The following is a 52,133-nucleotide window of genomic DNA, read 5'->3' on the forward strand; positions in this document are numbered from 1 at the left end:
GAAGGGGGAGTGGGCGTTGTCCGTGAGTTTGTTTGCTTGGGTTAGCATATAGATGGCTTTGAACTGAGATCCTAGAAATCAATTGCAACCTTACCCTCGTCATCCTGACGAACGTCAGGATCCATTTTGCAGAGGTGCTGGGTTCAGCTACAATCCCAACCCTTGTCATCCTGACGAAGGTCAGGAACCATTTTGCAAAGGTATTAGGTTCAGCTGCAATCTCACCCTAGTCATTCTGGCGAACGTCAGAATCCACTTTGCAGAGGTGTTAGTTTTAATCATGTATTTGTTGGTAGCAGCAGTCTTCAACTATACATTTTGTCGCGTTGGCGACGGCAACCAAAAATGGGCTGACGCTGGCGCCTCGGGTGCGACTGTCGCTCTGGTGTAACTCCCCCCTGATTAGCAATAGCTAATTATTGGTGTTGTAAATTCCTCTCGAATATAAACAGGCGATGTTGGCGTGTAAAAAGCATATTAAACATGTTTGATAGAGTTCTTATCATTTGGCGTATTGAATTTTATAATTGAGCCATTATTTATAATGCAATAGTTTTCTTTGACTTTAAAAAGAGTTGGAGGGGCAGTTTTCAACAATAGTTAAGGTAAAAATGAAGGCAAATAAATGTTGGGGTAGAAATAAGAGCTTGGTAGCGTGTGGGCGAAGGGGCGAGTGGAGATTATTTTGCGAGGATCACAAATATCAATGGTTAGTCGCTCTACTCTTCTTTATTTTTACTGTTGTAGCGGGAAGTGCGTCTATCTACTCGGTATTTTCACCAGATCCTGTAGCCCATGACCAGAGCAGCTCATTAAGTAATAAAGTATCCGGTGATTCTTCATCTAGCCCTATTAAGGAAAGTGAAAATGTTCCTGGATTCAATAACGTAGAAAAGCAACTTAATAGAGCGAAAATTGAAGGGTTGGAATATACACAGGCAAGTAGCAGTACTTTTGTCGCTAAATTGTTTGTTAAATCCTCTCTTGAAGAGGTGATTTATGGCGGGGATGCCTTATTTGCATTTACATCAGTTACCCCAGTTAAATCTATAAATGAAGAATATGTATTTGAAGCCGGTAAATGTAGATTCATTGGTAAAGGAAAAGAGTTTTATATTGATAGAGGGTATTCAAGGATTGATATCAAACTTATTAATTGTGTGGATGACTCTAGAAATAGCTTTGGTATTGATGCTGAACAGTTGGGCCTCCATAGAATTGGTTACTTATCTATGGCAGGAAAACCAGGTAATCCTAATGTTCGTTTTATTGCAGATGGGAATATACATACCCTAGAAACAAATATAAATTATTTGATAAATATGGATGTACCTATCACTTCGCTTCCGAAAAACGGAAAGTCCTTTGAGCGTTGGTAGGTTTTTAATAAAAACGATGGAGCTTTGGGAGCGTATGCAATGCGAAGTGGGGTAACCCAAAAGCCTGCATCAATCGTTTGGAAAACGAGCAGTATATTTATTTAAATAAAAATGTGATTTTTGTGGGAGTTGGCAATTAAGAGGAAGGCTGTGGGCAAGGCTAAAATCCTGTTTTTGAAAATTGCAAAAATGTAAAAGTAGGAGTTTCAAACTTTGTTTTTACTCTCACGTTCAAAATTAAGGTTTTTGCTATTTTGTCTCAAACTTTTTTTGAGATTAACTCCTTTTAAAACCATGTGCTTAAGTTGCAAACTTTATTCGAAAATGACACCTGGTTGTCGGGATAAATCCTGACATGGTTTTTAATTTGAAAACCGCCTTAAGAGATTTAGGCGGTTTTTTTGTGGGTGGTTTTTGGGGTTCTTATTTTCGTCACCCAGACGGAGGTCAGGATCCATTTTTCAGAGGTATCGGGTCTAGCTGCAATCTCACCCTCGTCATCCTGACGAATGTCAGGATCCATTTTGCAGAGGTATCGGGTCTAGCTGCAATCTCACCCTCGTCATCCTGACGAATGTCAGGATCCATTTTGCAGAGGTGTCAGGTTCAGCTGTAATCTCACCCTCGTCATTCTGAAGAAGGTCAGGATCTATGTGTGTCAATGCAATCAGGTTAACAATAGTTAAGATGTCGACAGCAGCCTTCAACTAAACATTTTGTCGCGTTGGCGACGGCAACCAAAGAGGTATTGGTGCTGGTGCCTCAGGTGCGACCTTTGCTCAGGGTTCTCCCAGCGCCCCGTTATCACGCTTAATCTTCAAATAATCAATTGATGAAGGTGCAAAATATACGTTACGAAGCAAGGTTACTTTTGCGCAAGGTGAAATGAGCAACTAACACAAATATCAAAAAGTACTGATGAGCACATCCATGTGCCAGCGTGGCTTGGCTCGCATCCATGCGAGCGCATTACTCATCAATTGCTTATTTTCAGGCGTGATAGAAGGGGGATTGGGCGTTGTCTGTGTGGCTGTTTAATTGAGTTTGGGTATGGATGAGTCTTAGGCTGATGAGATGCTCTAGGATTAAACTGCAATCTTACCCTCGTCATCCTGACGAAGGTCAGGAGCCATTTTGCAGAGGCATTAGGTTCAGCTGTAATCTCACCCTCGTCATCCTGACGAACGTCAGGACCCATTTTGCAAAGGTATTAGGTTCAGCTGCAATCTCGCCTTCGTCATCCTGATGAAGGTCAGGATTCATTTTTTTGAGCAATCATGCATTTGTTGGTAATTGCAGCCTCCAATTAAACATTTTGTCGCGTTGGCGACGGCAACCAAAGAGGTATTGGCGCTGGTGCCTCAGGTGCGACCTTTGCTCAGGATTCTCCCAGCGCCCCGTTATCACGCTTAATCTTCAAATAATCAATTGATGAAGGTGCAAAATATACGTTACGAAGCAAGGTTACTTTTGCGCAAGGTGAAATGAGCAACTAACACAAATATCAAAAAGTACTGATTAGCACATCCATGTGCTAGTGTGGCTTGGCTCGCATCCATGCGAGCGCATTACCCATCAATTGCTTATTTTCAGGCGTGATAGAAGGGGAGTAGAGGTGTCTGTCGGTTTGTTGTGATGGTTGAAAAGTATTTGACTCGGCTTCTAGTCAATTACCTCATACTGCTTTTGAAAAATACCCCACTGACTAACCCATTTTCCCCTGCTCCCATCCCTCCCCATTTCATGTATCATCGTCATATCAACCACTTAGCACAGCTATTCATGTCAAAATTAACTGCGAAGCAGAACATCAATGCAATCGTGACGGCGATAAAAGTCGAAGAGGCATCACTGAGGGCGCGTTACCCTATTCTTAAGTGGCAAAACGGTATTGCCATGGTCATTTTGCTGTTGTCATTGTGTTCATTTATTGGCGTTGCGGCGCTGTATTATGTGGCGGCGATACCTGTGTGGATGTGCATTATTTTAGTGGCTTTGATTACCTCCATTGCTCATGAGCTGGAGCATGATTTGCTCCACAAGCAGTATTTTAGTCAGCGCCCGTTTGTACGTAATTTTATGATGTTAAGCGTATGGTTGATGAGGCCAAATACGGTGAACCCTTGGTATCGTCGGAAGATACATCTACACCATCATAAAGTGTCTGGTACTTCGCAGGATTTAGAAGAGCGTTTAGTGGGCAATGGCATTCAATCGCCTTTTTTACGGGCGGTGGTGATCCTCGACGGACTGCTTGGGCTACTTATTAATTCAAAGCGCTTTAGTAAAGAAATTCGTGGCTTTAAGTTTTTTCGGGTCTTTAATGCAGGCGCGCCGCTGGCAACGGCTTACTTTGGGATTTTGTATGGGATGATTGCTTACTATGCACTGCAATTTGTGATGCCATTCACATTGCCCGCATGGGGGGCAGAGCTACTGGCGGTAGCTGAGTTTTTAATGGTGGTATTGATTGTGCCCAACATGATCCGCTCAGCGTCGTTGAATTTGATCACTTCTTCCATGCATTATTATGGCGGTGTGACGAATGTATTGGAGCAAACCCATGTTATAACCAGCCGCTGGTTTTTACCTTTTCAATTATTTTGCTTTGATTTTGGTCGCACACATACCATTCATCATTTTGTGCCAAATCAGCCCTTTTATATTCGACAAGTGATCAGTCAAAAAATACGCCCAGTGATGGCAAAACATGGCGTCCGCTTTGATGATTTACATAGTTTAAGGCATGCAAATAGGTATTTGGCGAAGGGAGAGTGAGGGGGTTGGGGAGTTTAGGTGGGCTACGGCTAAAATGGCTCACTTCACCTTGCGCAAAGAGAATGTCTTTCAGGGGGCTTAATTATAAAATAATTATCAAACTTTACTTAAGGGGGTTGGTTAATATCGTGTAAAAATAAGTGGCTGCTTAGCGTAATAAAATATGTGTTTTTAAAAGTAGTCGTGAAAATTGAATCGCTTTGAATATAAAAAGTTATTTTGTAGATTGAAGTTAAATTTATATTCTTTATTTTTATAACGTCCTTTTTTAATAGCTATGCTGGGCACTGTATGAGGTGATTTAATTAAGTGCTATATAGGGATAGAGTCTATCTATATGACGAGTTAGGGGGCGTAAAAATACAGTATAAGAGGAAGGAAGTAGCAAGAGCAACCAATAGGTTGCCCTTACTAAGTTAAAGTTATGCTGATTAAGGTTTTACCCTTTTAATAATAAAATCACCATTGTCGTAGTTTGAATCGGTGCGATGAATTAATATAGTAACAGTGCCATCTTCATTCATCAGTAGTTCTCTTGTCGAGTATATATAACCATAGTCTTCGGTATTTAATGACAGTGTCGATGTGATTTCGAGCTGTTGATTAAAGCCGAACAGTGTATCTGTGTGGTACGATGTTGTAGCCGCAACGGTGTAAAAAGTACCATCTTTAGCCTGCACTAATGAGCGGTTGCCATATTGGGTGTAACGCGCTTCTGAAGGCAGGTTTCCGTCGACAATTGTTTCTCCTGTGGGGGAGATGAGTGCAAAACTAACATCGTCACCTTGGCCAATAATGGCATAGTTATTGTCATTGACTTGAGCTGCTATGACTGTAAAGCCAAGAGATGTTTGGTTTGAATCTTTGTACCAGTGAACCTTTGGTTGTAGGTTTTCATCAAGAACCGTGAATGTAGTTCCATAACGAGCACCATTGCTATAGCCACCTAATACCATTAAGTTGTTATCAGGGCTGGTTACTAACACTCTTGATGAACGAACAGGGTTACCATTTGCATCTGGTAATATGATCGGCTCTGATACTAGCGAAGTGTTAAAGTCAAATGAACGTAAGCTCCATTCTACAGTATCTTGGATCCCTTGCTCATTTGTGGCAACCTCATGACTAACAAAGTAAATTTTATTGTGTGCGAGTGTAAAACCAAAGTAATGCACTTCGTTTTCAGTGCCCGTTGAGAATGTTTTTTCCCACAGCTTTTGGCCATTGGCATCCAGTTTTGTGACAATGCCCGGTCCACTAGTTACTGGGTGTCCCGCAGCAATGATGGAACCATCTTCTAACTCAAAGATTCTTTCAAAAGAATAGGCTGCCGTGAAATATTCCCACACCACTTTGCCTTGCTCATCCAACTTAATAAGCCAGTCACTGCCTCTTGGGCCTATCTCTGAACTTAATTCGTGCGAATTTGTTGAGGCTAAAATGATGTATCCGCCGCCTTGTGCTGGCATGATATCTTGGACTCTTTCATCATTACTACCACCCATTGTTACCGAGAATACGCCAGCATCTAACCTTTGCACTTCTCCGCTGAAACCTTGCGTGCCATCAGGGTTAATGGTGCTTACTCTCCAGAAGTACACATTTGGTTCTTTTTGCAAAGTAATTGAATTACTGTCTAGGGTTTCAGAAGTTAAAATGGTATTAAAGTCCTCGAATAAAGAAACCTCTAATAGGTAACTTTGAGCGAACTCGACTTTGTCCCAGCTTAGCTCTATTTCTTGCAGCAAGTTCTTTGATGTGCTTTTCTGTTGATAGTTTGTAGGTGCATCAAGTAGTGAGTAGTTCACATTTATTGTGAAAGTAGGAAGTACTGTTGAAGCGGTGCCGTCAGTCACGGATAAAGTGACATCACTGTATATGCCTGTGTTGAGGTTACCAGCTGTGCCTTTGATTTCACCGGTGACAGGGTCAAGTGACAACCATTCTGGTAGGTTCTTAACAGAAAAAGTGAGGTTATCTTGGTCAGCATCGAATGATGTAGGTTGAAATACATATTCTTCATCAGCGTAAATTTCTGTTGAAGGTGAGCCACTGAGGGTCGGCGCATCATTTACAGGGGTAACATCCAGAGAAACCCTAACAGTTTGGCTTTCTACTTGTTTTTGTGAGAGTTTAAACTCAAACTCGTCTGTACCATTAAAATCATTATTAGGAATATAAGTAATATTTGGGTAATCGAGTATCAATATACCTGATGTGACATCTGATAATAGATCAAATGAAATGGGGATATTTTCACCAAGGGGAGCGTTACTCTCAATTGCAATCTCTATTGCAGAGTCTTCTGCGACAGATAAAGTTTGATCATTTACCGTAAAATCAGTGATGAATTGGTTGGAATCGTCTTTGTCAACGATGCCGTCGTTATCATCATCTTCATCTTGGTTGTTTACTAGCCCGTCCAGATCTGAGTCTAAAAATTCATTGATATCAGGTACTTCATATCCGGTGTGACCATCAAGCCAGGCCATAATATTTTGTAGAACACTGGTCGGGTCAATGTATCTTTGTGTCTGCTGAATAGCGGTGAGTCTGGCTGTATCATCTACCTTCCCATCTGTACCAAAGTCATTTTCTAACTCGTTTAATATTGCGGTTAGAGCGGCTTCTGGCGATGTCTTATCGGTGTCTGCGGTATCGATAGCGTGTTGATATAGCATTGATGACAGCGTGAGAAAGTATGCATTTGCTTCAGCGTTGTCACCTTTATAAATAGATAAGTTTGAAAAGCTTTCTTCTTTAGGGTGAGTGATAACTGATTTAAAGTTAGCGCTAAATTCTTCTTCAGCTTTTTTAATAGCAGCATTAAAATCTGACTCACCTGCTTTTATTAACTCCAATACGCGATTACTGGTAATATGTGTTAATAAATTCACGTTGGCATTTTGCTGTTGTTCACTTGAAGCTTTATAAATACTTCTTAGAGTCAGTTGCCCTTCTGAAAGCCCTCCAGTGATTTCGTTTCTGTAAAATCCTGATGCGGTGATCTGGATAATAGAATCGGCAGGTACCTTGAATTCAAAGTTACCTAAATCATCCGTTGTTTTAGTTACGATCGTGGAGTCGGTATTTTCACCTTTTTCATTCAGGATATTAATCGTAACAGAAGAGCCAATAACGAACGGTCCTTTCTCTACACTACCAGTAATAGTGACGCTGGCATCTTGTGCTTGAGAACTGGTTTGATTGGCGATATTACTTTTATTGTCTGAACCACCACTTCCACAGGCAGTCAGTCCTATTAAAGAGATTAACAATAAAGTAGCTTGATTTACTTTTTTCACAAAAGTTCCTTATTTAAAAGCTTTAATATTGGGAGATTTTATTAGATTAGTTGGGATAAGCACATCAATGTGGCTAGAACTTTAAAATTATTTTTATAGTATTTTTAGTAAGATAAAAGATTATATTGCTGTGATTTTATCAATATATATAACTCTAATCAAATTAAGGGAACAAAACTATAACTGTGTAGATTCGATATGGTTATTGTATTTTTTTTGTATGACAAGGTTAATTTTTTTGTTCAATTGTGTTTGTTTTGGTGGTTTTGTTAAGTTGTTTTTAAGTGTGTTTCTTTTTTTTACTATTTTCTTGTCGTTCGCAGTCATAATCCCTTTTCAACAAGACCGTTTAAAGTAGTGAGTGTGATTAAAATGGCTTACTTCACTTTGCGCAAAGAAAATGTCCTTGCTTCACTCGTAGTCATGTTTACTTTTCAGTAAGACCGATTCAGTAGTGAAAGTGGTTAAAATAGCTCACTTCACCTTGCGCAAAGAGAATGTCCTCGCTGCGCTCGCAGTCATAAACCCTTTGCACGTATTCACCTTGCAGCTGGTACGATGAGTTGCTACTCTCGAATTAAATAATCATAACTTGAGGCAAGATCATGCAGGAGTTTTTCGAAAAGTTTGCAATTAACACGAAAATTAATGTCGTATGGGGTGAAATGGATGCATTAGGGCATGTGAATAACGTGTCGTACTTCCGTTATTTCGAAACCGCGCGAATTGATTTTTTAAAGCAAACTGGTTTGCTCTCTATTTTATCTGAGCCCAGTCATAGTCCTGTGCTGCGTGATACTTATGCGCAATACAAACGACCCGTTACTTTTCCTGACACTCTGCATGTTGGCTCATACATTACCGACATCAAAGAAGACCGTTTTACCATGCGCTACGAGGCATTTAGCGAGTCGCAGCAAGCAACTTGCACAACTGGGTATGCCACGGTGGTGATGTTTAACATGAAAACAGGACAAAAAGCGGCCATTCCAAATGATATGCTCGTAATTTTGAAGCAATATGAGATGGAATCTAAGGGAGTAGAATAATGCGAATTCGCTTTTTGAAGTCAGCAAGCCCTGTTAAGGCGTAAAGGGCTATTTGTGAGATCAGAGCAATGAATATGAATAAGCGTTTACCCTGGTCTTTGGTTATAAAGTGGGCGTGGTTAACATTGCTCACTCCACCTTGCGCAAAGAGAATGTCCTCGCTGCGCTCGTAGTCATAAACCCTTTTCAATAAGACCATTTAAAGTAGTGAAGGTGGTTAAAATAGCTCATTTCACCTTGCGCAAAAGTAATCTTGGTTCGCAAGATGTATTTTGCACTAATGCACAGTAATCGGGTGGTCATTGACGACTAAAGATTGACCGTTCTTTTGGGCGCGCTGAAAGCTCGATATTAAAACATCATTGGACAAGGTATTGATGTCGTCAACTTCCTCAACCATACAAAATGTGATGGAGTCCCACCCTAAATTTTTAATAAAGTTTTTAAGGGTATGGATATTCTCTTCGTAGTTTTTATCGGTGGTGAGTAGACCGATAGAGTGTTTATTGCCGAGTTTGTATTTACTTTGATCTGTGGTCGAGTATTTTGCGTAGCCGCTCAAAACATACACGGTATTTGTGTTTTCATTCATGGTGGTGACATCACTCAATAGCAAGTTTGTACTTAGTAAATTTTTAATGCATTTTTCAAACCAAGTTTATTAAGTTCATCGATATTATTTATCTATTCCACGAAAACAGCGGATAAAAAGTCAGTTTCTATTTGCCATCAGTTGCCAGTCTCAATCAAGGTGTCAATTTTTTGCTTATGGAGTATAGGAGGAACCGCTTGTTGGAATGTAGGCAAATTAATAGGCCCAAAACAGCTTAACCCTACTCAGAAATCTTTATTTTAATAATCAATGTAATTTTTTTTTATGGTGAGTGTAAGCGCTAACTATAAGTTAAGTGGTCCTCTTAATTTATAGATAAGTGAAAATTGTCAGTGTTGTTTGACTTCATTATTTCGAGTCCAAATTTAAAAAAGCTTTTAATAAACATAATGTGTGGTACATTGTTACCATGGTAACAATGTTGTGGTGGGTTATTTAAATGGAAAAGAGAATTAAGCAAGAGAAGTTGGAAAGAGTACAAACTGGCCTAAGAATGGAGAAGAGATTAGTTAAAGTTCTAAAAGCAACTGCTGAACTATACGATATGAGTTTAGGTGAAATGATAGAGAGCATTGCACTACATGCATTTGATGGAGCGCCGGCCTTTGAAGAAGATGCCATAAAAAAAATATCAAAATTCAAAGAGATTTATGGACTTGAATACGAGCGTCATGATTCGCGTCTATTTCAAAAAAATAATGAGAAGTGAGCCTTTGTTATTTTCTTGGAGGAAGTGTGGATATAACAACGTGGGTATTATTTTGTGTAGCTGAGCTTATCTTATGTATTTCTCCTGGTCCGGCTGTATTTTATGTCGTCTCTCATGGAGTAAGTTCGGGATTCAAAGCCAGTATTTTAGCTGCACTAGGAGTGGTTGGCGGAAGTGCGATATATTTTTTGATATCTGCAACAGGAATTAATACTATGCTCTCATCTTCAGATACCTTTTTCTTATTTGTGAAATGGGCAGGCGCAGCATATTTACTATGGATAGGTATAAATCTATTTCTAGAAAAACGTGACCCTAATAAAGTTCAAGGCTTAAATTCAGTATCTGCTCACAAAGCATTTAAAGGGGGGTTGTTTATAGAGCTATCAAATCCTAAAACACTGCTGTTTTTTGTTGCGGTTTTGCCTCAATTTATTGATGATTCAAAACCATTTCTACCTCAATTATTGATTTTAGGTCTGACTAGTATTGTCATTGAATTATTGTGTTTGTTGTTATATGCCCAGTTAAGCAGCAAAGTAAATGAAAAGGTGACGAGTGAATCTGTGACAGTGGTAATGAATAAATTAAGTGCAGTGATGTTGATTTCAATTGGTGTAAGTTTAACACTCATGAGCAAATAACTGGAGATGTATGAAGATTACTACAGTGCAAACTGAACGCCTTATTTTACGCCAGTGGCATGAAAAGGACTTTGAACACTACGCTATTTTTTACCAAAATAATTTAGATGCTAAATATGTAGGTGGTCAGAAAGATAGAGAAGGCGCATGGCGTAACTTAACTATGTTGATTGGGCACTGGCAACTTAATGAGTTTGGTTATTATGCTGTAGAAGAAAAATCGACGAAGAAGTTTGTAGGATGTGTGGGGCTTTGGAAGTCACCAGCTTGGCCTGAATTAGAGTTAGGGTATTGGTTGGTTTCTGAAGCCCGCGGTAAAGGTTATGCGCACGAGGCTGGACAGCAATGCCTTGAGCTGGCGAGAGACAGCTTGAAAGCAAAAAGCTTGGTGAGTTATATCGACCCTAGAAACAACGCATCCAAAAAGGTTGCTCTAAGTCTTGGTGCACGATACGAAGACACTATTACGCTTCATACCCATGGACCACACTGCGTATTTCGTTATTTTTAACACCGCTAAACTTAAGTATCGAGATAAAGTGCTTCGGGCCATAGCAAAGTTGCTGAATAGCATAGATCCCCGTTCTGATTTTGTGCTTACAAAATCATAAAAATAACGAGTAGTAACCTGAGTTAATTGTATTGGTGATTTATGGTAATGCTAATCTGCTCTCCTTGGCATTGCCAATAGGTTCGATAAACGTCGAAAACAGCCAATAAAATTCTTGAGTATTTAAGCTTTATCTAGGTTCGTTTCTGCAGGCGCTTTTTGGATTTGTGTAATAAAGGCCATAGCGGCCTTTTTGCGTGCACTAAATTTGAAAGTGCTCAACAACGTCAATTTTAATTCCGGCAGGGTCTTGTAAAATAAAGTGACGTTGTCCCCACTGTTCTTCTTTATAGTGTAGTGAAATGTCTAGTTCTTGCGTTTGTGCATAAGTATAAGCTGCACGAGCATCTTCGACTTCTAGTGTTATCACATAACCATCCTGCTCCATTTGGGATTGCAGAAAATCCGGTTGAGAAGGATGATTTGGATGTAAAAAACCCAATTGAACACCTGAACTTGGCTGCACTAAGTGTAAGTAAAACCCTTCTTGATAAAAAACAGTATTAAACCCAAACACGCTATGGTAATAGTCTTGTATTGCGTGAAGTTTTGGCGTGACCATCATCGGGAACATTGCTTGTATTTCAATCATATATATACCTTTGCTTGATTGTGTTGATGCCACATATACTGTGTTATGTTGTTTTGTTTTTATTGTATAAAACGGACAAGTTTCGGAATTTTTGCGGGGTGACACCTGCAAAGCGTTTAAAATCCTTAATAAAGTGTGCTTGATCAAAGTAGCTTTCCTGCCAAGCTGGGGTTTCGGGTGTAATCAACAGTGCTTTTAATGCATGTTGAAAGCGTAGAACTTGAGTGAAGCTTTTTGGGGAAAGGCCTAGGTGAGTACTCGTTAGACGACGCAATTGGCGTGCTGAGATCCCGAATTCGCTACATTGCTTGTCTGATAAACTCATTTGGGTATTTAAGTGTGATTGGCTAAATCGGATGAAGTTTATCAGCCTTGGATCCAATTTTGGCAGTTTAACTTCTTGTAATAGCAAATGAGATAAAGCTTTGCATCGAGATGAAAAGTGTATGTTGGACTGTAAAATTTCAAATGTATTTTCAACCAAGTCCAATGGTAATAAATCTGCTGCATCAATGGCGCTATAGGCTGCCCAGTCACCCAAAGGTGCTTTGCATAAACTTGTGTGCCCAAGTAAGTTAAAGCGAATACCAAAAAACTGTGCAGGTCCCTCAAACTCAAAAGTATTGGCACTGGTAAAAGGTGCGATAAGCGTATTATCGGCAAAAGAACTGAGGTTAATTATCCAATCTACGCAGTTGTCCGGAACACTATGGAATGCAAATTGCCCTAGTGGGGTATGTATCTGCCAAAACTGATCCACCCAACGGCAGAGGGGGTATGGCGCTTGCAGTGTCTGGTACTGTTTTGTGCTGGTTACTATTCCTTGAACTGGGTGGTAGTTAAGTTCGAGCATATGTTCTTAATTATGGGTTGATTGACAAATAATATTGGCTCGTATGTCAACAGAGCTAAGCAACGGATACTATACGGTACAAGATAACATGAATTTTGTATCAATGGGGTCAATACCGTTGGTTCAGCTTTCCAACTTTTTGTTGTGATTAGCATATTTATAGCTAAGAAAAGTGACACCGTCGCTGAGTATTTTATGAGGGGGATACCGCTAAACTATGCATTCAGGATATGCTCTTTTTGGCTTACGCACATAGGTAATCCACTCCTGCGCTCACCTTTAAAGCGCATACCGCCTTCTGCTACTGTTTTTTACCCAATTCTATCCACAGCGCTTTATCATCAACCTGTGTGGACTGAGATAGAAACGGATTATCTATGGTTAATATCGTTTTATTGTCCCACTTGCTCAGAGGGAATAGATGCTGAGTCGTAGGGTGAGTTTGCATATATTTATCAAAGCTGCCATCTTTGATTGCCAGCATTAAACCCGACTGCAAATCATTGATAAGCTGCGTGTTATCTTTGTGGGTAAAAAAATACATAGGAAACCGATAGTGCAAAATAACATCATCAAAGACCATTAATTTGGGCATGATTTGTTGCCGGCTTTCTACTTCTGAGAAGGCCTCATTAATCCCCCTGGGAAAGGCTTTGCATCTATCGGCATATACTTGCTTAAACATGTTTTCATATACAACATTGGTGATCACGCTCAGGCCAGCGGCGAGCATGATGTCTGTATCAGGCCAGTGTTGGCCCTGACACAAAGTCATATTCTTTAGCGATTTTATAGATTTGATTTGAGAAAATAACTGTTCATTATCTTGATGAATGGTAAACACGCGATATCCGAGTAACCCTTTAATCAGGGGGATAGGCACCACGCCTAACTCAGATTCTCTTTGCTGATTGGTACCAGCCCAGTATAAGTCAATTAATCGATTAGACTGTAATTCAAAGAGCGCTCTGTCCTGCACCATATAAGGTGAAAATTGAATTCTAATTGGTTTGTTGAGTTTATCGAATGCCAGCTCAATGAGCCCAACATAGTAATTGTGGGTACTATCATGTTCAGACTGACTGCCCCGAACGCGTATCGTCTCGGTGGCAATGGACGTATAGCTTACCAGCAATAACCAAATAAGTATGAGCTTGTACATTGGTCTCTCATCGTTGTTGCCCAATACTATTAGCGTAGTGCATCTTTTGAAATTACGGGGTGTTCATCTGATTATTTACTTTTGCGCACCAGCTGGTGTCTTGTCTTGTGATTTTCAAAAATTACAACTAATTTTAACTATGTCGAGTGACTTTTTTGGCGCGTAGAGCGCGAGTGCATGGTAAAAAACTCTATATCAATCAGACTTCTTAGTATTGTTTTATCAATTTATCTACTACTCACCGCAGTTGTTACTTGCGTGCATTTGTACATTGATTTCATAAATACAAAAAAAGAATCACAAGCGGTGTTAAAAGCGTCTGAGAGTACCTTTGGTAATATTCTGGCCTCTGATCTGTGGAATTTAGACTACACACAATTAGATATCACAGCGCAAAGCATTATCAACCTTCCGCATATTGCAGGGATTGTACTGCAAGACGATAAAAAGTTTATTCTGACCAGAGGCGATATTCCCGACTCAGCCGTCAATACCGATCCTCAGGCTTTTTATCAGTTTCCGCTAGTGATGAAATCGGGTGGGGTAGAAAATAAAATCGGCACGGTCAAATTATACGCTGATGAAGGCTATATTTATGACAGCATGCAATCAGGCATATTCTTACTGATAATTAATGCCTTGATAAAAACCGCAGCCATCTTTGTATTAGTGACCATTGTCTTTCGAAAATTGTTGACTGCGCCTTTGGGCAAGCTGGCGTTTCAAGCCAGCAAAATTAATGCTGATGATATGAAAAGTTCCCATATTAATATCGCTCAGAATCCAAATGATGAGTTGGGCATGTTGCAAAGTGCATTGAACGACATGATGCACAAAACAGCTAGCTCGTTTGAGCAACTTGATAGCCTCAATAAAAACCTTGAAAAAATCGTCGATGAACGCACCTTAGAGCTGCAGCAATCGGTTGACCAATTACATACACAGCAAGCACAGTTGAAAAATGAAATTGAGGTTCGCCATCAATCAGAAGCGGCATTAAAGACGTCATTAGATGAGCTTAAAAAGACGCAAAATCAACTGATTGAATCTGAGAAAATGGCGTCCTTGGGTGGCCTGGTTGCAGGCGTAGCGCATGAAATAAATACCCCTGTTGGAACCAGTTTAACAGGGGTTTCTCATTTCAAGAATACCATAGAAAATTTGCATAAAAAGTACGAGCAGGGCGAGTTAGAAGAAGATGACTTTTTAAAGTTTATTAAAGACTCGACCGCGCTGACCAATACCATTGAAGGCAGCCTAGAGCGGGCAGCAAACCTAGTAAGGAGCTTTAAGCTTGTTGCGGTGGATCAATCCGCAGAAGAGGTCAGAGAGTTTGATATTGTACAGTATTTAAAAGACACCATGACCAGCTTAAATAGCCAGTTAAAGCAATCCAACATCGCGTTTCGTATCGATACAGAGCGGGAGGTTTTTTTGATTAAAAACTTCCCCGGATCATGGGCGCAGATCTTTACTAATTTAATTCAAAATACGTTGATCCATGCCTATGAGCCACAAGTACATGGAGAAGTGATGATTAAATTTGTGCAAGATGGACAAGACTTGGTGGTTTTGTTTTCCGATGATGGCAAAGGCATGACTGAAACGGCCAAGAAAAAGGTCTTTGACCCATTTTATACGACCAATCGAGGAAACGGCGGGTCCGGATTAGGTATGAATATAATTTTTAATATTGTGACGCAAAAAATGCAGGGCGCTATCTCTGTAGATTCAACCCCCAATTGCGGCACTACATTTACGATCAAAGTTCCGATAAACGTACAACCTGCATGCATGGGTGAATCAAATGGCACTGTTTAAAAAGTCCAATAAACCTAAAGTGGAAAAGCAAGGTGCATGGAAAGTCCTGATTGTTGATGATGAGCCAGATGTTCATACAGTCACTAAGATTACCCTGAGTGATTTTGAATTTGACGGTAAGTCCATTGATTTTGTTAGCGCCTATTCTGGTGAGGAGGCGAAAAAAATCATGGCAGAGCACGGTGATGTTGCGTTGGTATTACTCGATGTGGTCATGGAGACGGATGATGCAGGGTTACAGGTCGCCGAATTTATTAGGAAAACGCTAAATAATCACCTTACACGCATTATTTTAAGAACGGGACAGCCCGGACAGGCACCGGAAAGAACCGTCATTGTGAATTATGATATTAATGATTACAAAGATAAAACTCACCTCAGTAGCGACAAGCTTTTTACGGTGGTCTATACCGGGTTGAGAGGGTATAGAGATATTCAAGATATTGAAACTGCAAGAAAGAAGCTCGAAACTCACCGCCAAGGATTAGAGCAGGTAATCGACTCGACCACCAGTTTATTTCGTATTCGGAGCTTGCGAGAGTTTGCCAGTGGTCTATTGGTGCAAATCTCGACGCTATTACACGCAAACAAACCATCAACACAGAGTAATCATTTTGCTGTGCGAAAGGTGCAAGGGCGCTTTGAATATCTTGCGGGCAATGGAGAGTACGGTTTTAACACATCAGATTATCTTGATTTACCTGAGCATATATTGGCTCTACTGGAAAAAGCCTGCGAGCAACAAAAATCGCTCATCGAACATGACTGCTTTGTGGGATATTTTAAGACGTATAACGCAGAAGAAAATCTTATTTACTTACAAGGGATCACCGCCATCGATGAGCTAGATACCAAACTTCTTGAGCTGTTCTCTAACAATATCACCGTGGCTTTTGATAATTTGGAGTTAGATAAGGAAATATATGATACCCAATCTGAAATCATTGAAACATTGGGGGAAGTCGTCGAAAGTCGCTCAAAAGAAGCGGCCAATCATGTTAAGCGGGTTGCTCATTTATCCAGAGCACTTGCCTTATGGATAGGGCTGCCAAATGCACAAGCTCAAGAGTTATTTATGGCGGCCCCAATGCATGATGTCGGTAAAGTGGCGATCCCCGACTCCGTTTTACTAAAACCCGGCAAACTAGATGATGAGCAGTGGCACATTATGAAAACCCATGTGTCTGTCGGTCAGGAGATTTTTTCTCGCTCAAAACGCCCAACGTTAAAGGCAGCTGCCATTGTGGCGGGTGAGCATCATGAGAAGTTTGATGGGTCTGGTTATCCAAATGGTTTGTCTGGTGAAGACATTCATATATACGGCCGGATAGTGGCCTTGGTGGATGTGTTCGACGCTTTATCGCATAAACGATGCTACAAAGATGCATGGAGCATGGATGAAGTATTGGCCCTGTTGGTCAAAGAGAAAGGGCGGCACTTTGACCCTCAGTTAGTGGATGTGTTTATTGAGCATATTGATGATGTACAGGGCATTATGGATAAGTACCCCGATTAAATTGGAGCATAAAGTAACTTAGCTATTATTGCCAAGTCATTAGGTGTGAGGCGTTTGAGTTAGTCTCACACTCAGAGTGGTTATATTACAAAAAACGGATAAGCAGCTGTTGATCAAGCAGTCACACAAGGTTGGTTATTTATTGTGTTGATCAAAAATAAAACAAGTGTTACTGTTTTGATGCAAAATAAATAATAAAAAGGAAATTGAAATGAAATTAAAACTAAAAAGCAAACAAATTAAAAACCTTTCTAAAGATAGGGCTACGCTTCCAGCAGGTGCTACACCTCAAGTTGGTGGTGGTATTTATATCGATCATACTCGCCTAGCTAGCTGTTATATTTGTAATATCGGTAAATAGATCGAGATTTTCATCTGGGCTGAAAAGCTTTGCTGAAATTATTGACGGTAAAATCATCCCAGTTGATAAATTAAGCGTTAGTGTATTTATCAAAGGTTAAAAATAAATAAAAATAAATAAAAAGGAAGTCGAAATGAAATTAAAACTAAAAAGCAAACAAATTAAACACCTTTCAAAAGATAGAACGGCCGTTCCTGCTGGTGCTACGCCTCAGATTGGTGGTGGTATTTATATCGATCATACTCGCCTAGCTAGCTGTTATATTTGTAATATCGGTAAATAGTTCTAGATATTTATCTGGGCTGAAAAGCCCAGATATCGCGCTAACGGTGACATTGCACATCGTTAGTTTCACTCAGCTTCTTCGTTGAGCTTTTAATCTTGATGAATGTCAGGCTCCAATAATTTAGATATGGTCAGTATCTGCTGTCGTCACCCTGACGCACGTCAGGAGCCATAAAATGGCATGGCTAATCATTTAAGGTTCAATGAGCAACGAGTATGAAACGTCATCTAGTTTGATGCACCATACAACACTTTGCGCCTGATTTTAACAATTTAACCTTTAAAATTGTGTGCTTCAGAGTGTTGGTTATTTTTTCCGAGCTTTCCACGTGCCACCGTATTGATAGGTTTGAGCAAACCGCTTTTTGATGACCAATAAGCAAGGCCCGCAAATAAAATGCCATTGAATATGGTTGTCATATCGGCATCGGTACATGACCTCTTTACTCTGTTGGCAGTGTGTACAACGTTTATGGCGTATTCGCATGATATTGGTATTTAATCACTATGTGGAAAAAGTACCGCTAAATTACGCGCTCTGGATGTTCTACTCTCCAGTCACTCCAACCTTATCAGAGTACAATCTATAAAAATGGATGAACCAAAGTGCACGTAATTTAGTCGGTACTAATAGTACGTAATAGAATGTAATTCGATCAATATAAGCAAAATATACACGATATTGCGTGGCTGATATCACTATAAATCAAGCCTGTTTTATAAAGTAAAGGAAGATAAAATCAGGGAGCGCTTTTCTGTTACACGCTGAAAAATCAGTCTAGTTGCACTGTATTTGTCTTTTCGGATTGTCGTTGAACCTGCTGCTTCAAATTAAAACTATCAGGCCGTCTGAATTAAAATCATTTATCGCTTTTTGTATTAATTTATTCCTATAATGAATGTGTTTGGTTGATCAATTATTGCGAGAATAGTAATGTGAATTTGCTCACTTGAGCGAAAATAGAATAATAAGGAAATAAAATCATGAAACTCAATTTAAATAAAAAGAAGTTAAAAGCACTATCTGAGGACTCGGCTCGAATTCCATCAGCAGCGACAAAAGAGATTGCAGGTGGCGTTGTTTCTCGCAATGTGTGGTGCTCATATCAAAATTGTACTTCACGCCTGTGTTGATCAAACAACTCAGTACTTAAACTTTAAATGAACTCAGACAGCACTGTGAGCTTAATTATAGGCTCACTTTTCATGACACAATACCGTGTAAAATCTTAACTCTCTCTCGTTTCATTACTCAATAAGACTCGATGCGTGACTGAATTACCGTACTAATGAGGCAAATTTGTGCATATATGCGGCGAATGCTCAGGCCATAGACGTTGTCGACTTATGTTGAAGGTACAGTGCAACTCGTATAAACCTAAAGTGCATGCGAGCATCGTTGTACTTGAGCGCGACAACCTCTTTATTCATGGCATTTTGGTGTATTATTGCGGTGAGTATAATTGAATACTGTAGATAGTAAGCAGAGAGTCATATGGCCAGTACAGCGCATGCTTTACATATTTTGGTAAAGCACAAAGAGCAAGCGGAAGATATCCTTAAGCAATTAAAAAAAGGGGCTAAGTTTCAAACCCTAGCCAAGAAACATTCAACTTGTCCGTCAGGGAAAAAGGGCGGAGATTTGGGAGAGTTTAGGCGTGGTACCATGGTGCCTCAATTTGACAAAGTCTGCTTTTCTTGTGAGGTACTGACCCCACAGCTGGTTAAAACCAAGTTTGGTTGGCATATCATTAAGGTGTTGTATCGCACGTAAAATGTAGACGGTTAAATTTAGTGAGGCTTTATCGGGTATCGAAAGGCTAAACATGTAAGGCTGAATGACGTTTCCAATGTGCGTTGTTTTTGATTCTCTCTAGACTCGTTAAATAAGACTGCACGTAGTTTTTTTCAAAAGGCAGCGTGAAATTGCTCGCGCCGCCTTTTGTTATACTTTACTTCTTTTTAGACGTCTCAAATTCGCCATTCAGGTACTTATTAATGATGCTACCTAAGTTTTCAAAATATCCTGTTAGACCAGTTTGAACTGGTTCAAAAAACGCTTTATCCAGTGCTTTATGATCTGCAGGGTCTTCTAGATCTAACTTAGTCAGTCTGCCATACATTGAGTTTAGGTCACGCATACTTTCCATAACGCCCATATCAATTGGCTGTGAGATGAATTCAGCCGACACCTCGTAACTTGCAGCAGCGTGGTAGTTATCTAAACCAAAAAAGCTGCGTGTGTATAGGCCATGTCCCTCAGCATAAAAGTTTGTACACCCATATTGCGTGCAATACATATCGACTAACGTTTGTGCTTCGGTAATTGAAATCACCACATCTATTCCTTTGGCCGTTAATTCACTTCTTTCGGCCTCAAGGCTTGGGTTAAATTGCCATTGTTTATCTTTGATAAATACAAAGCCGCTAGAAGCCCGTTTATTGCTTAACGTTTTGTCTAGCAGTACAACGTCAGCATTTGCCCCTTCTTTGAGTTTATTTTTTAAAGTCTCAAAAATATGCTGTTTCATTTTTACATCAACTTCGTATTGTTTCGTGAAGTTGTTGAAAATGGTCGTACCGATATGTGTATGTGTGAGCTTGTCACTCACGTCGATAACCAAAGCAACTTTGGGTTGATTTTTCGGTTGATAATCATTAACCGGAGGAACATAAATAGTATTACAGGCGCTGATGAATAGCGTGATTGCAATGATGAATAACGACTTTATTTTGCTCATTTACTTGTTTATTTAACATTAAAGAATAGCACGTATTTTACTCAATTCAGGAACGTTGGTCTCGGCAAATATTCGTCATTCAATGCATTTGTGTAAAAAATTGTAATAATGTGATTTTTGGCATAATAGTAAGGTTTTTAAGGTATTGAGCTTTCAGCTTAATCTTCTGATGTGCTATCGAAAACATCGGGAAGCTCTTGTTATGTCATATTGCTGCCGTGATAGTGAGTCCTTTCACTGCACTGCTTTATTTAAGAGTACTGACGAGGGCTAAATCAGCAAACTCTTCAGGTTTCATGTCTTTAACAATTTTTCCATCTTTAATCTCAATGATGCGATCCATCATCGCAATGACATCATAAGAATGCGCGATAGAGATGACGGTTTTACCTTTCATTAATGTTTTCAAAGAGCTAATAAACTCAGCCTTTAAAACCGGGTCCAAGGCGCTGGTGGCTTCATCTAAAAGTAGTATGTTTTTATCCCTTAAAATTGCTCTAGCCAGTGCCAGTCGTTGACGTTGACCGCCTGATAATTGCCCGCCATTTTCTCCAATGAAGGCTGATAAACCTTTACGGCCTCGTGCATCTGTGTAGCTCTCTACAAACTCCAAAGCATTTGCTTTTTCAAGGGCGAGCCTGACTGACGCTTTACTGACGTTGTGCAAACCAAACGCGACGTTCTCATAGATACTTTGATTAAAAAGACCAATATCTTGATTTAAAAAGCTAATCTCATTACAGACTTTGTCCGTTGGGTAGTCCTCTATATTTTTACCATCAATATATATGGCACCACTTTCAATCTCATCAATACCACAGAGCATATTTAGCAATGAAGACTTGCCTGCGCCAGAAGGACCGATGATCCCGACTTTCTCACCGGGTTTTATTTTTAAGCAAAAATCAGTAAAAAGCGGTGCTTTATTTTCATAGGCGAATTCGACATTTTTGAAGGTGATTTTTCCCCTTGAAGCATGAAAGTTTCCTTCATCTTCAAGCGGCTCAATATCCTCTAAAAACTCGTTGACGACTTCTCTGCCCACAGTGACCTGCCCCCAAGATACAAAAAAGGCATCAAACTCCTCTTGGCACCACTCTGACAGTGAGATCACGCGATAGACCAGGGCTAATACCATAGAAAACTCACCGATGGACAAACTATGGTTGATCCATAGCTGTAGACACAACGCGCCGGTGCCCACAATTAAAATACCGTTAATTAGACCTACGACAGAGGCAAAATTAGAAAAAACACGATATTCTTTAGCCACGACTCTACGATGACGCGTCGCCCATTTTTCAGCAAATTGTTGTTCATACTCATTACTTGATAGCATTTTTACAGTGCGAATGCGTGCGAAACGCTCGGTGAATTTACCGGTAATTTCGGCGCAGCTTTGTGCTTCAAGTCGGTTAGTCGTTTTGGCCTTTGGGATCCATTGGCCAATTAGCATAGCTAAAAACAACCCGGTCCAAATAATAAACGGCAGTGTAAGCCAGCCACTAATATTGCCCACGTAAAATAGCAGCGCGCCTAAAAACGCCAGTAAAAAACCGGCAAAGCCACAAAATTGCAATACCACATCAATAATGGCTTCGGAGGTATCAACAATCACAATGGCAGTAGAGCCCGGATCATCTTCTTCGTGGTAACTCGCTGGAGAGGCAATGAGTGTACGGTAGAGTTTAATGAGGGTGTTTTTTTGTAAGTTTGGGCCAAGCAATTGCTGGAAAACGAGGTTTTTAAAGAGTGTGATGGTCGGGATGACCACCGCAATTGCAATCGCTATGAGTGCCAGTTCAGCCCCTTTTTCATTGAGCTTAGTGTTATCATTGGCAGTATCTAACCAATCAACTAACTCACCTAAAAAGTCGAAGGTGATAATTTGTAAAATACCACCGAGCAACGAAATAACAAAGGCAACAACTATCCAACCAGAAAACTCCTTTGTGCACTGACGGATAAAAGGCAAGTTGTTAGGTGCTTCATCCAATTGGCTATCAAAGGTGTCTTTGTGACCCATCTTTTCAAATAACTTAAATAGTGATTTCATTGCTTTGCGTGGCACCTAGATATATCAAGTGAAGCTCAAGCTGTATGGCTTGAGATAAAAATGAATAAGCCACTGACACGAATCATGCTTCGTTGCAGTGGCTTGTCATGTAGACTCATCTGCTTCTATGGCAGACAAGGCTCAGTGTTATTCTTCGTCATCATCGCTGTTGGATGTTTCAGGCGTATAGTCATCCCAGTCACCGGCTTCAGGCATTGATAACGCATCGACGTTTTCACATTTGATTGCTTGATTGACGTACTCACGCATGTCTTTAGATAAGAAGAAAGCGCCAAAATGGGACTCTGGGGAGTAATATTTTGTTTGAATATCCGCTTTGTTATAGCGAGCTTCAATTTCTTCAAGTGAGAGGGTATTGATAGCGCCGCTACGCGTTGCCCAGATAAATGCGTGTGAACCGCCAAAGTAGTCATAACAGCCGCCCAGATAAATACCGGCTGGGTTGCTAAACGCTTGAGTTAAACGCGACACCATAGATTGCATCATATAAGGTTCAAAGTAAGGTGTGCCACCTTGTGCAACCAAGATCCCATCGGCTTTTAACGCGGTTAAGCAATTAGCAAAGAATGATTGAGTGAATAGGGTTTCTGAAGCGCCGCCATCTGGATCTGCGGCATCTAGAATGATCAAGTCAAAGCAATCACTGTATTGGGAGATGATTTCGGCACCATCGCCAATACGCAGTACAAATCTCGGGTCATCAAATGCGCCATTGTTAATCTCTGGCAAATATTGTCGGCTAAGTTGAATGATTTGCTCATCAATATCCACCATGACCACGTTTTCCACGCTGTGGTGCTTTAATACCTCTCGGGCACTTCCGCCATCACCGCCGCCAACAATGAGTACATTTTTAACCTTATTGTGAAAAAGGATTGGTACGTGTGCCATCATTTCATGATAAATGTGTTCGCCTTTCGTGGTCACTTGAATACCATCATCGATGCGCATTACTTTACCTAGGTGGCGAGTTTCAAAAATGCTGACATCTTGAAACTCAGTTTCTACGTCGACCAAATCATTTTCTGAACGAAGTGCAACGTGAACGCCACTTGTCATTTGCTCGTAGTGCCATTTAATCTTAGTCATTTGCTTGAATACTCCGTTTGTTATGCGGTTTGCAAGGTTGGCTGTAATTGGGTGTGTAAAAGAGGCTGAAATTCTCCGGTGTCGCTGATAGAGCCGCCCCTTGTGAGGGTATTGACGACCATCTTTTCTGGCTGAAAGTAGTGCTCTATGACGGGGAGGCATAGTTCTGGCTTCGCATCACCACACATAAAAATGTCCATGGCGGCAAAGTTATATTCAGGCCAGGTATGAATAGAAATATGACTTTCTGCCAAAATGATCATGCCCGATACACCGCCATTGGTTTCGAAAGGGTGTAAATGGGTTTTCAAAATCGTCGCATTCGCAGCGTTGGCACAGTCAATCATCATTTGCTCAATACGCTTCTCACCAATGAGATTAGAGGCTTCGAAAATATCGATAGTAATGTGCTGACCTAACGGGTTCACTAACTCTGGTTTTGATGAGGAGATATTCATTCTTTTACTCAGTGTCCTGTATTAATGTGGCTCTGGGTATAGATTTCATATCCAAAGGCACTGGCATAGGAAAAGCAATCTGCATCGTGCTTTTCCGAATACAGACATTCCAGCATTGAAATGTGCAACGATTGTGGAAAATGCAATGTGGGATTAAAAGGGGTTATGAGATATCAAAAGGCGTTGAAGATGTTTGACACTTTGAATGGTCACCTATTATTGTCGTGAATAGGTCTCTAAATGCTTATAATTTGGCGGAAAATCTGTCAATTTTAGCTATTTAGTCGTTTAGCTCTAATTTATTGCGGCATTTAGGGAATGTACTACATCCCCAAAACTCGGTACCCAGCTTTTGACCTTTTTTAGCGGTTCTGATCACCATTTCAGCCCCTCATTTTTTGCAAATTTGACTGTCCGATTTGCGCTTTACTAATGCTTTGACATGCTTAATATGCTGGCGATTAGTCTTAAACCCAGGCCTCAATCTTCCACTTTCAATTTGTGTGATAATTTGCTCGACTTCATCGTCTGTGAAAATATGAGTTGTTTTACTTTTAATATATTTAATACCGCCTCGTGCATACTGCACATTATCTGGCATTGTTGTTTTAAAAGTACTATCGCCAATAAATATAATGACGGAAAAAATAGAGGCTTTATCAATACTTAAATGTGACTCGAGTGTTTTGATGTGTTTATAGTTTTGATGTAATGGGTTTTGGAATTTAGTAGTGTGTTTGAAAATTTTTTGAGTCCATGTTTTTTGACCGGCACCGCCATAAATCCACCCTTTCATATTTTTGGTTTCAATAACAAAAATACCAAATTGTGAGACAATGATATGGTCTATTTGTGTAGTCCCCTCATTGGTTTCTAAAGTCACATCTTTAATCAGGTGATAAACTTGCTTATCTAAGAAAATTTTGATGAGTATATTTACTAGCCATTCACCCAAAATACCTTTGAATCTAGCTGATTTTAAAGTGGCAATAAAAATAAAAAAGGCCGCCAGATATCCCAGCCCCATTTGCAACATATTAATTATCTTTGTGAAATCCATTTATCAATCTACTCATCCTTTTTCAATTAATTTACGCTAAAAAAGTAGCGTTTATCAAATTATTTATTGCTTTGTCTCTGAGGTTTGATTATTATGCGCTCGTTTAATTAACCATCAACTAACTGTAGAGGAGTAAAAATCATGACATTGACATCATTATCCTTTGCAGGTCTTGTCCGCTAAGTAGCAAAAAGCTATCTCATAACCCTTTTTTCAAGGTCATGGCTTTTTGGTAAAGCTACGCCCCGGTCAACTGACCTGCCAATACGTTTTTCGTTTCAAATCCTATTTAAAGGTATTGGTACTATGGGCAAATCCGTCCAAAAGATCACTGAAAACGTTAGTCTTATTGCATCCAAAGAAACTTGGATCGAGGGGCTAGCCGTACAGCAACTGATTAAAACATCAGAATTAACAGGCATGCAGCGCGTTGCGGGTATGCCAGATTTGCACCCAGGCAGAGGCTATCCGATAGGTGCAGCATTTTTTACAGCCAGCACACTCTACCCAGCATTGGTGGGCAATGATATTGGCTGTGGTATGTCATTGTGGCAAACCTCGACAAAAGTATCCAAAGTCAATCTGGATAAAATGGCAAAGAAATTCGAACACGTAGAATGCCCATTAGATGATAGTTGGGCAGACTGTGTGGCGGCTAGAAAGCATGACAAAGGGATCATAAATATTGCGTTTGACCATGCGCTGGGCACTATTGGTGGTGGCAATCACTTTGCTGAGTTTCAAGCCATAGATGAAATTTATAACCAACCGGCGCTAGATGAGCTTGGGCTCAATAAGCAGCACTTACAGCTACTCGTTCACTCAGGTTCACGGGGACTGGGTCAGTCGATATTGGTCAATCACATTGCGACTCACAATCATGATGGGATCACGGTGACCCATGCTGGTGACCAACATAGCGACTTTGAAGATTACATTCAAAAGCACGACGAAGCCGTTCGCTGGGCTGAATTGAATCGCGAGTTAATCGCAAAACGATTTTTACAGGCGATCCGCGCCACTGGGAACTGCGCACTGGATGTAAATCACAATCTCGTATCGCCGAAATGTATAGCGGGAGTGCAAGGTTGGTTGCATCGCAAAGGTGCCACACCCAGTGATCAAGGTTATGTGGTCATACCTGGCTCTCGTGGTGATTATAGCTATCTCGTAAAACCGCTTGAGGGAGCAGAGGAAAAGCAAGTCACGAGTCTATATTCATTGGCACATGGTGCAGGTCGAAAATGGAAACGCGGCGAGTGTCATGGCCGATTGAGTCACAAGTATAAACGTGCAGATCTGTATCGTACGTCACTGGGCAGTCGAGTTATATGCGGTAATAAAGAGCTGTTGTATGACGAGGCTCCTCAGGCATATAAAAAATGTGAAACTGTGATCAGCGACATGGAGGATGCAGGGTTAATCGAGGTTGTGGCGAGATTAAGGCCCGTTTTAACCTTTAAGACCAATGGGAGTTGTTCGTCATGATATTACTGCAATTATCATCAGGACAAGGCCCAATAGAATGCTGCAAAGCCATTGGTCTAGCACTGCGCGCAATAGAAAAAGAATGTCAGTTAAATGGGGTCGGTCTGACCATCGTCGATACCGTACCTGCACAGCAAAAAGGCTGTTTTAAGTCGGCTTTGGTCCAGCTAGAGTCACCCAATCAAGCGTGTGCAAAGCAGTTGGCGCGAGCTTGGCAAGGCGCCATGTTATGGGTGTGTCAAAGCCAATATCGGCCTAAACACAAACGTAAAAATTGGTTTTTCAGCGGGCAAATGTTTGAGCTTAATGAAGCACAATTTAATCGCAGTGTGACATTTCAAACGTGTCGTGCATCAGGGGCTGGCGGCCAGCATGTGAATAAGACAAATTCGGCAGTCCGTGCAATACATAATGAAACAGGGATTGCTGTGCGAGTAGAAAGTGAACGCAGTCAGCATGCGAATAAGCGGTTGGCGAAGGTGTTACTGTTTCAAAAGTTGGAATTGCATAAACAGAAGCAGATGACATTGCAAGAGCAAGCACGTTGGCAGCAGCACTGGGACCTTGAACGAGGTAACCCTGTGAAGACATTTAAAGGAGATAAGTTTGTCTTGGCCTGCTAAGTGCAAACGCTTAATTGGAATATGACAAAGTTACTTTTTATATGCAGTAGAAATCAATGGCGTAGCCCGACTGGTGAGCACATTTTAAACCCATTCACGGGAAGAACTCAGCTCAAATAAGTGGGTAAATTGTTATTTATTTTATTGAGAAAAAGGATATGAGCTATGGGCTCATATCCTTTTTTTATGCTTATAAATGATGTTTTTTTAACCTTTTATATTAAATAATAACAGGAAACAGCTCACCACATATTTCTTTATTTGAGTACTCTGAGAGCTTCAAGTTTAGCTTATATTTACAAGTTGATTTAACTAGATTGTGATACTTCCTCAATGAATATTGATCTGAGAATAGAAATAATAAAAGTCGAGTAACGATAGGTGGGTCACTACAAGTGTTGCAGATAAATAAATGCTTTTGTCTTTTTTTGTTTTGTTTTTTTAGTGTTTTTTACTTATTTATTGTATTAAATATTAAATATTTAATATTGGTACATTTATTAATCAAATGATTTTTGGATTATAAAATCAGCACCTTGAACTTTAGGGTGCTTTAACAACCATAAATGTATAAAGGAATAATATACAATGAAATTACTAAACAAAGCTTTAGGCGCCACGGTATTCGTGCTTGGCATGTCTGCAAATTTAGCATCAGCAGCGCAAGTTACAATTACAGAACGAAACTATGGTGGTGGTATCATCTTTGAAGAGTTAGATGCGGTGTTAGATGATAGCCAAGGCGGTACATTTTCGATGACGGTGAGTGAAAACCATTTCACTGTGAGCGCGACAGACAGTAACGGTCGTAGATTCAGCTGCCGCATGAATGGCATAGTGACGTATGATAAGCCTAATTTACTTGAAAAAGTGACTAATATCGCATCTGCTTTCTCGGCAGGTGACAGAGTGCAAATTGAAACTCAAAAAGGTGTGTTACCGCAAACATGTCACGTTAAAAAGCTTCTCAATTTCTAAATTAAATTGAGTGTTGAACCTGCAAACGCAGTGCGCAATGTCATTTTATAGGATCAGCATGTGCTGATCCTATCCAACAAATTAAATGCTGTGTTTATTTTTATAATATTAGTGCTGTCACTCACATAAATAGGATGTTGCTTTAACCACCTAGAAATCACATACAAAGCATATGATTTGCATGTAAAAGTGAGTGAATACTCATCTTCATAAACTTGATTTAAGTAGTGTCATGGCGATTTGTCATACGAAAGAGGGTGCGGCGTCTTGCTAATTCAAGTAAAGTGACCAGATCGCACTTTCGAATTTGTTTCAGTACGACATTTACACTTTGTAAGTCCAACTGTACTTAGTCGACAGGTGGCACATATCAACATCGCTGTTTGAAGGCAATTATGAAAAAAACATTTGAATTAACTCACCCAAAGATTAAATTAGCTAGGCGTGTAGACGCTGTTAAACATGAGATTAAAAAGTACCTCAAGCGAGAGCGTAATAAAACGTTACCTGCTGGCGCGGATTTTTGGGATTTTGATTGTAAATTCGGTAATACTGAAGCTGAAGCACAGCCTGTACACGTATCACAGCTCAATAAACTCATCGATAAAACGCAACAAGAGAACTTGACGTCTTTTTATGTTGAAATTTTGGCAAAAGAGGGTCACAGGCAAGTACGTATTGCAGAAGATGATGCGGACTGATAACGCGACACATCTGTGATGTAAGTGGGGCGGTGATCACATCGTCCCCATTTTATTTTACATTTTTATTGGCCAGTCGATAAGTTAGTGTGCTGAATTACATATAAGGATAACGCACAACGCCAACCTTTTTTATTGTGTTAAAAACATAATATTACACCTCATCAAAGTAAAATCCCACCAATGTAGCCGTCCTCTATTTAGCGACGATTGAACTCATAGAAAGCCAAATTACCAGATAGAAAGATATACATAGTTGTACAACTTGTTACGGAAAGGAAATGGATAAGTTGCATTTTTCTTGACAGGTTAAAAGTGCAGATGCTAGAAAATAAAACGAACCCAAAAAAGGAACTTATTATGAGAATTAAAAAACAATACCTAGCTGGTTTGGTTTCAGCACTTTTGTCTATGAATGCATTGGCAACCACAGATCGTGACTATGAGCACCGTTGGCTTGATCCAAATGGCGATCCTATGCTGGCATTGCAGTGGAACTTGTTGAACTCAGGTGCACTTCAAAACTCCAAATCGGGGATCGATTTAAACCTTTGGCAAACCCATATTTGGGGTCATAAAGGTCAAGATGTGCTCGTCGCTGTGATCGATACTGGTGTTGATGTGAGTCATGGTGATTTAAATTCCAACATGGCTGACGATCCACTAATTGATGCGGTTCCCACGTCTCGCTCAAGTCATGGCACCATGGTTGCGGGCATTGTTGCTGCGGCCCAAAACAATGTTGGAGTGAGGGGCGTTGCACCTGAAGCGACCATGGCTTCTTTTGCTAATTTTGGTGGGACGTTCGAGAGTCATGAGCAGTGGAAGGTGAGCCACGGCTTTGACGGTAATAATTTGGATAACTCAACAGCTGATAGGATCCGGATTTTTAACAAAAGTTATGGCATGAGTCCTGTTGTGAGTATGCCTTACACTTTCTCAAAAACGGTGAAAGATGCGCAAGGAAATGACGTCTTATTTTTTAGCCAACCAGAGCAAGAAAAAATCTACGAAACGGTATCTTTATCAACGCATTTAGATCCCCGCACAGCCGTTTTTGTACAAGCTGCCGGTAATGCATATCAGCGTTCTCGTATTCATTATTTTACTGAAAATAGCATCGCTTATTTAGGTTATACCGTTCCTGAAAAAGACAATCATGGTTTGCCATGGACAAATAGTAATTCATTTTATACAACGGCTAACTTCTGGAATTTATCCGTCAGTGCCTTGAGTGCAGATGGGGTTTTATCAAGTTATTCTACGGTGGGTAGTAGTGTATTCCTGACCGCACCAGGTGGAGGTGACCGAGCAACACCAGGACATGCGACGCCACGGATCTCTTGTGCCTTTATTGTTGAAAACCTAGATACGAATTTTGATTGCAGTGATTATGACGACTTTACTGTCAGAATGAATGGTACCTCGTCAGCTGCGCCAAATACGTCAGGTGCAATTGCATTGCTCTTGTCTGCCGCAGAGCAGCAAAATCACGACCTGACACCTCGTGATATTCGTCATCTACTCGCACGAACGGCGACTAAGGTTGATCCAACGCGTGGCGATATTGAGGTCAATGGCATCACAGGTCTTGAGGGGTGGTCAACTAATGCTGCTGGGCATGAGTTTTCTCCTTATTATGGGTTTGGTCTTTTAAATGTCGATAAAGCGACTGAATTGGTGCGACGTTATGCCATTGAAGATTTACCTTCTGAACTCGTAAAGACGCCTTGGTATGGGCTAAATAATAAGGTTGATGCACCAATCTATGACGATGCAACACGAACAACAACGGCGAGTATTAAAGTAGAAGATGATCTGTTTATTGAAGGGGTGCAAATTCGTCTCAATGCAACCCACGCACGTATTTCTGATTTAAAAGTTGAGCTTGAGTCGCCAAATGGGACTCGCAGTATAGTGATGTCACCGTTCAATAACCTGATCGGTCAGAGCTTAGTGTTACCAGAGCAAGCGCCTGGCAGCACAGATGGTTATAATGATCACCTTATGCTGAGTTATAAGTTCTGGGATGAAAAAGCCAATGCGGGTAATGGTGAGTGGAAAATTCACATCACAGATATGAGTAGCGAACCATTAAACTATACCCTGCATGTCAATAATGAAAGTGAAGTCGTGTCGGTTGCTAATGATACTCAGCCAGGGTTACTTGATAGCTGGTCAATCCGTATTCTTGGGCACAAGAATAAAGTCACCAAGAAAAAAGCATTATGAGTTATTTCTAAGCTAAACCGGTAACGGGTTTAGCAAAATACAAATCTGATTTGATGGGGTCAACACTCGACCCCATTTTTCTTACCATATCTATGTAACCATGAAGTACTTCAGTCGAGTTAAGTATCATGATGTTTGACTACTTATAATGTACGTAGAGGTGTAACTTGATGAACTTATGGAGACTGCGAAACAGGCCCCATAGTGCGCGGCTACAGAATAAGAAATTAATTGGCAGCTTGTGTTTCTCTCTTCGCAGAAGTGAGCCTGCTCTCCAATCGCTCTAATTGCTCAGCGAGGGCATTTTGAGTCATTTCTAATTGTGCAATACTACTGCCAATTTCAAGTTGTTTTGCATCATTACCACGAGATTGAGATTTTAATTTATCTAGATCTGTGTTGATGGAAGTTAGTTGATTTTTAAGTGTTTCAGCGGCTTGTAATTGCTCTTCTAAAAGAGATAACTTAAAGACCAAATCTGTTTGGCTTTGGGCGAGTGTATCTACGCGTGCAGCGACTCCTGATTGTGCATTCACCTGCTTAGTTTGACTGCTTGCAATGGCGTTGGTCTGTTCTTTTAATTTTTTAATTTCAGATTGATTACGTCGCCAAGCTGACGCCCATAGTTTATCCATTTGTGACCAAAGTTCATCAGTTCGTTCGCTTAATGCCGTCAGGTTTGCTTGCATCGCACCTGCTGATAAACCCATTTCTTCTCCGGTTGCAGAAAGTGTGCGTTCCAATTCAGCGATACGTTTTGTCGATTCAATTAACTGTGCTTGTGTAGCTTGGTTTTGTTTATATAGACCATAAGCGCTGAATGCCAACGCAATAATCGCGGCGCTGCCTACCCATGTCATAAGACCTGGTTTTTTAGTTGATGTATGGTCTGGCTCAGGTGCTTGCTCTGGCAAAGGTACTTTGCTAGATGGGTTGAGGGACTGTTTAAAGGTTTCAACCTGATCTAAGTCGGGCGTAATACTGGGCAATTCAGGTTCAATTCTTTTATCCAACGCACTTTCCTCTTCTGAGCTTTTTATGGAGTAGGGCAGCTTACTTGAAAACGAAGACGGATGGAATCGACAAATCAATGCGCTGAGATGTGGTGAACGAAAATTAAGCTGAATGGCGCGCAGCTGCGTGATTGTTGCCAGTATGAATTGATATTAGGTGCGTGGGCTATGTGGTTTGACTGTACGATGAGCGCCTGTATCGCTATACCAAAGTACAGACGCGATATGAAGGTAAGTCATTTAAGTTTGGTGATTGGCTGAGTCATTGGTGGGAATATAACTTCTCAATATGAATTATATTAATAGCTCTATCTTGCGACGTACCGAACAATAGAACCATACTTTTTTATTTGTTTACCGCCCTCTTTCATCTATAACTTAATGTAATTATTGGGTATTTATTAATTTCATGGCAGAGAGCCCTCACTATACAAATGTGAATTTTTTAATAAATGTAACTTTTCCAATATGACTGACTGGCGAGTCATTTTCTTCCTGCTATTTTTTTGTATAAACCAGTCAAAAAATCGTAATGATAATTGATTGCACCGCCAAGGATCTACCAGGGGTTTAGGTAGAAGCTTGACTAAACGGACTCTTTTTTTACAGGCTAGGTACTATGGGGATTTCATACCACAGTTACATTGGGGCGACGGTTGATCAGTTGCCTCCACTCCCGTGTTCGGCAAGTGGACACCTCTCTTTAAGCACGCCCGTTGGTAGTTGTGTTGATAAATTTGGTCGAGTTTGGTTAGCGGATACAGCACACAATCGCGTGTTGGTATTTGACGCCAATATGGATCAAATTTTGGCAAGCTTTGGCACCGTAGGGTCTGGGAGTGAGCAGTTTAATATGCCTTTTAGATTAGTTACACATCCCGATAAAAACTGGATATACGTCACTGACATTGGCAATTTCAGAGTACACATACTGTCTTACTCAGAGTCATTAGAAATTAAAACGGTGAAGATCTTTGGCAATGAACCTGAGGTTGCGCTGCGAGGTCCTAATGGCATTGTGGTACATCAGGGTAAACTCTGTGTGGCCGATGAATTCTATGAAGGCCAGCATAGCGAATCTAGATTGGTTATCTTCAGTGAAGATGGCGAGTATGAACGAACCATTGAAAAAATTGTGCCAGATACAGGGGGCGAGGCAGTTCACCTGTTGTGGCCACAGGGGTTGAGTTTAGATAAAGACGGCAATATCTACATTTCGAATACCGGTTTTGCCACCGTGGTACGCTGTGATTGGCAAGGTAAAGGGGTTACTTTTAGTGCCACTGGCAAGTGTTATATCGACGGTTTGGCGCTATCTCGCGGTGTCTCTGTGATCCAAAACCGTGTGTTGATCCCTGGTGGCAAAGCCAATGCGATTTCCGTGTATGACTTGAATGGTCAATTCATGGGAAGCTTAGATGGCTTTTTTGCGCCAGTACAAATTACCGAGTTTAATGATCCTCAAACCATGTTGATCACCGAGCCATTTTTAGCGTCTTTACAAAAACATACGGTCAATCTAGCGACATTAAAGGGCGGGAAGTCTCGTTCTACCAAGGTACTAAAAGCGATAGGTGATGAGCGAGATAACCCGGGTCAGTTGCATTTTGTGACGTCTGTGGTGGGAGACGTCACGCAAACGCAATCTGGCTATTCAAGCAACGCGCCTTTGCTTGAGCATTGGATTGAGCATCAATTGGCACTGCAAGATCAGTTACTTAAAGTGATGCAGCCACCGGGTTTACCATCGTGGTTGAGCATTGCTCTGTCAGCGCAAACAGAGTGGGTGCAACGATGGCAACAAACCATGGTGCGGGTTTTTCTGAATGATAAATTTGATGACCCAGAAGACTTACTTTGGATGATGGACTCAGGCAATTATCAACTGCAAGCCACTGAAGACGGTAAAAGTGACTCAGCAAGGCCTATCAGTTTGCCCATGTTACCGGGCTCTTTAGGGATTGCTGCATTGACGCCAAATAAACCGTTGCCAGGTCAGCTCGATTACAGCGTGCCTTTGCTGGTGGTGAGCAACTACCTCAGTGGTATAGTGACCATTTTGCAATACAACGACACCTTGGGTGAGCTTGTACCCTATACTGTATTTGGTGGCCTTGGCACAGGGGATGAGCAGCTCAACCAACCGCAGGGGATCGCCATCGACCCAACCAACAACGATATTTTAATTGCAGACTCAGGCAATAACCGCATTTGTCGCTGGCGACTTTCAGATACCGGCGGACCATTTTTGGTACATACCTTCGGCCGTTTGGGCTCTGAGCACGGGGAGTTTCACACGCCATCCGATATCACCGTCGATGAACAAGGTCAGTGCTTTGTCACAGATCAAAATAACAATCGCATTGAAGTGTTTGACAGCCGTGGAAAATGGTTACGCTCGTTTGGTAAAGAGGGATATGGCACAGCCAGTGAAAGTTTTTTATTACCGACCAGTATTGACCATGAGAATGGCTATTTGTTTGTCTCGGACTTAGTGAATCGTGCCATTAAGGTGTTTAATTGCTCCGGTGAATTTTTAGAGTCATTCAGTGGATTTGGTGCTGACAGAGACAAAGGTCAACTGTGGCTGCCATACCTATTGCACGTGAAAAATAATAAGGTCTATTTACCTGATTGCGCATTAAACCGAGTCAACGTGTATCAATTTAATATTTAACAAGGACTGTACATCCGCTATGACTGGATGTGGTATGTGAACATAGCCATGTGTACAGGGAATGCCAGGGGGAGTTATGGAAAGTGTATTTAAGCGTGCACAGGGTAAAAAGCTGTCACACCGAAAGTCACAAGAGTCGAACGGTGTTTGCCAAAAATCAGAGGCCGACTCTAAGCAATTATTGCAGCAGTTTCAGGATGTGATTAAGCATGTTGAAACCAATGCCGAGGATGAAGGGTCGTGCAAAGATGCATTGCGACGCTTGTATACCAGTCATGAATCCAGCTTTTCTGCCAAGAAAGTGACTGGTCCGCACGAGTAACAAGGAGGTGTCATGAACTTTTCAATTCATAATGCGCCCATCAGCACGCGGGCGTGGATGATAGTGGTGTTATTTGCCATTGGTTTGTTTGCTAACTCCTTGTTGGATGCCCACAACACCAACAAGCACATGCGTGCGAATTACGAGTATGGCGTGCAGCTGATCATCGAAAGTGCGCTGGGTGTGATCAATCATTATTATGAGCAAAGTAGAAGTGGCGCTCTCAGTGAAGAAGAGGCAAAGCGTTTAGCGCTGGTGTCGATTTCCGCGATGCGTTTCGATAATGGTAATTATATCTTTGTTGCTGATAAAGACGGTATACAGCTCGCGTCGGGTCTTAAGCATTTACTTGGGACCAACATTTTGCCGCTCAAAGATGGGAACGGTAAACTCTTTGTTGAAGAGTTGTACGCAACTGGCAAAAGCGGCGGTGGGTTTGTTGAGTATCTTTGGAAAACCTCACCAGATGCCACAGAGCTGACCCCCAAAACCAGTTATGCGGATTATTTCCACGAGTGGGATTGGATGATAGGCACTGGCATTAATATTACTGCCCTAGAAGAAGACATTGCACAGTCGCAAATGATTTCATTGATGAATGTCGTCATGGTGTTGGCGGTGTTATCTACCTTGGTGATTTATTTTATTCGCAGCATTACAAAGCCCATCAAGAGCACGGTATCTGCGATGCGCGACTTGGCCAGTGGCGAAGGTGATTTAACCCAGCGACTCAAAGAAGAGGGCAGCAAAGAGTTGATTGATTTGGCGCAGTACTTCAACCGTTTTGTTGGTTCTATTCAAGATATTATGCTCAGCGTCAGTGCCGCAGGTACTCAGCTGTCTGACTCAGCCAATCGCTTGTCATCCTCGGTATCATCGGTTGATATGAATTTAAATCAACAACGAAGTGACACCGAGCAGCTTGCTGGCGCCATGAGCGAGATGCTCACAGCCGTGACAGAAGTGTCTGGCAGAACTGTGGATGCCTCGGAGTTTAGTGTCAAAGCGGCCAAGCAAACTGAGCAAAGTTTAGAGATCATCGAGTGCAATATTCAAAAGTCTCAATTACTGGCACAAGATATTGGCGAAGCCAGTCAAGTGATCGCACAGCTTGCAGCAGATAGCCGCAATGTGGATACGGTATTGGAGGTGATCCGAGGCATTGCTGAGCAAACCAACTTGCTGGCCCTGAACGCAGCGATTGAAGCAGCCCGAGCTGGTGAAGCTGGACGAGGCTTTGCGGTGGTAGCAGACGAAGTACGCACCTTGTCACTGCGCACGCAAGAGTCAACGATTGAGATTCAAACCATCATTGAGAAGCTTCAAGCGGGTGCAGAGCAAGCGGTAGAAGTAATGAGTAAAGGTGCAGAAAAAGCGTCAAATACCTCAGAGATTTCATCATCCGCAGGTGATGCCTTGAATGAAATTGCTCAAGAGGTTCACGCCATTCAAGGTATGAATCAACAGATATCCGCCGCCACAGAGCAGCAAACTATGACAGTGAATGGTATCAACCAAAACGTCGCTAATTTAAATGATGGCTCAACGTCACTTGCCAGCGAGTCTACCTTAATGGCGACCGCCAGCGAAGAGCTCAGTCAGGTCTCTGAAGACATGATGAGAATGATCAACCGCTTTAAATTGGCGTGATAATCGGAGACGTTCGTCGGAAGAAACGCAGAGAATGGATGTCTGCAATTAACAAAAACCAGAGTTGAATCTGGTTTTTGTTTTTTTGGAGTGTATGGAGGTAGTGTCGTTATGTTTTTGGTCTGAGCGTGTCAATGATTTTGGCATCCACCCAATGTGGACCTCCAATAACATAGCGGCTGCCATCAGCGCTTGTTTTTACATCGCCTTTCCAATAAAACAAGTATTTGCCATCTGGCGTGACTTTAGGCCTTTGCTCATACAGCGGGGTATTAATGGTATCACCCATATTGATGGCCTCGCCCCAAGAGCCGTCTTTTTGCTTAAAGCTAATGAAGATATCAGGCGTATTTGCCCCTTCAACTTCGGCGTCCCACATTAAATAAGATTCATCTGGGGCGATAAAAGGGTGAGCAATATATTTGCCTTGATTAATGGCTGAACTCATTTTAATCGGAGTTTCATAGTGGCCATTAATACGTCGCGAATAGCTCATATGACCGCTACCATCTTTTAAATCTAACACATAAAAATAGTGAGTACCGTCAGATGATGTTGTGTAGCCGACCACAGGAATGTTTTTAAACACAGGAATACTTTTAAGCTTTTCAACACTTGGGCTGAATTGCTCACTATATGTTTTGACTTCTTCGGCAGGAATTTGCTTGTGATACCACTGGTTGTTTTGGTATTGCATGACATAAAAAGTGGAGTCGGCTTGCTCATCATAGCGGGTGAAAGACAAAGCGCTCATGTCAGGTAAAAACAGTACTTCACTTTCAAGGTATTTATCCGTATCAACAATGCCGGGGGCGAATGGTTTCGGTATTAGGTGAGGCGGTGTTTGCCCAAGGTATGGTCCTGTCACTTTTGGACTGGTTTTGGTTAAGTTGCTGACTTGGGCTGTTACACTACTGCTGATCAAGAGAGTGAATGCAATAACGCGTTGTAATTTTAATTTTGTGGTCATAAGAGCTTCTTAAGTTTAATGCAATGCCATCACAGGCTATATGACAAGTTGAAGTGAACAACTTAAAACACCTTAAATTTTCCAAAGTATAAAGATTAAAAAATATATATATAAATTTCAGTTTGTTAGATGTAGTGTGTTTATGGGCTAAATAAGGTGGTTTAGCAGTTTTGTGGCGCTGCTGTATGATAAAGCAAGGTCTCTAGCTAAGTGCCTGGTTGGCTTTTGTCATTTTTACATGTGGGTTATCGAGTACATAATAATAAAAATAGGGTTTAAAAGTGAATAAGCGTGGCTCAACAAACGGGTTGGTAAATACTGGGGAAGAAGCAGTGAAATATAGCCAACAGTTTCAGCTTGGCCCTTGGCGCGTATGTCCTAAGCGCAACAGCATTAATAATGGCGAGCAGACTCGTACGCTGGATAATAAAAGCATGCAGCTATTAATGCTTTTGATCCAACAAGCGGGTAATACGGTCAGCAAAGAACTCATATTTGAACAGGTTTGGGCGGGAAAGGTGGTCACTGCGGATATCTTGTCAGTGACGATGAGCAAAATTCGCAAAGCTCTCGATGATGATGCCCGTAGCCCTAAATTTATCAAAACAATACCGAATGAAGGGTATGTCTTGGTGACACACGCTCAAGAGATTGAGGGTGAAATCAGGACGGATAAATTGTGCGTGCATATTAAAAATAGGGTATTGCTGGGCTTAATTGTGCTCAGTGTCATTATATGGCAATGGGTAGTAAGCCTTGAAAGTGGCGATATTGAACAGGTACGCATTGGCTCGATTGCCGTTTTGCCTTTTGCGGATTTGAGCCCCCAACAAGACAGCCAGTATTTTGCGGCAGGGTTATCTGATGGGATCATATCTCAACTCTCTCAAATTAAATCCCTCAAAGTGATTTCAAGAGACTCTTCGTTTATCTATCAAAACAGCGACCATGTCACAGAAGTTGGGCGTGCATTGCAAGTCGAGAGCGTATTGCACGGTAGTATTCAAAAATTGGGGGAGCAAATACGTGTTCAAATTCGGATTGTGAACGCTAAATCGGGTCAGTTATTGTGGTCAAAAATCTTTGATGGTAAAACACCTCAGATTTTTGAGCTTCAAGATGATGTAAGTACTTACTTAAAAGGGGTGATCTCGCCTCATTTTAAAAAGGAGGGAGCAGAGCCATCACGTGTTAATGCCCAGGCGTATGAGTGGTATTTAATGGGGCAATATCATTGGCGTCAACGCACTCCTGACTCGTTACACAAAGCAGTTAACTATTTTCAACACAGCCTAGAACTCGAGCCTGATTATGCTGACGCCCATATCGGTTTGGCCATTAGTTACGCCTTTTTACATACGTATGGCAACTTGCCCGAGCTGGATGCGATCAATGCAGCGATGCCACATATTTCAGCTGCCTTGAAAATTAAGCCTGACTCGGCCATGGCATTGGCAACTTATGGCATGCTGTTATCGGATCAAGCCAAAGCCACGGGAGATTTTGCGCTATACCGCCAATCGCAAACAGCGTTTGAGCAGTCTCTTGAGGTGCAAAGCAGTGCCATTACGCACTTGTGGTATAGCACACTGCTCACTCGTTTAGGGAAGCAATCGGACGCAGTTACGCATTTAGAACAAGCAATCGTTTTAAATCCATTATCCGCCTCTTTAAAACGTGCGCTGAGCTTTTTATTAACGTCGATGGCTAAGCATGACTCTGCGCAGCGTGTGTATCAGCAAGCAATCCGCTTAGAAGCCAAATCAGATGCTCAACTGTTCAATGCTGCAAAAGTGAGCCGGCATACGATCTCCTCTATTGCCCAGATGTTTGCTTGGCATCAACAGACGCCAGCACTTTTCGATACCTGTTCCAGTATTGAAGTGTGTGAACAGCAAGTATTGGCGTACTTGAGTGTCGGTGCGAAACAGGCCGCAGCATCTTTATTAGATAAAATGCAACCGCTACATGGTCATTTCAGACACACTTTGCAGGTACTGGCTTTGAGTGAGCAAAATCAAAACAAGCAGATCTTGGCATTGATACAAAACCGAGTATTTCAATTACCTTACAGTGCACAAGCTCGGTTAGAGTTGGCGTATGCGCAATTTCAAGGTGGTAAACTCGAGGCGGCAAAACAGACTTTATTGCAACTTTATCCCCAGTGGCAGAACCAAAGTGATAGGGGGTCTTTTGACTTAACGGCAGATAACTATCAAGCGGTTGCCTTGTATGCTGTTGTGATAAAGCAATTAGGTAGCTTGGAATATGCAGCGTATTTATTTCAAGAGATAGATAAGTTTCTGCAGCAGCAACCCGTATTTGATCAAACCCAAGTGCGATTTGTACTGGCTCAAGTGCATGCACAGCTGGGTAACACGCCGCAGGCGCTGGTGTTTTTGCGTCAAGCTCTCGAAATGGGGTGGGTAGAATCATTTCACCAGCAATGGTGGACACTGGCACAAGATCTCTTACTTGCGCCTTTGCACAGTGAAGCGCAATTTAAAGCATTGTTAAAACAACACGGGCAAGCGCGCGAAGCGTTACGTGTGCGGCTGAATCATGGCGTGGGATAATTGCACGTGGTGACTATATCCACTGCTATAAATGCGAAGTCGCTGAGTCGACGACTTCGTCCTTGATAACTTATTTACCAGCGATCACAATTCCACACCCAATTCGACTACCAGAACCACCGATAGGCTGAGTGAGGTGATCATCTTCATTGGCATGGATCATCAGCACCGAGCCGTTGTCATCTAGCAAGGCGGGCTTGTTACCGCGACCGCTAATTGAGACCAGCTCAGTATATAGCTCCACATGTACTGTACCATCTTTACGAACAATTAAGTTAGGTAAGTTGCCTTCGTGAGGGCCCCCAGGGTGGTAATATCCATGCGGTTTTCCCGATGGCATGATATGCCCTTTTGCTTTTTTGAAGTGATGTTGGTCAACGCAAGTGCCCACTTCATGGAAGTGCATGCCATGTTTACCAGCAGGTAGCTTTTGGGCAATGATTTCTATCACAACCCCTTCATTACCTTGGGTATAGTGGGCGGTACCAATTTGTTCGCCTTGGTTATTAATGATTTTACTATGCGCAACTTCGCCAATTTGATATGTGGCCTGAGCATGTGTAGAGATGGCAGCGCAGAGGAGGGCAGTAATGCCTACTGTTGAGAATGCTTTTTTCATTTTCTATTCCTTAATACTCGGAACCCTTGGTTCCAAGTGGTCAATCAAGATGCTATTTTTAGCATATGACGCAAACCATTTGGGTATTGGGTACAAGTAAACTAAATACGATATGTTCCTAATATATGATCATGCTAGCGGTTATAAAACCAAGTATTTGAAGGGTTATTTACTCTTTGGGTAGGTTTTGCTCATAGTGAAAAGTGGCATAGGCAAGGTTAGAGCGGCGTTGACTTGATTCTAACCTTGGAAAGCATGAGGTTGAAGGTGTTTAATCCTCAGGTCCATTCATCGTAAAGACCAAGTGTTTGCGCATATCTTTTAAGATCACTCCTTTTTTCACCATGGCGGCGCTGAGGCGTTTTTGCCATTTGAGCAAATCGGGTTTTGCTGTTTCCAAGGCTTGTTCACTCTCGAATTGAAAGCACAGTAATAACGAGCTCGGAAATAAATGAAACTCCATATCAAACCAGCATTGCAGCATGCCGGGGATTTCCTCTCGTGCTTGAGCTTCGAGTTTATCTGCAACATCAAGTACGAGTGCTTGTTGTTTTTCTTGCACTTTAGAGAGTTTTTTCATCTGGGCTCCGGTTTTGCTTTTACATAGTGTGCGATGCCGTGGATTATACCCAAGTAAGGCTAGAGACAACAACGTCAAAGCACCACGCTTTATTCAATAGCAAGATGTCCCACTTTGACCAAGATTAAGGTAGGTTGCACGACATAGGGGGTATGTTGGCTCAAGTGCGGGCTCCGTAGCCAGGTGCCTTGAGGGTACTGACCTCGCTCATCGATAAATTCGCCTGCAAGGACTAAGATCTCTTCTCCACCAAAGTGCGTGTGTGGGATAAATCGCTCATTGGCAGGCCATTTTACCAATGCTGTATGTTGCTGCTCGAAGCTGTGCAGTGGCATCACTTGCAAATTACCTTGTCCTTGCTGCCAAGGTGTTTCATGGGTGTTTACCCTGACGATTTTTGAGTCTTGCGCATCAAACTGGTTGAGTTTGACAAAAATTACACAGCCATGTTTGCTAAATGGCGCATGCACACTATTTGGCGGATTGCGCAAGTAGGTGCCTGCGGGATAGTCACCATGTTCATCAGAAAAAACGCCTTCAAGTACAAATATTTCTTCACCAAGCGGATGTGGGTGAGGTTTAAACGCAGAGCCTGCTTCGTATTTAACAATGCTGGTGGTATGCCCTGACTCTTTGTCTTCGCGTTCCAAAGGCTTTCGCCAAACTCCTTTGGCGGGACTGGCAAGCCAAGGCTGCTTGGCTGTGTTAATAATCATGCGCTCTGCAAAATTCATGTTTAGCATATATTGACCTTGATGGCTTAAAGCCCCGTTTAGAAGAGTGTTAGTTTCTACCAGCCATGACGCCACCATCGACGTCCATAATGGTGCCAGTTACCCAGCTTGCCTCATCGGATAATAAAAATAAAATACTGTTTGCCACATCATCTGGTTCACCAATTCGGCCAATGGGATGAAAGTCGTTAAACGAGGCAAGCGCCTGTTTAATCTCTGCGGGCGGTATGAATGCACCGTAAATAGGGGTTTGCACAACCGCAGGGGCGACAGCATTGACGCGAATGTTGTTATCCGCTAATTCCATTGCGAGATGCTGCGTAAACGCATGCAGCCCAGCTTTAGCCATAGAGTACGCACTAGAAGGGGTGGCTTTGATGGCTTGCTTAGCCCACATAGAGCCAATATTGACCATGTTACCCCCATCGAAACGTTGCATATTCTTAACCACGCCTTGCGTGAGGAAAAAGGTGGCTTTATTTAAATCATGGTATTTGTCATAGTCTGCAAGTGAATGCTCAATAAAAGGTGTTGGCGAGAAGTAACCAGCTGCGTTAACAAGGTATCGATAGTGTGTTGAAGAACTCGCCACTTCTTCTGCGAAAGCCATCACTGACCGAATGTCATATAGATTGATTTGTCTGCCTGTGACGGTGCCTAACTCACTTAATGCACTGATCGCAGAATCTAACTTGTGTTGATTATTAGCGACAATCTCGACTGAAACGCCTGCTTGTAAAAGTTGCTTAGCCGTTGCGTATCCCATACCGCTTGAGCCACCAATGATAAGGGCAATGCCTGAATTTGAAAAAGTCATAATCACATCTCTTGTTTTAAAAAGTCGTGATAAGATTAAATTTAATGAAAGCCGCTGAATAGTAAGTACAATTTGGTTAGCTAGGTACTTTTTGGTACATCTTTATGACATCACAAGAAAAAAAGTTTTCAAGAAAGTTAGCGCCGCAATCCAGCGCGCGCATGGTAGAAACCATTTATGGCTGTAAATGGTCTTTGACGGTGTATCAGCTTTTGCATGCAGGGATAAACCGACCCGGAGAAATGGTGCGTCAAGTTGAAGGATTATCGACCAAGGTACTTAACCAGTGTTTAAAGCGTAATGTGGAGTTTGGTATTTTAGATAAACAGGTTTTTAATGAATTACCCCCGCGCGTGGAATATCAAGTGACGCCATTTGGAGAAAAGTTTTTAGCCATTTTAGAGCAGTTGGAGGCGCTACAAATGGAAATTGATGGTGAGTAAATAAGTGTCTTATGGTGGTAATTAAGCGTGTTGCGTAATTTGTGCGCGCAACTTTGCGCAAAGGATAGCCGTGTCAGTCAATAAATCAGCATATCCATAACTTGAAAATATATATCATTCCTAATCATTCTTTGCAGTATCGCAATAATTTATTACTGTGCACCCTAGATAAAAATTCCGATTTATCTTCTTTTTAGAATTTCTCTCGTACGAATCATTCAAAGGTAACTATATGTCCTTCATCGCCATGGTGAGCCTTGCTGTTTTTGCCGCAATCCTCATTGTTTTATTTCAAACCCAGAAAAAAGGGGCAACACTTTCGCGCCTCGTTTTAATTGGCCTGTCATTAGGTAGTGTATTTGGCTTTGCCTTACAGTTTTTCCTGGGTGAGGGGCATCATGCCATCACAGAAACCCTAAATTGGACCAATGTAGTTGGCAGTGGTTATGTGGCCCTGTTGAAAATGATCATTATGCCATTGGTATTGGTGTCCATGGTCGCTGCGGTTGTACGATTGGATAAATCGGGGGCACTTGGCAAAATCAGTGGCATTACGATTTCAGTGCTGGTGGTGACGACCATGATAGCCGCGCTGATCGGTATTTTCATTACTCAATTGTTTGGGCTCAGTGCTGAAGGGTTAACAGAAGGCGCACGTGAAACATCTCGAATTGCGGTGCTTGAGTCTCGCAGTGAAACAGTCAGTGACTTGTCTATTCCACAAATGTTACTGAGCTTTATTCCGACCAATATCTTCCAAGACTTAGCATGGGAGCGTTCAACCTCCATTATCGCGGTGGTGATTTTTGGTATTTTGGTGGGCATTGCCGCCCGTAAAGTAATGAGTGAACGTGAAGAGTTAGAAGCGCCAATTCGTACATTTGTCGAAACCTTACAAGCGGTTGTGATGCGACTGGTGAAGATGGTGATTTCATTGACACCATATGGCGTTGCGGCCTTGATGGCCAAAGTGGTGGCAACATCAAGCCTAGCCGATATCACTAATTTACTGGGCTTTATTGTCGCATCGTATGTGGCTATTTTCTTAATGTTTGTCGTACATGGCTTATTGGTCGGCCTATTTGGCGTGAGCCCTAAGCGGTTTTTCCAAAAAATCTGGCCGGTACTGACATTTGCATTTACGTCTCGCAGCAGTGCGGCAACCATTCCACTGAACGTGGATACGCAAATTAATAAGCTTAATGTACCGCCAGCAATTGCGAACTTGTCTGCATCATTTGGCGCGACAATTGGTCAAAATGGCTGTGCGGGTATCTATCCTGCGATGCTGGCTGTAATGGTAGCGCCAAGTGTTGGTATTAATCCGATGGATATTTCATTTATTTTATCGCTTGTTGCCATTGTTGCTATCAGTTCATTTGGTATTGCAGGTGTGGGCGGTGGCGCAACATTTGCGGCATTGATTGTACTACCTGCGATGGGCTTACCTGTGACTATTGCGGCATTGCTTATTTCAATTGAGCCTTTGATTGATATGGCCCGAACGGCATTAAATGTGTCTGGCTCGATGACTGCAGGTACTATTACGCACCGAATTTTAGGAGAGAAAGCTGAGGCGCAAGCGCCTACTGAGTCTGCGGCTCAGTCTTCGTAATGATAAAAATAGGGGCCTGTATGGCCCCTGTTTCAGCTTATTACTTCACCTTTTTTACATGGACGTCGCCATTTAAAAACCGACCTATCACTGTGTGCCTGACTGCAAAATGGTAGGTTAGCAGTGAGATACTCATACTACCCACCACACTGATAATGAATTTAACAATCGCTGGTAATGCTGTGTTTATCAGTGGCATTTGTATGTATAGCATTACGGGCACATGGATCAAATACACCCAATAAGATGCATCGGATAAATAGCGACTAATGCGATTTTCGTGATTTAAAAAGTGATGGCCGAGTAACAGTATGAGGGCAGCCCAGCTGACAATGGCCACCGCTTGAACCGCCACGACTCGAATATGTTGTATGCCGCCTGAGGCAAATGCACCATGCTTGGCCGCTGCGATGACTTGCTCAATAGTCGAGGCCTCAGGTAGATAAACCAAGTAGGCAATGAATGAGAGAATCGCGGTGAGCGACAAGGGTATAATGCTGTCATAAGCGCGCTTGAACAGGGTTGGCTTGTGGTAAAGGATGATGCCAAATAGATAAAAAGTACCATAAAAAATCAGTGCCCAAAGTTGCGGTAAAAGCTTATCGGGTGCAGGAAATGGGGTAGGCTGGGCGAGCAATGTCACAAAACTGCACGTCATCAAAATGAGCGGATACATAGCCATATTAACTGTACAGTGTAGCCTCTTATGAAGTGAGCCTGAGATGCGATAAACGCCCCAGTGTATTAGGCAAAGCTGCGTTAAAATCCATAAAAACCACAAATGTGCAGTGCTTATTTGAGGCTCAGTAATGACATTAAAAGCGGCATAAATAGGTGGTAAAGGGTTGACTATATCAGCTCCCCAACTCAGTACATGGATAAATGAGGCAATGACCAGAGGTAAAAATAAGAGAAATGGTAGTAAGAGTCGTTTTAGCCGTTGCTTAATAAATGTCGTCGCGTCCTTTTTGGCGATGATTAATGCGCTACAAAACCCAGCGATGACAAAAAAGACTGGCATCCTAAATAAGTGCAGCCAATGTGTAAGCACATCAAAAATCCCAGCCTTGTTTGGGTCAGCGCTGAGCCAAATGTTATGAAAGTAAGGGCTGTAAGCCAAAGCGGCATGAAATACAACGCCGAGCAGTAGCGCAAAGCATCGTAAATTATCAATAAAGTTAAATCGTGGTGTGAGCGGCATCGATGACCTCCGAGATGCTGAGAATATCGATATGCTAGCGCACACAGTCTTTTCCTAAATAGTCACATTTGGTCTATTTTCGCTATGACATCTGTCACTGTTTTTGGCCCGAGATATTTGCAATAATGGCTTAAAAAATAAAAGCGCGCTCGCAATGGATACTCAAATAAGACATACAACGGATTGGCGGTTTTCAACCATTGCCTCATGGCTAGGTGTGACGTGCGCCTGTGCTTATTTTGCCAATTCACCGATAGCTTTGATGTTGCAGCTGCCTGTCAGTTTATTGATACTGTTACTGCTATTTTATGTGCTCAAACACCCCAATAAACATGTCTTTTATGTTGCCCTAGGCTACTTTGCGTTAATTCTTGGACTTATTCCACTCACCTCAACCTCTTTGCTCTTTATTCACCTAGTGATGTTTGCTGCGGTGTTTAGCCCACATTTTTCATTTGCCAAGATAATGGCCGTTATCATCTTAGCGATGGGGGTATACGGCATCGAACATTTTGACCGGTGGCAGGGTGATATTCCTTGGGTAACCTTTGTCGTTTGGTTGTTTTTTTGCAGCATGAATTGGTTTGTGAGCCGCCGCATTGTTGAGAGTTTAAATATGCATTATCAATCGCGACAAAACTATAAAGAACTCAAGGCGACGCAGCATATGATGGGGGCGATGTCTGCACTACATGCACGGCAGCATATTTCTCGTGAGTTGCATGACTCACTGGGACATAAACTGACAGCATTGAGTATTCATCTTGATTTTGTAAAGCGCATAGCACCGGATGAAATCGCTGAAACCGTGAATACCTGCCATCAGTTGAGCCAACAGGCACTCACTGAAGTTCGAGATATTGTCTCTTGCGAGCGCAGTGATAAAGCTCTGCTAAAACAGGCATTGGAGGGGATTTTCGCGTTGACGCCAACACTCGCCTGCACCTTGGACATGGAAGTAAAAGCGGCGATGATCTCACAACAACATGCGCTCTGTATCGTACGTTTTTGTCAAGAAATGGTCAGTAATACACTGAAGCATACTCAGGCTCAGCAGTTCTATTTTAAAGTTCAGATAGTACGTCAATCAGGTCGGCAGTATGTGTTGGCAAAGGCATGGCACAGCCATCCGGAGTCATGTATACCGAAGGCGGGCAATGGGCTCTCAGGGCTTAAAGAGCGCATGGAGCAATACCATGGCGATTTTAAACAATTGCTGGACGGTCATTGTTTAATCAACATGATATCACTCCCTCTTGAACAAGGAGGTAAACATTGATTTCTTGCTTATTGGTTGAAGATCAGACCTTAGTGAGATTGGGGCTGGCTAATTTGCTTAATTTAAGTGATGTAATTTGTGTCGAGGGTCAAGCTGAAAATGGCGAGGAAGCGCTAAATCAGCTCGAACAGCGAGATTTTGATGTGATGTTGTTAGACATGCGTATGCCTGTATTAGATGGATTAGGTGTATTACGTGCGCTGCAAAACAGTACGAAATGTGCACCACCAATACTGATTATTACCACCTTTGAAGATTGCGAGGTGCTGGTTAGCGCCATGGCTTTAGGGGCAAAAGGATATGTATTAAAAAACATTGAGTTAGAAGAGTTGATTGAGTCAATCAAGCAAATAGTTGCTGGAAGAAAAGTACTGCAACCTGCACTCACTGACTATTTGCTGCAAAAACAAATATCGCCTCAGATAGAATTGACCGAAAAAGAGCGGCAAGTTTTAACATGTTTATCTTTAGGGATGGCGAACAAAACCATTGCCCGTAACTTGCACAACTCAGAAGGCACAATTCGCAATCACGTGTCACATATACTCGCTAAACTTGAAGTACAAGATCGCACTCAGGCGGTGCTTAAAGCAATCGAGTTAGGTTTAGTTTAAGAGCACTGGATTTTGATTCCGTTAGGCAATTAAAGGCTAGGATGCTCACCACATCCTAAGCACTTTTCAATCCTGCTTGCTGCTTTAGCGTTCTGGCATACTTAACCGTGGCAGTGGCAAGTTGATTGGATCTTGATTGACTGTATTGCCAGCCAAAAACGCTTTGATTCGAACTCGCACTTCTGGTGAGCTGGTGTACAAGTTATGCCCCGCATTATTGACCACGACATGGGTGAGGTTGGAGAGCCCCTGAACGGCTTTTATTTGCGCCTCGGGATAAGTGCGACCGTCTAGACTTCCTGAGAACAGCAATGTAGGAATGGATGATTTGGCGTTAGCTCTAAACGCTTCTCCTAAGTCTAATTTGCTGTCTAACTTGTTTAAGTGTGGCATCGGAAAATTGAGATGCTCAGCCAGTAAGGCAGAGCGAGCTTGGTACTTAACTTGTGCTAAACGTTCATTAGATATACCGGACGCAATATCCATTGCTAATGGCATTAATTCAAACGTGATGGGCTCATCCTTGAACATACCGCGCTGCAGCACTGCGCTTAATAGCTCAGTATTGTTATTATCTAACCCGAGATAAATATGCAGCAGTATTGCAAGGTAGTGATTTGGGTCTGCTATCATTTTACTGGCTAGTGTTTGCAGGTGATGAGTTTGGAAAAGCAACTGTGTAGTCGAGCCATCTCTATTTTGTATTGTTATCTGTTTGGGCGCTTCATCTAATTTTGCATGTACTCGTTTCATCAGCGCAGACAAATTTGGTATGTCCGTTTTCAATGCTTGTTGGTCGATGACTATTTGTAACTTTTTAAAATAGAGATCGGTCTGTGCTGGGAGTTTAACAGTTTGATTGAGGCCTTCAGCACTGGCAATGATCACCTTATTAATGTGCTGGGGGAACAGTTTCATCGCTGCTAGGGCTAAGTGACTGCCATATGAAATCCCCCACAAAGAGACCTTGTCTGCGTTTAAGTGGGTGCGTAGAGCGTCAATGTCTAAGGCATTTTGATTAGAATTATATCCATAAATATCATAACCTTGTGATTTCCATGAGGCAAAACACTCGCGAGCAGCTGCACGGTAGTGTTGGGTTACTTGTTCTGCACTGATGGCTTTATTTAACGGGATCTTTTGAGTTGATACACAAGGTGCCGCTTGCTCAGATTGCCCTGTACCTCTTTGATCAAGCGCTATGACGTCACCAAACTCTCTGAGCGCTTGAAATAACGGGTAACGTCGCCACTTGGCTGTGCTGATCCCTGAGCCACCGGGACCTCCAGACAGATAAACAATGGGTGTGCCTGGCTTGCTGCCTGTGGCAGGGAAGCGCACATAGTTGACTCTGATTTTCCGGCTATGCGGGTTATCTCTATTTTCAGGTACCCATAAATGACCTTCAACTGCATCAGTGATTTCCCCACTGTTTGCTTTGAATAAAATTTGTTTTTCGTTTTCATATAGCTTCAGAGTAGGCGTTTGCTCATCGGCGATATTATAAAAGCTGCAAGCCAAGGTTAAAGTGGCTACTAAATGAATTGTAAATCGCATAAGATTGCTCCTGTATTGGTCTGCATTTATTAAACGCAATGTGGACTTTGATGGATAGCAAACTTCTTTGAATGAACTGATATTAAAGGGCTACAGGGTAAACGGTAGTTAAATTCCGGTGAGTGGTAAAAGGAAAATGAGAGATTGTGAATAGTCATTCTGTATTTTATTTTTTGGTGCCGTTGTTCTTTGGCTGTTTCATGAGTGTTGCGTATGGTAGCCAACAATTAGTCCCTTTTCCTCGCAGTGCAGAAGTAACGGTTTGCCCATTTGCCACACCTGAACCACCGGATTTTTTAAGTCCACAATGTAAAACGACTCAGTTGTCAAAACTTGACCCGCAAAACCGAGCTCTATGGGTAAAGCTGGAGTTTGATCGCACGCAAAGGCTTGCTGAACTCTCACCACCATACGGGTTATTTTTATTTGCCAAAGCGACATCGCGTGTTTATCTCAATGGGGTTTTTATCGGGCAAAACGGTCAGCCTGCTACTGATAAATCAGAGCAAATGGGAAAAATGGATCAGGTATTTTATATCCCTGAGGGATTATTAACGTCGCAAAATAAGCTGGTATTTGCTTTGTCAGCTCAGCATAGTTTAATCATACTTGATTACCCTGTTCATTACTTAGGTATTGGTCAATATGGCGATCCTAAGCAATATATTCAATCATTTAGCAGTCTTGGTCTGAGTTTGATTGGGGCGTTTTTACTCGGTGCTTTATATTTTTTAAGCATCAGCTTTAGACAACATGGTAGACGAAACTTTAAGTTGTTCTCGGCACTTTGTTTGTTGGCGGCCTTGCAACTTGGCACGGAGATGTCTCGAGGCCTGTTTAATTACGATTATCCTTGGCATGATATACGGTTGATACTGGTCGCGGGGCTATCATGTTTGTTTGGCATGGTATTACTGATTTATAGCTCTTTTAAAGTGGCGGGAAGTCGCGCTTGGCACTGGATATATATTGGCGGTTTCCTATCATTGAGTGTGGTCATATTTGCACCAGGCTTTGATGTTAAAGCGACAGCTGGGATTTTTATTCCACTGCTAATTAGTTTGCTTCAAATAGCGCTATTTTGGTGGCAGAGCCGAGATAAATCATTGTTAAATTGGTTTGTGGTTCAGTGTATGGTGGTGATCACCATTTGCATTGCGACCGCGCGTTTTCATGAAATTATACACTTTGTGATCATTGCACTGCTGTTGGCTTATTTATTTATACGACAAGCGAGAGAATATAACTTGCAGCAGATACAGCATTTGTGCGATCAGTCACATATTGCCAAGCTTGAATTAAAACTTGCGCAAAATCAACAATCACACTCTCCAACGAGGCTTGAATTGTCGGTTGCAGGCAAGACGGAATATGTCACGATGACAGATATAGCTTACTGCAAAGCGGCCGGTGATTATGTTGAGTTATATATGAAAGATGGCACTGACAAACTCTATTCAGGGCCGTTAAAACAACTGGAAGTGAGCTTACCCTCTATGTTTGTTAAGACACACCGATCTTATCTTGTAAATCTTGATGAAGTTCTTACCTTACACAGTACAAATAGCCAGCACAGTTTGTTGCTTACCGTCGGTGAGACGGTGCCGGTGAGCCGTCGATTAGTACCAAGCGTGCGAGCGACGTTAAAGGAGTCTGTGAACTAGGCACCGCACTCTGCTTTGTAAAATACAGCGGTACGTGGTTATGTTGATAATGAGTAGGTGAGTAAATTAGTTTATTTCAGTTCATTAGTGCAATGGTGATTAGAGGTGTCCAATTGAGCTTGTTTCACTTGAAAGTGAAATAAGCGATAGGTTGGCTTATCGTTTAAGTTGTGATGACTTATTTACAATAGAGCTTACATTGGGTTTTAATCTTGCGACAGTTGCTTCCTGATGTCCCCCTCTTTGGCAAATATCTGTTTGGTATCCACACTATGTTTGCGATGTGCCATGAAATGGCCAATGTCATCCATGAAGATAGCCATGACTATTTGTGGCAAGTACGGTCAAAGGTGCACCCAGAGCCATGGCGATCCCTATCAAGGAGATTGGCAATTTTTTTCATCCTATTTCCTTTATCGGTTGATGAATGGTCGAACATCGCTCATGCATATTTATCTAATGTCGGCTTAAGCGTAGAGTCAGTGTATCTATGGCATTTCAGCAGTGACTATTATTTAGGTGACCCACATTCTATTCACATTGCATAGATCTGAAGATTGCGATTTCAGCACATCTACTTTTAATTGTGAATAGCTATCATACTGAGTAAGTGCTTTTTAAATGATATGTTTGAATGTTTTTTTACAAAACTCAAAAGAATTAAAATTCAAAATAAAA

General features: G+C 41.8%; 48 protein-coding genes. 27 read left to right on the top strand and 21 right to left on the bottom strand.

The annotated features are described in order from the left end of the window. Positions 1–611: 611 nt before the first annotated feature. A complete protein-coding gene (locus tag N473_RS16120) occupies positions 612–1,379 on the top strand; it encodes a hypothetical protein (protein ID WP_063368818.1) in 768 nt (255 codons plus the stop codon). A gap of 1,782 nt (positions 1,380–3,161) precedes the next feature. Continuing rightward, positions 3,162–4,157, top strand: a complete 996-nt coding sequence (locus tag N473_RS16125) for a fatty acid desaturase (protein ID WP_063368855.1) — start codon at positions 3,162–3,164, stop codon at positions 4,155–4,157. A gap of 431 nt (positions 4,158–4,588) precedes the next feature. On the opposite strand, the gene N473_RS16130 is transcribed toward N473_RS16125, so the two are convergent. Then, complete coding sequence (locus N473_RS16130) at positions 4,589–7,462, bottom strand: putative Ig domain-containing protein (RefSeq protein ID WP_063368819.1); 2,874 nt, start codon at positions 7,460–7,462, stop codon at positions 4,589–4,591. A gap of 605 nt (positions 7,463–8,067) precedes the next feature. On the opposite strand from N473_RS16130, the gene N473_RS16135 reads away from it, so the two are divergent. Then, a complete protein-coding gene (locus tag N473_RS16135) occupies positions 8,068–8,511 on the top strand; it encodes an acyl-CoA thioesterase (RefSeq protein ID WP_063368820.1) in 444 nt (147 codons plus the stop codon). Positions 8,512–8,788: 277 nt separating this feature from the next. Here N473_RS16135 and N473_RS16145 read toward each other — a convergent pair whose 3' ends face one another. Then, a complete protein-coding gene (locus N473_RS16145) occupies positions 8,789–9,103 on the bottom strand; it encodes a hypothetical protein (RefSeq protein WP_063368822.1) in 315 nt (104 codons plus the stop codon). 460 nt (positions 9,104–9,563) lie between these two features. On the opposite strand from N473_RS16145, the gene N473_RS16150 reads away from it, so the two are divergent. The 3 genes from N473_RS16150 to N473_RS16160 are packed head-to-tail and all read left to right on the top strand — an operon-like array spanning position 9,564 to position 10,988. Continuing rightward, positions 9,564–9,833, top strand: a complete 270-nt coding sequence (locus N473_RS16150; RefSeq protein ID WP_063368823.1) for a hypothetical protein — start codon at positions 9,564–9,566, stop codon at positions 9,831–9,833. Between the two features lie 26 nt (positions 9,834–9,859). Continuing rightward, positions 9,860–10,477 carry a LysE family translocator gene (locus N473_RS16155; protein ID WP_063368824.1) on the top strand — a complete coding sequence of 206 codons (618 nt, stop codon included), beginning with the start codon at positions 9,860–9,862 and terminating at the stop codon, positions 10,475–10,477. A 10-nt stretch (positions 10,478–10,487) separates the two neighbouring features. Beyond that, entirely contained in the window at positions 10,488–10,988 is a 501-nt protein-coding gene (locus tag N473_RS16160) for a GNAT family N-acetyltransferase (protein WP_063368825.1), read from the top strand. A gap of 301 nt (positions 10,989–11,289) precedes the next feature. Here N473_RS16160 and N473_RS16165 read toward each other — a convergent pair whose 3' ends face one another. The 3 genes from N473_RS16165 to N473_RS16175 form a co-directional block, all read right to left on the bottom strand. Then, positions 11,290–11,679, bottom strand: coding sequence for a VOC family protein (locus N473_RS16165; protein ID WP_063368826.1), 390 nt, complete (start codon positions 11,677–11,679; stop codon positions 11,290–11,292). Between the two features lie 43 nt (positions 11,680–11,722). Continuing rightward, positions 11,723–12,532, bottom strand: coding sequence for a helix-turn-helix domain-containing protein (locus N473_RS16170; RefSeq protein ID WP_063368827.1), 810 nt, complete (start codon positions 12,530–12,532; stop codon positions 11,723–11,725). Positions 12,533–12,833: 301 nt separating this feature from the next. Next, positions 12,834–13,694 carry a hypothetical protein gene (locus tag N473_RS16175; RefSeq protein ID WP_063368828.1) on the bottom strand — a complete coding sequence of 287 codons (861 nt, stop codon included), beginning with the start codon at positions 13,692–13,694 and terminating at the stop codon, positions 12,834–12,836. A gap of 306 nt (positions 13,695–14,000) precedes the next feature. On the opposite strand from N473_RS16175, the gene N473_RS16180 reads away from it, so the two are divergent. The 4 genes from N473_RS16180 to N473_RS26300 all read left to right on the top strand — a co-directional run bounded on the left by N473_RS16180 (position 14,001) and on the right by N473_RS26300 (position 17,675). Beyond that, positions 14,001–15,515 carry an ATP-binding protein gene (locus N473_RS16180; protein WP_196766425.1) on the top strand — a complete coding sequence of 505 codons (1,515 nt, stop codon included), beginning with the start codon at positions 14,001–14,003 and terminating at the stop codon, positions 15,513–15,515. Then, on the top strand, positions 15,502–17,031 hold the full coding sequence (locus N473_RS16185) for a DUF3369 domain-containing protein (protein ID WP_063368830.1): 1,530 nt from the start codon (positions 15,502–15,504) through the stop codon (positions 17,029–17,031). Before N473_RS16180 ends, N473_RS16185 begins: the two co-directional genes overlap by 14 nt. 211 nt (positions 17,032–17,242) lie before the next feature. Beyond that, positions 17,243–17,392, top strand: a complete 150-nt coding sequence (locus N473_RS26295) for a hypothetical protein (RefSeq protein WP_155735635.1) — start codon at positions 17,243–17,245, stop codon at positions 17,390–17,392. 133 nt (positions 17,393–17,525) lie between these two features. Further along, the gene (locus N473_RS26300) at positions 17,526–17,675 is read left to right on the top strand and encodes a hypothetical protein (protein ID WP_155735636.1); all 150 of its coding nucleotides are present in this window, start codon (positions 17,526–17,528) and stop codon (positions 17,673–17,675) included. Positions 17,676–17,950: 275 nt separating this feature from the next. On the opposite strand, the gene N473_RS26305 is transcribed toward N473_RS26300, so the two are convergent. Next, positions 17,951–18,097: a hypothetical protein gene (locus tag N473_RS26305; protein WP_155735637.1), complete on the bottom strand. Its 147-nt coding sequence runs from the start codon at positions 18,095–18,097 to the stop codon at positions 17,951–17,953. A gap of 564 nt (positions 18,098–18,661) precedes the next feature. Here N473_RS26305 and N473_RS26310 point away from each other — a divergent pair. Continuing rightward, on the top strand, positions 18,662–18,811 hold the full coding sequence (locus tag N473_RS26310) for a hypothetical protein (protein WP_155735638.1): 150 nt from the start codon (positions 18,662–18,664) through the stop codon (positions 18,809–18,811). Between the two features lie 361 nt (positions 18,812–19,172). After that, positions 19,173–19,451, top strand: a complete 279-nt coding sequence (gene ppiC / locus N473_RS16190; RefSeq protein ID WP_039612035.1) for a peptidylprolyl isomerase PpiC — start codon at positions 19,173–19,175, stop codon at positions 19,449–19,451. A 178-nt stretch (positions 19,452–19,629) separates the two neighbouring features. On the opposite strand, the gene N473_RS16195 is transcribed toward ppiC, so the two are convergent. From N473_RS16195 to N473_RS16215, 6 genes are all read right to left on the bottom strand, one after another. Further along, positions 19,630–20,418 (bottom strand): hypothetical protein, encoded by a 789-nt coding sequence (locus N473_RS16195; RefSeq protein ID WP_063368831.1) that lies wholly within the window; start codon positions 20,416–20,418, stop codon positions 19,630–19,632. 247 nt (positions 20,419–20,665) lie between these two features. Further along, entirely contained in the window at positions 20,666–22,474 is a 1,809-nt protein-coding gene (locus N473_RS16200; RefSeq protein ID WP_063368832.1) for an ABC transporter ATP-binding protein, read from the bottom strand. Between the two features lie 147 nt (positions 22,475–22,621). Continuing rightward, a complete protein-coding gene (speE, locus tag N473_RS16205; protein WP_063368833.1) occupies positions 22,622–23,584 on the bottom strand; it encodes a polyamine aminopropyltransferase in 963 nt (320 codons plus the stop codon). Between the two features lie 20 nt (positions 23,585–23,604). Beyond that, a complete protein-coding gene (gene speD, locus N473_RS16210) occupies positions 23,605–24,042 on the bottom strand; it encodes an adenosylmethionine decarboxylase (RefSeq protein WP_063368834.1) in 438 nt (145 codons plus the stop codon). A 280-nt stretch (positions 24,043–24,322) separates the two neighbouring features. After that, positions 24,323–24,424, bottom strand: coding sequence for a hypothetical protein (locus N473_RS26775; RefSeq protein ID WP_231099582.1), 102 nt, complete (start codon positions 24,422–24,424; stop codon positions 24,323–24,325). Between the two features lie 9 nt (positions 24,425–24,433). Beyond that, positions 24,434–25,102, bottom strand: coding sequence for a nuclease-related domain-containing protein (locus N473_RS16215; RefSeq protein ID WP_231099583.1), 669 nt, complete (start codon positions 25,100–25,102; stop codon positions 24,434–24,436). A 306-nt stretch (positions 25,103–25,408) separates the two neighbouring features. Between N473_RS16215 and N473_RS16220 the strand changes: the two genes are divergently transcribed. The 5 genes from N473_RS16220 (at position 25,409) to N473_RS16240 (ending at position 31,124) form a co-directional block, all read left to right on the top strand. Beyond that, a complete protein-coding gene (locus N473_RS16220) occupies positions 25,409–26,590 on the top strand; it encodes an RNA ligase RtcB family protein (protein ID WP_063368835.1) in 1,182 nt (393 codons plus the stop codon). After that, on the top strand, positions 26,587–27,213 hold the full coding sequence (prfH, locus tag N473_RS16225) for a peptide chain release factor H (RefSeq protein WP_063368836.1): 627 nt from the start codon (positions 26,587–26,589) through the stop codon (positions 27,211–27,213). Before N473_RS16220 ends, prfH begins: the two co-directional genes overlap by 4 nt. Positions 27,214–27,801: 588 nt before the next feature. Then, positions 27,802–28,191 (top strand): hypothetical protein, encoded by a 390-nt coding sequence (locus tag N473_RS16230; RefSeq protein WP_063368837.1) that lies wholly within the window; start codon positions 27,802–27,804, stop codon positions 28,189–28,191. 395 nt (positions 28,192–28,586) lie between these two features. Beyond that, positions 28,587–28,892 carry a DUF6172 family protein gene (locus N473_RS16235; protein ID WP_063368838.1) on the top strand — a complete coding sequence of 102 codons (306 nt, stop codon included), beginning with the start codon at positions 28,587–28,589 and terminating at the stop codon, positions 28,890–28,892. Positions 28,893–29,252: 360 nt separating this feature from the next. Then, positions 29,253–31,124, top strand: coding sequence for a S8 family serine peptidase (locus N473_RS16240; RefSeq protein WP_063368839.1), 1,872 nt, complete (start codon positions 29,253–29,255; stop codon positions 31,122–31,124). 7 nt (positions 31,125–31,131) lie between these two features. Here N473_RS16240 and N473_RS26920 read toward each other — a convergent pair whose 3' ends face one another. Further along, positions 31,132–31,254 (bottom strand): hypothetical protein, encoded by a 123-nt coding sequence (locus N473_RS26920; protein ID WP_269202351.1) that lies wholly within the window; start codon positions 31,252–31,254, stop codon positions 31,132–31,134. 97 nt (positions 31,255–31,351) lie between these two features. Then, complete coding sequence (locus tag N473_RS16245; protein ID WP_063368840.1) at positions 31,352–32,137, bottom strand: hypothetical protein; 786 nt, start codon at positions 32,135–32,137, stop codon at positions 31,352–31,354. A 619-nt stretch (positions 32,138–32,756) separates the two neighbouring features. On the opposite strand from N473_RS16245, the gene N473_RS16250 reads away from it, so the two are divergent. The 3 genes from N473_RS16250 (at position 32,757) to N473_RS16260 (ending at position 36,786) form a co-directional block, all read left to right on the top strand. Beyond that, positions 32,757–34,814 carry an NHL repeat-containing protein gene (locus N473_RS16250; RefSeq protein WP_063368841.1) on the top strand — a complete coding sequence of 686 codons (2,058 nt, stop codon included), beginning with the start codon at positions 32,757–32,759 and terminating at the stop codon, positions 34,812–34,814. A 76-nt stretch (positions 34,815–34,890) separates the two neighbouring features. Beyond that, complete coding sequence (locus N473_RS16255; protein ID WP_063362546.1) at positions 34,891–35,136, top strand: hypothetical protein; 246 nt, start codon at positions 34,891–34,893, stop codon at positions 35,134–35,136. Positions 35,137–35,148: 12 nt separating this feature from the next. Further along, positions 35,149–36,786 carry a methyl-accepting chemotaxis protein gene (locus tag N473_RS16260; protein WP_039612019.1) on the top strand — a complete coding sequence of 546 codons (1,638 nt, stop codon included), beginning with the start codon at positions 35,149–35,151 and terminating at the stop codon, positions 36,784–36,786. A 109-nt stretch (positions 36,787–36,895) separates the two neighbouring features. Here the strand turns inward: N473_RS16260 and N473_RS16265 are convergent, their stop codons facing one another. Then, entirely contained in the window at positions 36,896–37,756 is an 861-nt protein-coding gene (locus tag N473_RS16265) for a hypothetical protein (RefSeq protein WP_063368842.1), read from the bottom strand. Positions 37,757–38,037: 281 nt separating this feature from the next. Here N473_RS16265 and N473_RS16270 point away from each other — a divergent pair, with 281 nt between their 5' ends. Continuing rightward, positions 38,038–40,332 (top strand): winged helix-turn-helix domain-containing protein, encoded by a 2,295-nt coding sequence (locus N473_RS16270; protein WP_063368843.1) that lies wholly within the window; start codon positions 38,038–38,040, stop codon positions 40,330–40,332. A 70-nt stretch (positions 40,333–40,402) separates the two neighbouring features. Here the strand turns inward: N473_RS16270 and N473_RS16275 are convergent, their stop codons facing one another. The 4 genes from N473_RS16275 to N473_RS16290 form a co-directional block, all read right to left on the bottom strand. Continuing rightward, a complete protein-coding gene (locus tag N473_RS16275; RefSeq protein WP_063368844.1) occupies positions 40,403–40,951 on the bottom strand; it encodes a superoxide dismutase family protein in 549 nt (182 codons plus the stop codon). 271 nt (positions 40,952–41,222) lie between these two features. Then, positions 41,223–41,531: a hypothetical protein gene (locus tag N473_RS16280; protein WP_063368845.1), complete on the bottom strand. Its 309-nt coding sequence runs from the start codon at positions 41,529–41,531 to the stop codon at positions 41,223–41,225. A gap of 89 nt (positions 41,532–41,620) precedes the next feature. Further along, the gene (locus N473_RS16285; RefSeq protein ID WP_063368856.1) at positions 41,621–42,274 is read right to left on the bottom strand and encodes a cupin domain-containing protein; all 654 of its coding nucleotides are present in this window, start codon (positions 42,272–42,274) and stop codon (positions 41,621–41,623) included. 40 nt (positions 42,275–42,314) lie between these two features. After that, on the bottom strand, positions 42,315–43,082 hold the full coding sequence (locus tag N473_RS16290; RefSeq protein ID WP_063368846.1) for an SDR family NAD(P)-dependent oxidoreductase: 768 nt from the start codon (positions 43,080–43,082) through the stop codon (positions 42,315–42,317). 104 nt (positions 43,083–43,186) lie between these two features. Between N473_RS16290 and N473_RS16295 the strand changes: the two genes are divergently transcribed. Both N473_RS16295 and N473_RS16300 read left to right on the top strand, forming a co-directional pair. Then, on the top strand, positions 43,187–43,525 hold the full coding sequence (locus N473_RS16295; protein WP_063368847.1) for a winged helix-turn-helix transcriptional regulator: 339 nt from the start codon (positions 43,187–43,189) through the stop codon (positions 43,523–43,525). A gap of 232 nt (positions 43,526–43,757) precedes the next feature. Continuing rightward, positions 43,758–45,140: an L-cystine transporter gene (locus N473_RS16300; protein WP_063368848.1), complete on the top strand. Its 1,383-nt coding sequence runs from the start codon at positions 43,758–43,760 to the stop codon at positions 45,138–45,140. Positions 45,141–45,180: 40 nt separating this feature from the next. Here N473_RS16300 and N473_RS16305 read toward each other — a convergent pair whose 3' ends face one another. Then, a complete protein-coding gene (locus N473_RS16305; RefSeq protein ID WP_063368849.1) occupies positions 45,181–46,341 on the bottom strand; it encodes an acyltransferase family protein in 1,161 nt (386 codons plus the stop codon). Between the two features lie 154 nt (positions 46,342–46,495). On the opposite strand from N473_RS16305, the gene N473_RS16310 reads away from it, so the two are divergent. Together N473_RS16310 and N473_RS16315 are read left to right on the top strand one after the other, a co-directional pair. After that, positions 46,496–47,620: a sensor histidine kinase gene (locus N473_RS16310; protein WP_063368850.1), complete on the top strand. Its 1,125-nt coding sequence runs from the start codon at positions 46,496–46,498 to the stop codon at positions 47,618–47,620. After that, positions 47,617–48,234, top strand: a complete 618-nt coding sequence (locus N473_RS16315) for a response regulator (RefSeq protein WP_063368851.1) — start codon at positions 47,617–47,619, stop codon at positions 48,232–48,234. Before N473_RS16310 ends, N473_RS16315 begins: the two co-directional genes overlap by 4 nt. 84 nt (positions 48,235–48,318) lie before the next feature. Here N473_RS16315 and N473_RS16320 read toward each other — a convergent pair whose 3' ends face one another. After that, entirely contained in the window at positions 48,319–49,791 is a 1,473-nt protein-coding gene (locus tag N473_RS16320; protein ID WP_063368852.1) for an alpha/beta hydrolase, read from the bottom strand. A gap of 200 nt (positions 49,792–49,991) precedes the next feature. Here N473_RS16320 and N473_RS16325 point away from each other — a divergent pair, with 200 nt between their 5' ends. After that, complete coding sequence (locus tag N473_RS16325) at positions 49,992–51,455, top strand: LytR/AlgR family response regulator transcription factor (protein ID WP_155735639.1); 1,464 nt, start codon at positions 49,992–49,994, stop codon at positions 51,453–51,455. A gap of 212 nt (positions 51,456–51,667) precedes the next feature. Beyond that, positions 51,668–52,003, top strand: coding sequence for a hypothetical protein (locus N473_RS16330; protein WP_155735640.1), 336 nt, complete (start codon positions 51,668–51,670; stop codon positions 52,001–52,003). The last annotated feature ends 130 nt before the right edge of the window (positions 52,004–52,133 follow it).

This window comes from Pseudoalteromonas luteoviolacea CPMOR-1 (assembly GCF_001625685.1).
Classification (GTDB): Bacteria; Pseudomonadota; Gammaproteobacteria; order Enterobacterales; family Alteromonadaceae; genus Pseudoalteromonas; species Pseudoalteromonas luteoviolacea_K.

Excerpts from the sequence above, each read along its gene's own strand:
- N473_RS16120 (WP_063368818.1), top strand. The coding sequence starts at position 612 with ATGAAGGCAAATAAATGTTGGGGTAGAAATAAGAGCTTGGTAGCGTGT.
- N473_RS16125 (WP_063368855.1), top strand. The coding sequence starts at position 3,162 with ATGTCAAAATTAACTGCGAAGCAGAACATCAATGCAATCGTGACGGCG.
- N473_RS16135 (WP_063368820.1), top strand. The coding sequence starts at position 8,068 with ATGCAGGAGTTTTTCGAAAAGTTTGCAATTAACACGAAAATTAATGTC.
- N473_RS16145 (WP_063368822.1), bottom strand. The coding sequence starts at position 9,103 with ATGAATGAAAACACAAATACCGTGTATGTTTTGAGCGGCTACGCAAAA.
- N473_RS16150 (WP_063368823.1), top strand. The coding sequence starts at position 9,564 with ATGGAAAAGAGAATTAAGCAAGAGAAGTTGGAAAGAGTACAAACTGGC.
- N473_RS16160 (WP_063368825.1), top strand. The coding sequence starts at position 10,488 with ATGAAGATTACTACAGTGCAAACTGAACGCCTTATTTTACGCCAGTGG.
- N473_RS16165 (WP_063368826.1), bottom strand. The coding sequence starts at position 11,679 with ATGATTGAAATACAAGCAATGTTCCCGATGATGGTCACGCCAAAACTT.
- N473_RS16170 (WP_063368827.1), bottom strand. The coding sequence starts at position 12,532 with ATGCTCGAACTTAACTACCACCCAGTTCAAGGAATAGTAACCAGCACA.
- N473_RS16175 (WP_063368828.1), bottom strand. The coding sequence starts at position 13,694 with ATGTACAAGCTCATACTTATTTGGTTATTGCTGGTAAGCTATACGTCC.
- N473_RS16185 (WP_063368830.1), top strand. The coding sequence starts at position 15,502 with ATGGCACTGTTTAAAAAGTCCAATAAACCTAAAGTGGAAAAGCAAGGT.
- N473_RS26295 (WP_155735635.1), top strand. The coding sequence starts at position 17,243 with ATGAAATTAAAACTAAAAAGCAAACAAATTAAAAACCTTTCTAAAGAT.
- N473_RS26300 (WP_155735636.1), top strand. The coding sequence starts at position 17,526 with ATGAAATTAAAACTAAAAAGCAAACAAATTAAACACCTTTCAAAAGAT.
- N473_RS26305 (WP_155735637.1), bottom strand. The coding sequence starts at position 18,097 with ATGACAACCATATTCAATGGCATTTTATTTGCGGGCCTTGCTTATTGG.
- N473_RS26310 (WP_155735638.1), top strand. The coding sequence starts at position 18,662 with ATGAAACTCAATTTAAATAAAAAGAAGTTAAAAGCACTATCTGAGGAC.
- ppiC (WP_039612035.1), top strand. The coding sequence starts at position 19,173 with ATGGCCAGTACAGCGCATGCTTTACATATTTTGGTAAAGCACAAAGAG.
- N473_RS16195 (WP_063368831.1), bottom strand. The coding sequence starts at position 20,418 with ATGAGCAAAATAAAGTCGTTATTCATCATTGCAATCACGCTATTCATC.
- N473_RS16200 (WP_063368832.1), bottom strand. The coding sequence starts at position 22,474 with ATGAAATCACTATTTAAGTTATTTGAAAAGATGGGTCACAAAGACACC.
- speE (WP_063368833.1), bottom strand. The coding sequence starts at position 23,584 with ATGACTAAGATTAAATGGCACTACGAGCAAATGACAAGTGGCGTTCAC.
- speD (WP_063368834.1), bottom strand. The coding sequence starts at position 24,042 with ATGAATATCTCCTCATCAAAACCAGAGTTAGTGAACCCGTTAGGTCAG.
- N473_RS26775 (WP_231099582.1), bottom strand. The coding sequence starts at position 24,424 with ATGGTGATCAGAACCGCTAAAAAAGGTCAAAAGCTGGGTACCGAGTTT.
- N473_RS16215 (WP_231099583.1), bottom strand. The coding sequence starts at position 25,102 with ATGGATTTCACAAAGATAATTAATATGTTGCAAATGGGGCTGGGATAT.
- N473_RS16220 (WP_063368835.1), top strand. The coding sequence starts at position 25,409 with ATGGGCAAATCCGTCCAAAAGATCACTGAAAACGTTAGTCTTATTGCA.
- prfH (WP_063368836.1), top strand. The coding sequence starts at position 26,587 with ATGATATTACTGCAATTATCATCAGGACAAGGCCCAATAGAATGCTGC.
- N473_RS16230 (WP_063368837.1), top strand. The coding sequence starts at position 27,802 with ATGAAATTACTAAACAAAGCTTTAGGCGCCACGGTATTCGTGCTTGGC.
- N473_RS16235 (WP_063368838.1), top strand. The coding sequence starts at position 28,587 with ATGAAAAAAACATTTGAATTAACTCACCCAAAGATTAAATTAGCTAGG.
- N473_RS16240 (WP_063368839.1), top strand. The coding sequence starts at position 29,253 with ATGAGAATTAAAAAACAATACCTAGCTGGTTTGGTTTCAGCACTTTTG.
- N473_RS26920 (WP_269202351.1), bottom strand. The coding sequence starts at position 31,254 with ATGATACTTAACTCGACTGAAGTACTTCATGGTTACATAGATATGGTA.
- N473_RS16250 (WP_063368841.1), top strand. The coding sequence starts at position 32,757 with ATGGGGATTTCATACCACAGTTACATTGGGGCGACGGTTGATCAGTTG.
- N473_RS16255 (WP_063362546.1), top strand. The coding sequence starts at position 34,891 with ATGGAAAGTGTATTTAAGCGTGCACAGGGTAAAAAGCTGTCACACCGA.
- N473_RS16260 (WP_039612019.1), top strand. The coding sequence starts at position 35,149 with ATGAACTTTTCAATTCATAATGCGCCCATCAGCACGCGGGCGTGGATG.
- N473_RS16265 (WP_063368842.1), bottom strand. The coding sequence starts at position 37,756 with ATGACCACAAAATTAAAATTACAACGCGTTATTGCATTCACTCTCTTG.
- N473_RS16275 (WP_063368844.1), bottom strand. The coding sequence starts at position 40,951 with ATGAAAAAAGCATTCTCAACAGTAGGCATTACTGCCCTCCTCTGCGCT.
- N473_RS16280 (WP_063368845.1), bottom strand. The coding sequence starts at position 41,531 with ATGAAAAAACTCTCTAAAGTGCAAGAAAAACAACAAGCACTCGTACTT.
- N473_RS16285 (WP_063368856.1), bottom strand. The coding sequence starts at position 42,274 with ATGCTAAACATGAATTTTGCAGAGCGCATGATTATTAACACAGCCAAG.
- N473_RS16290 (WP_063368846.1), bottom strand. The coding sequence starts at position 43,082 with ATGACTTTTTCAAATTCAGGCATTGCCCTTATCATTGGTGGCTCAAGC.
- N473_RS16295 (WP_063368847.1), top strand. The coding sequence starts at position 43,187 with ATGACATCACAAGAAAAAAAGTTTTCAAGAAAGTTAGCGCCGCAATCC.
- N473_RS16300 (WP_063368848.1), top strand. The coding sequence starts at position 43,758 with ATGTCCTTCATCGCCATGGTGAGCCTTGCTGTTTTTGCCGCAATCCTC.
- N473_RS16305 (WP_063368849.1), bottom strand. The coding sequence starts at position 46,341 with ATGCCGCTCACACCACGATTTAACTTTATTGATAATTTACGATGCTTT.
- N473_RS16310 (WP_063368850.1), top strand. The coding sequence starts at position 46,496 with ATGGATACTCAAATAAGACATACAACGGATTGGCGGTTTTCAACCATT.
- N473_RS16320 (WP_063368852.1), bottom strand. The coding sequence starts at position 49,791 with ATGCGATTTACAATTCATTTAGTAGCCACTTTAACCTTGGCTTGCAGC.
- N473_RS16325 (WP_155735639.1), top strand. The coding sequence starts at position 49,992 with ATGAGTGTTGCGTATGGTAGCCAACAATTAGTCCCTTTTCCTCGCAGT.